Genomic DNA, 57,671 nt, shown 5'->3' with positions numbered 1-57,671 from the left:
ATTTTCCTACAAATTCTGTTCTCGCTCACTATACTGCCGGAACGAAGATTCTGAGCGCCTTCAATCACCACACACCGGTCCATCCCTATCCCTTCTACCACCGCGATACCCTCCTGAATTAACCTGACATTGACCGGCTGTGGAATGACTTGATTATTCTCCTCAACGACAAAAAGAAATTGACCATGCGATCCGGTTTGCAGGGCCTGGGCGGGAACAGTCAATGCATTAGTCAACACACTGGATATCAGTGTGACATTAGCAAACATGCCCGGCCAGAACTTCCCGTCGGCATTAGCGAATTCAGCCTTGACCTGTATCGTGCCGCTGGCGGTATCGACCGCGCTGTCAATAAATACCACACGCCCCTCTCGCTCCTGTTGGTCGGGCAGATTAAGTTGGGCACTGACAATCACTTTCTTCCTGGCAAGAGCTTGTTTCAAGGCGCCCAACTCGCGCTCGGGCAGTACAAAGCTCACATAAATCGGGTCAATCTGCGTAATGCTCACCAGCATGGAGGCTTCAGGCCGCACCAGACTCCCCGGATAAACCTGGATCGCACCGGTACGTCCCGCAATCGGCGCAACAATCTCACCATAGTCACGGGCGACACGATCTGCCTGTACCGCAGCCTGATCGAAACTCAGTTGATTCTGCAGCAAATCAACCTGATTTTCCGCAACATCAAGTGCTGCCTGCGAAATAAATTTTTTGTAGAACAATTCTTTTTGACGATTGAAATTACGCTGGGCATTCTGCAATTCGACGCGTGTCTTGGCAAGTTGGGCAGTGGACTTGGCCAGATTGGCCTCCTGCGCACGAGTATCCAGTGTGAACAGCCGCTCTCCCTTGCTCACGAACTGGCCTTCCTTGATATGGACTGCTTTGATCGTGGCAGAAACCTGCGGACGCACCTCAACGGTTTGTATAGAAGATACCGTACCTTTGATCTTAATTTTGACCGGCACATCATGTTGCGCTACCGCAGCTGTCACGACTGGAATGGCTTTGGTTTCAGTTCGGATGCGGGTTGCAGCAGGATCTGGAGCGCGCAGAAACCAGAAACCGGCTGCCAGCGCAACGAGCAGAAAGCTCATGATGGCAGTCCTCAAACGTCTTTTGCCGGTTGCTGCCACTTTTTGGGAAATCGTTGCTTCCAATACTTTATTCCGTGATTAAGCTGTTAAGAAAGCTTGGCGTAATCCTTTCAATTAACTATCCTGCCACTGGCCATGCGTATCCGCCTGGAACAACGACTGGATAATGCTTCATCATGGGTCACGAGCACCAGTGTAGTCCCTCGTTCACGATTCAATTCAAACATGAGCTCAATGATTTGGGCGCCTGTAGCAGAATCGAGATTACCAGTGGGTTCGTCGGCGAATAACATTTTGGGTTGCGTTACAAAAGCGCGGGCAATTGCAACACGTTGCTGCTCACCACCCGAAAGTTGCCTGGGATAATGTCTTAGCCGCATCCCCAGCCCGACACGCTCGAGCAACTCCTGAGCCGCTCGCCTGCTATCGTTTACACCAGAAAGTTCCAATGGCAGCATCACATTCTCAATTGCAGTCAATGGAGGCAGTAGTTGGAAAGACTGAAACATAAAGCCGAGCAACCTACTCCGTAAAGCTGCTCGTTCATCTTCATCCAACAGGAAGATATCCACGCCATCCAGATAAACATGACCACTGGTCGGAACATCCAGTCCTGCCAGTAGTCCTAGTAAGGTAGATTTGCCGGAACCAGAAGCGCCTACTACGGCGATCGATTCACCTGCATTTACTTCCAGGTTAATATCCTGCAAAATCGTTAATTGATTATCCCCGGTATCAACCTGTTTAGTTAAGGCGCTTGCTTGTACGATAAGGTGTGCCGCTTGTTTGGCACGATTATTCATCATGAAAAATTTTTTAATCATTCTTTTTTTTCTATTCAATATTGCTTCTTCTTACGCAGTAGCCAGCCTAGCTAATGGCACGACCGTAATGATTTTTGGAGATAGTTTATCAACTGGTTATGGTTTGCCGGCAGAAGCTGGATGGGTGAATCTGCTTAAGCAGCGTATGCAAGCGCTCTCCCCTCATTATCAGGTAATCAACGTCAGTATCAGCGGTGAAACAACACTGGGCGGACGCAATCGTATCGGGCATGCACTGAAAACGCATCACCCGGATATCGTTATCATCGGATTAGGTGGCAACGACGGACTGCGCGGCGCATCCATTCAATCCATTTATGATAATCTGGAAGCTATCATTCAAGCTTGCCAACAAAATAATGCCACGCCTCTGCTGGCGGGTATGCAACTACCGCCCAATTATGGCATAGCCTACACTCAAAAGTTCCGCAATATTTATCCCCAGCTCGCTGAACGCTATCAACTGAAACTCATCCCTTTTCTACTGGCTGGATTTGGTGACAAGCGCGAGTTTTTCTTGGCTGATGGCATTCATCCTGATGCACAAGCACAAAAATTGATTACTGAGAATGTTTGGGAAGTGTTACACACTATACTGGAATCAAACTACTCTTCTGCACAGAAAAAAATACAAATTGAACCTGCGTTTAATAACTAATACTAATCCGATCAAAAGAACAGGATGATTTTAATCTTCACTTTGCATTCTCCTCATCCAACCTATGCAGGAAAGCTTTCAGATCACCGGTCAGCGGTGCTTCAAGGTGAATACTTTCACCTGTAGCGGGATGCATCAACTCCAAGCTGCCCGCATGCAGAAACATGCGCTTTAAGCTCAATCCCTGTTCACCTTTCATCAACTGTTTGTTCAGCTCAAAATTACCGTATTTATCATCTCCTGCGATAGGAAAACCAAGATGCGCCAAATGAACTCGGATTTGATGAGTACGGCCAGTTTTCAATTCCGCCCCTAGCAAACTAAAATTTTGCCAATGTTTCTTCAAAGTAAACACGGTATGGGCTGGCAGTTCTTTTCTTTCCTCACTTTTTCCTGAAACAACCGTCACTCGCCGCTCTCCGTCAGCGGTAACATATTTATTAAGCGATAATTTGACACTCTGCTTAGCATTGCGCCACTTACCGCTGACAAGCACCCAATAGTGTTTCTGCACAACCCCCTCTCGAATTTGCCGATGCACCTCGACCAATGCGCTACGTTTTTTAGCAAGCAGCAAGACCCCGGAAGTTTCCCGATCCAGGCGATGCACCAGTTCCAGAAATTTCCAGTCCGGATAACGTGCACGTAATTGCTCAATCACACCATGGCTAATGCCACTCCCGCCATGTACCGCTATGCCCGATGGCTTATTAATAGCCAGCAGCCATTCATCTTCAAACAATACCTCGAAAGCGATAAAATGAGGCTTCGCCATTCTTTTGATACTTTGCAAAGAACTGCCCTTGGATACTCTGATCGGCGGAATACGCACCTTATCATTCTGCTGTAACCGGTAATCGGCATTGATACGTTTGCTGTTGACGCGGACCTGGCCACTACGCAAAAGTTGATAAACATGGCTCTTAGGCACCCCTTTAAAACGCTTAAAGAAAAAATTATCGATGCGCTGCCCATCGGCTTCTTCATCGATATTTTCTACACTGACGCTGGCTATATCTGGCATAATATTTTTGCCTGACGCTTTAATTTTACCTATACTTTTCAAATTGGAATTCCGATATATACCCCTATACTACATAAATCATGTGCCGGATACATGATGAACATGATTACACCGGGTAATAATTAACTCACTCGATAGTTTTGAAGTGTTGAAGAAAATCAGCACTGATTTGGTTAATGTCGCTCACCACCTAAAGTAGCGATAGTAATTGATTTGCGCGCTCAAAGCACCTATGAATTTTAGTTTCTGGTTTCGTAGTACCCGTCGACGGGATAGACTTTGTCGAAACCCTGTATAACTTGATTTCAATCCTGTTTCCACAGTATGCAGGAACCAAGATACAAACTGGAAATTGGCCAATCTTCAAGGATAGGAAAATTAAAGAAGGTCTGAATAAGTGAATAAGAGAAATAAAGTGGGAAGCACCCGGGACATAAGACCCGAGCAAACGAGCAGAACGAGTTTCAATAAAACGAGCGAAGCAAATTTTGGCGAAACCCATACTATCTGGATACGTCAGGGGATCAAATCCTGCGATACGGCAATGTGCCATTATAGCCACTCCATATAGACCTTTCTTAATACCATGACCCAATTATCTGAACAATAAATTCTATTATGCGTAAACGATAGGAAGCTATGCTGTCTAGATGCAGCAATCTGCCCGTGAATTGAGCGCGGGAGGCATAAAATGAAACGCATGTTATTCAATGCGACACAGCCAGAAGAGCTGCGTGTCGCGATTGTAGATGGACAAAAACTGATTGATCTCGATATTGAGACAATTGGTAAAGAGCAACGTAAAAGTAATATTTATAAAGCAATTATCACCCGACTAGAACCCGGACTGGAAGCCGCCTTTGTTGATTACGGCGGAGACCGCCATGGTTTCCTACCCTATAAGGAAATTTCCCCTACCTGCTTCGGCGAGGATGTAGATTTACCGAGTCATCGTATTCAAGGTTTACTCCGGGAAGGTCAGGAGCTAATCGTTCAAGTAGATAAGGATGAACGCGGCACTAAAGGTGCTGCGTTGACTACCTATATCTCCCTGGCAGGACGTTATCTGGTCTTGATGCCTAATAATCCCCATGGTGGAGGTATTTCCCGTCGCATCAGCGCGGAAGAACGCACTGAGCTGCGCGATGTCATCTCGCACCTGCAGGTTCCGGCCGGAATGAGCATTATTGCACGTACTGCAGGCATTGGCCGCAATGAAGAAGAGTTACAGTGGGATTTAAACTATCTGACGCAGCTTTGGCACGCGATTGAAGAAGCCGCCAAAAATCAAAGTGGCGTCTTTCTGATTTACCAGGAAAGCAGTCTGGTCATTCGTGCCATTCGCGATTATTTTCATCATGAAATCGGTGAAATTCTGGTTGATAATCCTGAAATTTATGAGCAGGCGTGTCAATTTATGGCTCACGTTATGCCGGGTAATGTCGATCGACTCAAATTATATCAGGACGATGTACCGTTATTCTCCCGCTTCCAAATTGAACATCAGATAGAGACGGCCTACTCCCGGCAAGTATCGCTGCCTTCAGGCGGGGCGATCGTAATTGATCACACAGAAGCACTCGTTTCGATTGACGTCAATTCGGCGCGAGCCATTCGCGGCACTGACATTGAAAATACCGCGCTTAATACCAATCTGGAAGCTGCAGACGAAGTTGCCCGGCAACTTCGTCTGCGTGATCTAGGAGGGCTCGTTGTTATTGATTTCATTGACATGGAAATCGCCCGCAATCAACGTGAAGTAGAGTCGCGTCTACATGAAGCGCTGCATTTTGATCGTGCGCGCGTTCAGGTTGGAAAAATCTCACGTTTTGGGCTGTTAGAACTATCGCGACAGCGCTTGCGCCCCTCCCTTGGAGAAAGCAACTATATCACTTGCTCACGTTGTCATGGTACGGGACACATACGCGGCACCGATTCGTCTGCCCTGCATATTCTTAGAATCATCCAGGAAGAAGCCATGAAAGAACATACCAGTGCGCTGCACGTGCAGTTACCTGTAGATGTGGCTACGTTCCTGCTAAACGAGAAACGTTCTGATATTCATAATATCGAGGCACGCTTAAAAGTTAATATTATCCTCATTCCTAATATCTATCTGGAAACGCCAAATTATAAAATTACCCGGCTGCGCCATGAGGATATCAAATCAACAGAAATGCATGCCAGTTATGAGATGGTAGAGAAAGTTGCAGAGGAAATTGTCCTTCCGTCAACCACGCAGGAAACGAAACCAACACGTCCCCAGGCAGCGGTAAGAGGAATTACACCGGCACAGCCTGCGCCGCTACGTGAAGAAAAGCCTCGCGAGCAGATCTCATTTCTAGATAAATTCTTTGGCTGGTTCAGACCAGCCGACCATGAACACGCGCAAGCAGAGCCCACTCCAAGCAATCATAAGGAAAGGTCCCAATATCGCGAGCGAGGACGGGGACGGCGAGATCGTGGCCGGGGTGGACGCAGTAAAGAGATGCTCGCTCACGAACAACGCAAGCGTCACGACCTTAATGAACCGTTGAGTGAATCACCTCATGAATTAGCCGGTGCCCTGCTTGAGGAACGGATGACTCCTGAGCACAATGGAGAGGTCGTACAAGAAAATCATGAAAGCCAGACTGCTCGAAGAAAACAGATTCACCCACCGCGTGAAGAACAAGCACTCGCTGAAACGGAACTACCGGCAGAAGAAGTGATCCCGGCAATTGAAGCATCCCATGAACAAGTGGAAGAACGGACACGCTCACGCCGACGCCGTGGAGGACGGCAACGTGTCCGTACTGAACGATTCCGTGCCAATAGAGAAACTGAAATTGAAAATTCTGCTCCCTTAGAACAATCTGAGCCAGAAAACCACTCCGGTGGTCAGGCGGCAACGCAGAAGCTCATTACCTTTAAGGCAGAAAGTATCGCATCTGAGATGAGCGAATCTAGCCAACAATCTGAATCAGCAGATCGTTCTCCTGATCTTTTGACAGCCTCGCCTGCTCCCATCACCCAGCTTGACTCAACAGAGGAGCGCATTCCGGTTCTAGCAGAACATGAACCCCCTGCTCCCCAACCCAGTTCACCTCAATTATCGGAACCACGTGCCGTTATCGAATTACCGGATTTGAGCAAAAGTGGCCTAGTCATGATTGAGACTGCTCCTGATAAAGTTTCTGAAACCGTGGAAGAGCTGAGTCCTCCCAGGAGGCCACGACGTAAGCCAGCAGCCTCAAAAACGATTCAATCTGAGCCATTGGTCCAGGTAGAAACAAAAAATTAATTTTTGAATAAGAAGGGGAAAAGCAACAATCCCCTTCCTTCAAAGAAACCCAGGATACGCTGTCAAGGATGGAGGCAATGCGTTAGGCCGCAAAGTAGCGGGTAGCTCGATATCGGCTATTATCGCCCCTCTCCATGCGCTCCATAACATGCAAATAAACAGAGACAGGTAGATCAGTAATCATCTTAATTCAATGAGGTAACGATATGAGTGATTTTCCCGAATACGATGAAATCCATGCTATCTCAGACATCCATATGGGCGGCAACAGGCTTGATTTTCAGATTTTGCGTGAAACCAAGCGCCTTGCCAACTATATCGGCTGGGTTGGGCGGCAACGGCCCGGGGGACGCGTAGCGTTGGTATTAAATGGTGACATCATCGACACACTGGCCGAAGACATTCACGGCTACGTTGCCGTTGACGAAGCGGTTGCCACCATCCAGCGAATCATGAAAGACCCATCGTTTACCAGCATATGGAAAGCTTTGGCTGATTTCGTCAAGCTGGAAGGGCATACACTGATCATCATTATTGGTAACCACGATATCGAATTATCTTTTCCTATTGTTCAACGTTTGATTATTACGTATCTAGCAGGAGCTGATCTGGCAGCCCGTGCGCGTATTGAATTTTCTACGACCGGCGCAGGCTACACTTGCATGGTAGGAAATGCGCGCGTCTATTGTACTCATGGCAATGAAGTCGATGCTTGGAATTACAACCGTTACGAAGATTTGGCGAAAGTGGGACGACGTTTGAATGCCAGCCGTTCGCTTGATCCCAGTGAATGGTATCCTAATGCCGGTACACGCATGGTCAAGGAAGTCATGAATGACGTGAAGCGCAGGTTTGCCTGGATTGATCTGCTTAAGCCGGAAACTTCCGCAGCCATCGGCACCTTGCTGGTACTTGATCCATCGCAAGTCAGTAAAATTGGCAAACTGCTATCGATCGTCGGCGAAAAAGTACAAGGACAAAAACAAGCCGACCAACGCCTGTCGGCTGAAGGCTTTCAGCAGCCCAGTCAGAATGCCACTCTGCCATTTACCGCCGATCGTTTATTGGGACCCAACCTTAAAGCTGGAATATTAGGTGCAAAAGCATCCGATGGACGTAGAGCTGAAGACATGTTACTGGCCGCGGAAGAAAACTTTAATCGTCCGAATGCGAATATCGCAGTAGCCGACAGCACCTTGGGCACGCCGCAACTCATCCTGGACAGTTTAACCGGCTGGATGAGAGGCGTCGGCAAAGATGAAGCACTGCGCCGGGCGCTAAAAGACTGGCTGGCAAACGATAAAACATTCGACATATCCGATCAGGACGATACCTATAAACAAGTGACCGCTGCCGTGGGATCGCCGATCGACTTTATCATTACCGGCCATACCCATCTTGAACGCGCAATCGACATGGGGGGCGGACGCTATTATTTCAATAGTGGCACGTGGATCCGGTTATTGCAGTTTACCGAAACCATGCTGAAAGACACGGCCTCCTTCAAGCCAGTGTACGATGTGCTCATCAATGGCAAAATGGAAGTCATTGATCAGGCCAAATTTGGCAACGAACCTTTCGTAATGGATCAGACCAGCGCTGTGTCGATCAGGGAGGAAAACGATAGGGTAGCGGGTAGATTGACTCATGTGGTGGGTGACGGTTCAGGCACACCTGTTGAGATAAAAAAATTCACGGGGAGGTGATATGAGTATTGACCTCAGCAAGGCAATCCAGCAATTCAAACTTGAATTTCTCAGACCAGGGCCACCGCATAATCAATTACTCTCGCCACTGACGCCTTATATCGCATTATGCGGCGAGGATGGACCAGTGACGGTACAGATGCCGTTTGAACACCGGCAGTTGTTGATGCGTTTGCGCAGGCTACGTTATGAATCGGATAAAGACCCCACGAAGGATGAACAGCGCCAGGCTGAAGTCCGCGATATGGGTGAAGCGATTGGGAGAGTGCTCGGCCAGATTCCAGCGCTGCTTTCAGAATTGGGTAATGCTGCAATGGAAGACGGAAAACTGGTTCATCTGCGCCTTTCCTTATCCGCATTTGAACTTGGCCTAATTCCCTTCGAGCTTGCCGTGGGCACGGACGGCTTTCCAGGTTCTGGTTCCCCACTGTTCCTGCAAACGCGCACACCGATTTCAATCACGCGGGAAATCCGTCGTGGACGCCCCCTCCCTGTCGAATGGAACCGACCGCCACGCATCCTCTTCGCTTTTGCAGAACCAGACGGTCTTTATGTCCCTGCCCAAGCTCATTTGCAAGCGCTCCGTTCAGCCATCGAGCCTTGGGTAAAAATCAGAAACCCAGGCATGACCAAGGAGCGCGTTGAAGATGTCAAAAAAATACTGACTATCCTACCCAATGCCACCTTGAAACAAATCCGTGAAGCCTGTGCTGAAACCGAGTATACCCATGTACATATTCTGGCGCACGGTGCGCCACTGGAAAGCTCCGGTGATAAACGCTATGGGGTAGCATTATGTAACGATCTTGATCAAGGCAAAGACATCATTGACGGTGAAAGGCTTGCCATTGCGCTGACCGCTCGCGATTCTTCAGGAAATACGAAATTTTGCCCGACACTGGTCACGCTCGCAACCTGTGACTCAGGCAATATCGAATCGATACTGACTCCTGGGGGCAGTATCGCGCACGAGCTTCATGCAACCGGTATCCCTTGGGTGATTGCTTCACAGTTTCCGCTATGGATGAGCGCCTCAGCCATCGCTGCTGAAGTACTTTATCGTCGTTTACTAGGCGGCAATGATCCACGCTGGATCATTTATGAATTGCGTCAGCGCTTGCGTACCGACGCATCCGGTACTCATGACTGGGCCAGTATCGTGGCCTATGCTACCGTGCCATTAAACTTCGAAGATCAAGTGAATGCCTTCCGCGACAAGCAAATCAGAAGACGGTTAGAGGTGAAATTCGGCCGTATCGACGAATTGGTGGGTACCGCGTTGGATTCTGCTGAGCATGGTGAGGAAATCGATTCATTATGCAAGTCGATCCGCATCGAACTTAAAGCATGGCGTGAAGAACCTGAAGCAATGACTTCTTTCAACGTGAAAGCGGAACGTCTTGGCATGAGTGCCGCCAGTGAGAAACGTATCGCCATTGCCTACTCATTGCTTGCTGACAGTCACTCGGCTGATCCCGGCGAGAAGTCGAAGTGGGCACGGGAAAGCAGAAAAGCCTATGAAGCTTCACGTGAATTCTATCGCGAAGCATTGGAAGTTGAGCCCCATAACCATTGGGTTATGACTCAATATCTTTCTATCATGGCAACACCAGCACTAGCCAATAAGACCGCTTTTAAATTTTTATCGAAAGATTATGGCCGATGGTGGATCGCGGCCCGGCAAATCGCCGAGTGGAAATTAAATAAGGCAACCGGAGAAAATCGGGCGTATACATTAGGAACGCTGACAGAACTTGCTTTGCTCGGCGTAGCTTACGGTGGTGAAAATTTTGATTACGAGCAGGCGAAAAAGGATATCGCCCATTATTGCAATGAGATACAGGCACTGCTTGGCCCTGATGAATTCCCGCTCCTTTCAACACAGCGTCAATTCAGGCGCTACATCAGGTATTGGGATAGGGAGGAGTGGAGAGATCTTGCCTGTATCGCCTTGGAAACATTGGGCAGTAATTTTTCAGAGGAATCGCTAGAAAACTGACAGAGCTTAGAATAATGTAGGTCAGAAAAATACACTATTTCTTGCTGCTAGCTCATCACTACAACGGCAGCTCAGGCCTTAGCAGGTGATAGGGGCGTATTTCATTGGGCCTCATAAGGACCAGCCTACCACAGTATTTTCCTAAACTGAATACTGTAAACAGCGCTAGAAATTCTTACCTATAAGTATATTACTTAATATTATTTCTAATTTTGCTCAAGTGCGGCTATAGTGCCACACACTTTGAAACTATAAAGTTACGCTCATGAAAATCCGCAACCTTGACCTGACAAGCAACCCGGTAAATGAAGAACACCAACAATTGGGATTACCTCCTGTTGAAGACACCATATCTCATTTGGATGCACACCCTTTTCTACGTGCCGCCGTATGGCTTGCTGTCATTATTTTAATTTCGCTCATTTTGTTTCTGGTTGGCCGCTTCTTTCTTGCACAGAATTGGGGTGATAGCTGGCAGATTATCAACAGTACGCTCGACAGCAGAATTTTCTGGAGCGCTGTTGCCGTTGGTTTTCTCGCACAAGTGGTCGACGGTGCTTTGGGTATGGCCTATGGCGTCACCGCAACGACATTTCTATTAGCATCGGGTGCCAGTCCTGCTGCAGCCAGTGCCAGTGTGCATATTGCTGAAATTTTCACCACCGGGGTCTCAGGTATTTCTCATGCCAAATTTGGCAACGTAAACAAACAATTATTCACGCGCCTACTGGTACCAGGCATACTTGGCGGTATATTAGGAGCAGTATTAGTCACCCAAGTGGACAGCGCATTATTTAAGCCTTTCATATCGGCTTACCTGTTGCTGCTGGGGATTTATATTATTAGCAAAGCCTTCCGTCAGCTAAATATCCGCAAAGAAGCCCCCAGGCATGTAGGCAAACTGGCACTTTTTGGAGGTTTCATGGACGCAGCAGGTGGCGGTGGCTGGGGGCCGATTGTCACAACGACCTTGGTCGGCACAGGGAATGATCCGCGTACAACGATTGGTTCAGTCAATTTTGCAGAATTTTTTCTGACATTAACCAGTGCAGCCGTTTTTGCGTTGCTGATGGAAACTAATACTTGGCCACTGATTGTAGGCCTGGTATTCGGTGGTTTATTTGCAGCACCTTTTGCAGCATTCTTATTGAAGAGATTCCATGCACGCACTCTGCTGATACTGGTGGGCATTTTGATTACCATGATCAGTCTTTACAATCTTTATAAGGCTTTTATTACTTTATAAAAAACAAATCTCCCGGAAATACAAGGCATAAATTCCAGGAGATTTTTTTCTGTTATCAGCCAAACTTGCTTACACCCAATCGCTCTAACGCGCCATGCCTTATTGCTAATCACTTTGGATTGATATGGCTGGATTTAAGCGACAGCAACCCATGTCGCTATCGATTATCAAGCCTGAACTGGGTCATTTTTCACGCTGATTGACCGGCATACCTGCAGAATATGATCTCAATGCACCGTCGGCCCGGCTTCGCGAAAGATAGCGTCGATAGTCAGTGCGTCAAAGCGATATTCGCGATTACAGATATCATCATGCACGACGATTTCGCCGCACTCCTGCAAAATGGCGTTGACTTCTGCCCTGCCCAGGGACCGCAGCATATCGTAGATCCTGGCTGGATCTTCCTGGCAGCCGTAGCTAACTGCCTGCGCATCGAAGATGCGAATGGTCTCTTCAACAAACAAGCGTGTGAGGATTTCTTCAGCGGTCAGCCTGAACATAGCCTGGTCGTGCACGGTTGCAGCGAGCGCTTCTATGCGCGTCCAGCCATCGGGGTCCCGCTGGTCGGCGGTGGGCAGTTTCTGCAGCAGAATACCGAAAACAGCATCATCGGATGCCGTCAGGAACAGGCGTGAAGGCAGTTGTTCGGATTGCCTGAAATAATGCTCAAAGATTGTGGCAATCGTGTCACCATCGAGCGGCACAATGCTCTGGTAAGTTTCACGCATCGATAGCATGTCCAGGGTCAACACCAGCTGACCATGTTCCAGTAAATCGGGCACAGGCTGCACTGCAATTGGAGGCGTATATTTAGCCATGCCTCGCAAATGAAGACTTTCATTACAGTCGATGACCAGCATGGGAACGGGGCCATTGCCTCTCAGCTGAACGGTCAGGCGTCCGGGCTGCTTGAGATTGCCACCCAGCAGCAACGTGGTAGCGCTGATTTCCCCGAGCAGTTGCATGACAGGCGCCGGGTAATTCCGATCTTGCAGCATTTGCTGCCATACGCTGTCCAGATGCACCACTGCGCCGCGTATATCCAGATTCTCCAGTAAAAAACGTTGTAAGTAGTTGTTCATTTCAATAGTTCCTTGGTATTGCCACTCATGGCTGTAAAAACAGCACTCAGAATTTATCAACCTTTAGCATCGAAATAAACGTTGGCTTTTTGACGGGGGCGATGTTTTAAATTCTGACATAATGACTATTTGCTGCTAAAAAAGTCAGGCATATTAGCAGATCAAGCCATTTTCCGGATCACAAAAAGTCGCGGCGCCTGAGGTTTATCATGTTGACTCAGTACGATGTCAGCCTGAAAGCGACGCTGATCGAGTTGTCGGCACCACTCGCTCAGGCGCAAGGCTTCTTCATCACCGCCAGCATGACCGGGATAAGCCAGCACGGTCAGAATCCCTGGTGTGGCCAACAATCGACAAGCTGTATTGACGGCAATCAAGGTCGAGTCAGTCTGGGTAATGATGCTCTTATCCGCCCCTGGCAAATAACCCAGATTAAACATAATCACCTGTATCTGACCATGAAATTTTTGCGGAATATGTTCATCCATCGATGCATGGCTGGCATGAATCAGCATCGCTCGGTGCAGTAAATCACGCTGTCGCAGCCGCTGCATAGTAGCTTGAAAGGCCTGAATTTGCACATCAAAGCCATAGACTTGACCGTTGTCACCGACAGACTGGGCTAGAAAAACAGTGTCATGCCCATTTCCAAGCGTGGCATCAATCGCAATACTTCCCTGCGGCAAATTCTGACGAACAAGGTTATGCGCTGTTTCAGCCAAAAAGGAAATGTGAGTCATAATAACGCTGGACGTGCGCAGTGATAGGAAGCGACGCGGCCTGATTCAAGGCTGCGGCAAATTGCCGGGCATACCAAGGAATGGCCAAACTGCCTTTGGCGCCAAAGCCGTTGAAAATATGCAAATCGTTATGGACTGGGTGAGAGCCTATAAAAGGTTGTTTATCCTGGGTGGATGGGCGAATGCCTGCTTGATGTTCAAGAACCTCCATCGGCTGTAGTTCGGGATAAACTTCAACCAAAGCCTGTATCAACTGATTGCTGGCGTGCTCGGTTGGTTGAGTATCCAGATTTGCGTGATCGAAAGTCGCGCCTAACCTGAATTGATGTGATTCAATGGGAATCATCCAGTAGCCAAAATTCAGAATCTGCGCTGGACAGACTGAGCTGGTTTTGCAATTGAGAATCTCGCCTTTCACCGGTTGGAACGGCAGTCCGCCAAACCAGGGATTGGTTGTAGCCCGATGGCCTTCGCAAAACACAATATGCCGCGGCTGCAAATCGCGCCACCGCAAGCATGGCTGCAACTCAATCTCCCGATAATCCAACTTAATTTTCCGGTAACAGCCATTAACCACAAAAAAATCCCGTAAGCTTTTTAGTAGCTGACGGGTTTTTAAATAACCGGTCTGTTGCTGCTGCAGCATTCCAAAGACACTGACAATGCCGGAAGGACAAGATGGGCAATTCATTAGAAATTCTTGATACCCGGCTTGTCCCAGCCTTTGCTCAGCAAGACGCCGCTCATGCTCAGTTTTTAATAGGCGTAACATTTGCATGGGCACAAAAAACTGCTGCCGGAACGCTGCCCCCAATTGCTGATAGCAATGCATGGCAGCCGGCAATAATCGCTCAATTTCAGCAGTCTTGACCAGCCGTGAACCGGTCACTGGATTGATCAGCCCAGCTGCGACTTGCGATGCATTGATCTCACCACTATCAATCACCATGACCCGAACATGCTGACGAATCAGCTCCCAGGCTAGCAAGCTGCCGGCCAGACCCTGACCAACGATCAGAACATCAACCGGCATGCTTGACTTTTAACGCCTCCCCTTTAAAAACGATTCCATCCCAGCCATCGCGCATAAAATTGCGGATATTCTGATGATCATTGCCATCAGGGTTTTCCAGCACATCTTTGCGATAGTAATCGCCAAATAAAGCCAAGGTCTGGGTCTGATCTAACCCATGCAACCTGGCAAAGGCAAAAATCTTGCAAGAACCTTCATTGCGCCCCGCTTCGTTAACCAATGGCTGCTGGATACCATTGCTGAATTCTGTCGGTTGATAATCATAGGCCGCGGCAATCACTGCCATCGTTTCCTGAAAATCAACCACCTGTCCAGCTTTAACACGATCAATAAAATGATTTAGCATCATAGAATCACTCCCAAAGGGTTTGGGATTATAAAGCCGAGTGAGGTATACATGTCATATTAATGAGCAGATTACCCTCATCACATGGAAAGGCCCATGATTCAGATAGAAATCGACAAGGAATAAGTAATGGCTGTCACCCTCTATGCTCGCACTTCTACAGACGTGGGCGTCAGAAAATTAGGTATTCTGGAAACCTGGGAGAGTAGTCAGGAATGTACTGATTTGTACTCATTCTGATGTCTGCTTGAGAATTGCAGGTATCCGCAATGCCTGATGTGGTTCTGCTTTCTCTTTTTTGACTGCTTTTCTTAATTTTGAAAAGATAATGTCTCCGTACCCCATTTGTTTCTTTTAGATATTCATCATAAACAATAACAATACCGGTAATAAGGCAGTCGATTGATCCGATCACTTTATCCTCTGTGATTTATCATGCTTAGCGGTGCCCAATGAGTCCGTCTCATAGATTCTGTCGCCGATTATTTTGTATTGATCTCTACTTCCATCAATCTTCGTCCCAATGCTATCGGCAGGCAGGATTCGGCCATCTTTCTGAATGACCAATGAGGGTTTATTTGGATTGATAGTGCCGATTGAATCTGTTTGATAGATACGGCTATCCTTTGCAGCATCTTCATCATTCCCAAATGATATGGAGCTAATCATAAATACAATGATTATGATGATTCGAGGCATTTTTGTTTCTCCTAAGGATCTTGTGTTCAAAACATTAATACTGATTTCTTGATAAACAGCAGAATGATGTTTTGCTCCTATGATGACCTAAGGGTGCAGCGCTCATTTGCAGTAGAAAAAATTCCTGTGAAATATCCGGCGACTCGACGTTATCCTTGCGCTGTATGGACTGCTGAGAGTGAGGCTGACAGCGAAGCAGCGAGCGGGATCACACGACGGAAAACAGGGACTCTAAAAACCTGAAAAACTGTCACCCTGATCACCCTCCAGCTTTTCAGAATTTCAGGTTTTCGCTCCCCTCCTCCCTCTATGCCATTCGATGACTTCCAGAATGCTCTAAGCCCTGAGCGCTCCATCATAATGACGGAAGGATATTGAATAAAACTTTATTTCAGGGTGGCAGAAAAAAATATTGTACTGAGGTACACGATGAGAAATTGCAACACCTCACTCCACAATAAGGAGGCAAACAGTAAAGTGAATAGCTCTATTTCCTTATGAAAAAGCCAAATCGGCATCATCTCTTAGCCAAGGATGACGGGAACACGGCCTCCAAACACTGAAGTAAGGATTCCAATCAAGCACCCCCGTCGCACTCGACGACTCAACGCCACCCTTGTACTGCAAAGCTTTCTAGCATGAATCATGAAGTATGCGGTCGGCGACAAAGCGATTCTAAATTGGTAATACGGCTGATCAAGGCAGGGTCATTCAAGATAAGCATGGCCAAAGATCAATCAAGAGTGCCTCTTTTGATTTGTAAGAATTACAATACTGTAAACACCTGAATCATACTTATCATTAATTTATACCTCATTTTATATTTTATCCATGAAAGCAACTGTGCCTGATCTTTTGAAACAAATACCGGGTAACGCAACCCAGGAATGGCCGATGGGTGAACCATTCGCGCTAGCGTTTGCGCATGGTTCAATGTCTGTCGAGTTATATGCGCCTCGTGGCACAGATATACAAACTCCGCACGATCAGGATGAACTCTATTTTATTCATTCTGGACAGGGTGAATTTGTCGTGGCGGGTGAACGTCATCCATTTGAAGCGGGTACGGTATTTTTTGTTCCAGCCCATGTCGAACATCGCTTTGAGAATTTTTCACCTGATTTCTCTACCTGGGTTGTTTTCTGGGGGCCTAAAGGCGGTGAAAAGTCTGAATAAAGTACATAAACCCGCCTGCTAGCGCACGATTGATCTGCAAATTTCGTTATAACTTGGCTGTAAACAAACAGATGACAAGGGCTTAATTAAAGCAATTGAATCGGAGCCAACCGTTGTACGGATACGATTCTCCCGACGCAGGGCCGGAGTCAGACTCTGCTCTGCCAGGGCCAGTATAGCAACCGATCATCTCGCTGATTTCAGCGATCAGGTTCAGAATCGCGGGGACGATGATATAGGATGATTGGTAGTTATTCTGATCAGCCATTCCAACCTGACATTGATTGACTGAATTCGGCTAAGATCGACCATCCACTCAGTGTCCCTTTGCGAATTTCGCCATCGGCAGGAATGTGTCGTTTGCAGGTGGTCATAGAATGGGAAGAAAGTAGGACAATCTGTATTGCCTCAGTGAAACCTGCTCACCTCAAGCCGTTAAGACATCAGTCCCAGCAAGCATTCGCCATGAGCTGTGGATACAACGATTAACCTGTTTTTTTTGTTTAAATGCGATTTTTTATTTGGAGAATGGTATGGAACGCATTATTCTGAAGCTGTTTCTGGTTATGGCTGCTTTAGTAGCTGGTTGCACTCAACTAGCCGGAATAAAGCATAATCCCGATATCACCTTGGCTGGGATTGAGCTTGTTGAATTCGGTCTCCTGGAGCAGCGATTCATCCTCAAGATGCGCATCCAGAACCCTAATGACATAGCTCTGCATATCAATGGCATTACCTTCGATGTCGAACTCAATGGAGTAGCTTTCGCCAAGGGCCTGTCCGATAAGGTCGTAATCGTGCCACGCCTGGGTGAAACGGTGATGGAAATGAAAGCGACCAGCACCCTTGGAATGATATGGAAACAACTCGGTGAATTGCAGAAATCCAGCCGCGACAAGGTGGACTACCGACTATCTGGACGACTCTTCCTGCAGGGATTGGGCAGTGTTCCCTTTGAGCAGAAGGGCAACGTGTCTATGCCTAATGGCGCTGGCGATTTAGAGAAGCTTTAATCCTTCGTCATTTGATTGAACCAACCCGGGCAAAGCCAGCGCTGTGCAAGTGTCGTGGTAGGCAGGAGACCAGGAGCGACAACTTTCGCTAACATTGAAGAATTCTACTTTCATCAAGCAAGCGCCCCTACCTGGAGGCCGGGGCCTTGTTTAATTTAGCGTCGTGCGCTGAATGCATCATGGTAAGTGACTACTCCACGGGGCAAAGACCGACCATACGAAATTGCTAAGAAATACTCCGGTGGAACATCAGGAAGAACAAGACCGGATTCTGGCTTGAAACCAAAACACTTGTAATAAGCAGGGTCACCCAGCACCACGCAACCTGCAGCACCACGTTCCTCAAGCAATCTAAGCGTCTCGCGTATGAGACAAGAGCCGATACCCTGTCCTTGTCGCTCAGGACTGACGGATATAGGGCCAAGGCCAAACCAGATGTTAGCCCCATCTGAAATGGAAACAAGGGATACCGCGACATGCCCAACCACAGCGCCCCCTCTTCAGCAACAAGCGCGATGGAAAGAACTCCAGCTGCACGCGAGGCATCAACAATGAACTGTTCGTTGTGTTTTGTGAGCCGCTCAAAGCGGCAAAATGAGGTCGCTTACGCGGCCCCATGAATCGCTGAATTTATGAGCGTAGCCGTTGCCGAAGACTTGCTCCACGGCTTGCTTGAACTCGGTATCAGAAACAGCGTCACGTTTACACTTGATGACACCAAAGGGCTTGATTCGCTCTTTATCGCGGAAAACCAAGAGATCAGCACGATCCACCGGGATACGGTCGGGCACGGTATAACCTCGACACCAATGCACTCGGACTTGTAGCCGTAACGGTAGATCAGTTCAGCATAGTAAGTGGCGCGTATCTTTTCTTCAGGATCACTCCACTTTTCCATCACATTGACGGCAACGTAGCGGATCTTTTCAGTCCTGCCGCTTGCGATAATCTGTAGATGGCCATCCACAAAGGCTTGTTGCAGGAAACTATCCGTTTCCATCGTCATTTCAAAATCCCCCTTAAATTGTTTTGTCGCGAGGAGTCGATACTTCTCATCTTTACAAAGCTGTTTTAAGCGGCTGCAGAGGCAGCTTCAGCAATGTCATCTTGCCACCCAAAACATTTGGCAAAATAGAATCATGGACTCATGGACTATAGCGCCATTAACGCTCAGCCAGTATCACCTCAACGCTATTCGCTTGATCCGCGCGACGATATTGCAATTCAGTTTTCTGTCCTGCTTGGAGAGTTCTCAGGATATTTGCGTACGATGCTAGGTCACTGATCGGTTGGCCCGCCAGTTGAATCAGAATGTCGCCTGCCTGTAACTGCGCCTGTTGTGCGGGGGAACCTGGGATGACGTTATCCACACGCACGCCTTCACCCTGATAGGAAAAATCCGGCATCGTACCAAGACTGACCCTGCGTTTATCTTTTACCGGTACTGATTCAGATTGCGCATTGTGTGATGGTAAAGCGACGGTCAGGGGTTCGAGACGATTGGCCAGATATTCGGTTGCTTCCTTGAGGATGACAGCCACTTTCACGAGTCCGGCTGCATCGATTTTATCTACGGTATCGCCGGGAGCGTGATAGTCTTCATGTGCGCTGGCGAAAAACTGGACGGCAGGCACGCCCGCTTTGATGAAAGCGGCCTGATCGCTGGAACCGAAATCATTCTGCACAGCGTTGATGGGAATACCCGTGACAAAGCCTGCGCCGCGAAAAACATGCACCAGTTCACGAGCAGTGCCAGCGCCGAACAGGGTAACCGGATTGTTGCCCAACCGCCCTACCGTATCCAGATTCAGCATCGCGGCTATTTTTTCTACCGGATAGTTTATTGCATTGTTAACGTAATGCGTTGAACCCAGCAGACTGGCTTCTTCACCAGTAAAAGCGACAAAAATGATGGTGCGTTGCGGTTGCCACTTAGCGGCGATCTGCCGCGCCAGCTCCAGCATGACTGCAATCCCGCTGGCATTGTCATCTGCACCGTAATGAATTTTCCCCTGGTTAGCGGCGCGCACATCCGGCCAGCCCATGCCTAGGTGGTCATAATGCGCACCAATCACCAGACTTTGCCCGGCTAATTCTGGATTAGTGCCAGGCAAAATTCCGATTACATTACGCAAAGTGAGTTTTCCTTTCGGTGCGCCCACATCCTGCTGCCAGATCTGGTAATAACTGTTGTCATCTCCACCGGGCAGCAGGCCAGCCTGCTGAAAGTTCTGTGCGATATACTCTGCGGCGGTATCCAATTCCGGACTGCCCAATTCACGTCCTTTAAAGGCTTCGCTGGCTAAATGGGTGATATCCACTAGCATGCGGCTTTCAGAAAACAGCGGGGGTAACTCCGCCAGTGCGCGGCGGGGTGCCAAAGTGCCCACGTGGGTGGAAGTAAACGATACCTCATCTTTCTGCTTGATCAACTGGGTTAAGGGTGATTGAGTAACAGGCCATTGACCTTTGTTCACATTAGTCAGCTCATCGCCTTCAAAGACCAGGTAGCTGTATTTGCGGTAATGCGGCAGCTTTCTGGCCAATTCTGCAATCGCCTTGGGATGATCGGATGCCACCCATAATAGGGTTTTATCCGGGTTGGCGGGTTGTCTTGCTGTCAGGACAATGGCGTGCTTTGCCTGCTGATAAGTTTGCTGATCCAGCTGCAGCGCGCCTGAGCGATAAGCCACACCTTGTCCTGACAAAGTCGTGACCAACGCCTGGCTGAATCTATTTTGCCAGCCCATGATCCAGACCGTCCGATCGGTGGGCAGCGTATTCAGTTGATCATCGCGCACCACTTCCAGCAGACCGGATTGGGTTTTTTGCCAATTTGTTGCCAGCAACTGATACGCCTGTAATATTTCCTCATCCGCTTTAGCTGGCAGCACTAATAAGGGTTTTTCCGCGCCAAATCCTTGGGACAAGGCGGAAGGGATTTCGCGGCTATCCAAACGCCTGAACACATCAAACTGCGGATCAATGTCGATGCGCACGGGTCGCGCATGCAAATCCAGTTCGATCATTTGGGTAGGCTGATTGAGGGTGATTTGAGTCTGATAAGCTTGCGCTTCCCCTTGCAGATGAACAGCGACAGGCACAGTGAGCTGGTAGGGTATGCCTTGCTGGGTTTGTTTGATGACCGCCTTGAGCTTAAATCCTTGGGCTGTGGGTTCGGCTTGTGCATCTTGCAGCAAGAGATTGGGAGCGCCACTGTGATATACCCATTGCTTAAAAAACGGAGAAAAATCCTTGCCAGTGAGTGAGTTAAAGGTCGTCTTTAAATCCTCGAAAGTGGCTTGCTTGAATTTAAACTGTTTATAAAAAGCGCGTAACACCCGGACAAAGTCCTCATCCCCGAGCTCTTGCCGCAACATGTGAAAAAACATCATGGTTTTTCCATAGCCCACGGCTTCTGAGCTGGAGCTATGACGCGAAGTAAATTGAGCAATGGGGAAGTCTTTTTCCTTACTCACAAAATCAGTATATTTTTGCAGCACATCACGGCGATACTCCTCACCTTTGCCGCCTTGCTCGCTCACCAGGTGATCAGCGAGATAGGCAGTCAATCCTTCCGACCAATTCCCTTTGGCATAATCGACAAATACGCCATTCCCCCAATAATTATGCAAAATTTCATGCGGATAGGAAGAATGCAGAATGAAAGGAAAACGAACTACTTTGGGGCCAAGTAGCGTAAAAGAAGGCATGCCGTAGCCGGTTTCCCAGAAATTCTCGACCAGAGCAAATTTTGAATACGGGTAAGGCCCCAGCAGCTTGTTATACATGGCAATATATTGAGCGGTGGTATCCAGATATTTCTGGGCTAATGCTTCATCCGCACTGCGCAAATAAACGAATGCATTCACCGCGCCCGCTGATTGTGTGTAGCGCTGATATCGCCCCGCTACGATGTAGATGTCATCCTGTGGCTGTTTCTCTTCCCAAATCACATTGTGGGTCGTTTTTGTTTTTTGCTCACGCACCAAGGTGCCCTGGCTAATGATGTCCCAGTCGGCTGGTACTTGAATATTCAAGTTAAATGACACCATGACATCCTCAAACTGCGGATACCAGGCGGTAGAATTGGCCAGAAAAACCCCTTCATTTGAGATGAGCCCAGGGGTGTAACTGAAACTGCGTGCGTATTCCAGAGCGGGGCCTTGCACGGCGTGATTGATTTTTCCGTTGAAAGTTAAAGTAAATTCTTCTTGTTGTGGCGGCAAGGTCAAAGTGTACAGTTTTAATGGAACCGGTCTGGCACTCAAAGCAGCATTACTTTTCTGTAAGGTAAGATGCGCACCTTCCACTTCAGTCACCGTTAAATCGGCATGCAGGCTGAAATCAAGCTGAATCGCTGTTGGTTGATTCCGGTAGCGTTCCGGAACGCGCACCTGATCTTTTAACCGGATCTCAGAAGTATCCGGCGAGAGCGTAATTTCCATCTGATGATGAAATGTCTCACTGCTTGCAAACACCGTTACGCCATAGAGTAAGCAACTGATGATGAAACCCCATGTCACACTCAATTTGATCGATTTTTTCATTCTTTAAATTTTATAGCTATTTGTTATTCAACTTATTCTGACGGATATTGACGTGATCACCAAACCCTTCCGGAACAGCTTGTTGGAAATGACATCTTGTTTACTTTCTTTTTAAAGCTATGTTTAAATGATTTTTCTTTAGCAACGAGGCTTATAAGTCAAATGAAAAATTTTACACAGAAATCTTCTTTTACTGATTCTCCATTATTGATCAAGAAACTGTTAGCAGCGCTTTTTTTCTTTACCGCAGTCCCTGCCAGTGCAGCAGATTTTATTACCGAGGAGTATCAGCTTTCAGATAAGGAAGTCAGAGTCGGCGAAGCCTATTATCGTGCAGATATGCAGTGGATGGCTTATCAGGCTGAAGTATCCGATAAAAATCCATTTTATCAGATTTACCTGAAGAATCTGGTGAGTGGAAAAGTTCAGCAAGTATCGCCCGGTACCGGTAAAACCACTTGTTCGTGGGTGCATCCTTCACAAGAAAAAGTGTTGTTTTCCTCTACCCATGAAGACCCTGATGCCAAAACCAAGATGACCGCCGAAATTGAAAGAAGAAAATCCGGCGAACGGCAATCCTACGCCTGGGATTATGATGAGTTTTATGATATCTATGAGACTGATTTTGAAGGTGGAAAGATCAGGAACCTCACCAATACCCTGGGCTATGATGCGGAAGCCTCCTGGTCTCCCGATGGCAAACTGATCGCATTCGCCTCCAATCGCAGGGCCTACACCGAACAATTATCCGAGGAAGAAACAGCGCTTTTCAAAAAGGATCCTTCCTCTTTAATCGATATATACATCATGAATGCGGATGGCTCCAACGTAAAAAGATTAACCCATACACAAAGCTATGATGGCGGTCCATTTTTTAGCCCGGATGGCAAGAGAATCGTTTGGCGCCGCTTTTCAGCCAATGGCAGAGAAGCGGAAATATTTACCATGAACATCGATGGATCGGACCAGAAACAAATTACCCATCTCAATATGATGTCCTGGGCGCCCTTCTACCATCCTTCCGGAAAATACATCATTTTCTCAACCAACGTCCATGGACACCGGAACTTTGAGCTTTACATCGTCGATGCGGAAGGCAAAAAAGAGCCCGTGCGTGTGACGGACAAGGAAGGTTTTGACGGCCTGCCGGTATTTACGCCCGATGGCAAATATCTGACCTGGACCAGCGACCGTACACCCGAGAAAAAAGGTCATCTCTTTCACGGAAAATGGAATCATGAAAAAGCGCTAGAGAGTCTTTCCTTACAATAAAGTGATTAATTAAATCAATGGCAAGAAAAGACGCTTCATTTGAGTCTGTTCTTCCTGATGCGACTGAAGGAGCGTTATTCAGGCTCAACTGTGCTTATTCACCAGCACAAGATTCTCGCAACTCGCCATTGTGTATTGTGCGACAGATTGATTGAGAGAAACAGGATATGAAGGTATTTGTCAGTTGGTCCGGAGAGGCCAGTCACGAGGTGGCTAAAGCCATGAAAGACTGGTTGCCGAATGTCATTCAGGCGGTCGATGTTTTTTTGTCGTCAGACGACATTGCCAAAGGCAGTCACTGGTTCCACGAGTTAAGCTCGGTGCTTGATGAATGCGAATTCGGGATTCTATGCCTGACCCGTGACAACTGCTCCGCCCCATGGATCCTTTACGAAGCCGGCGCGCTTGGCAAGCGTTTCGAAGAGGCGCGCATTGTGCCTTTGCTGATTGATCTCAAGGTCACTGATCTGTCGGGTCCGCTGGCTCAGTTCAATGCCACTTTGCTCGACCGGGAAGAAATCGAAAAGCTGGTTACTGTGATCAATGACCAGCTCGGTGCGGCGCAACTTACCGAGAAGCAGTTGCAGCACGCGTTTGCACTCCATTGGCCAGATCTGGAGACGGCGGTGAAACAGGCAGCAAAGAAAGCATCGGCCGGTTCTGACCAGTTTCTGTATGACGTGTTCCTTTCCACGCCCATGGCTGCTTTCTCAACGGATAAGGCCTATCAAAGCAGTCGGGCGCAGTTCAAAAAGATCTTCGATGCCCTCAAGCAGAATTGCGGGCTGTCCGTATACTGGGCCGCGGAAAAGATCGAGAGCATCTCGGATTTCGACACGCTCGATGTTTCGGTATTGGATGATCTGAAAGCACTGCAACTGAGTCGTCAGTTTGTGCTGGTTTATCCTGAGAAACTGGTCACCAGTGCGCTGTTCGAGGCGGGCTTCGCATTGGCATTGAACCGCTTTTCCCACTATTTCGTGCGTGACCGCGACCATTTACCCTTTCTCATGCGAGAAATTCCCGGTTCTAACCCTCATGTGCGCATCCACACCCACCAGGATTGGAAAGACTATGACGATCTGGCTGAGAAGATGGTGCGATACAAGCTCAAATGGTTTGGAAAACAGACGTAAAGAGAGCTGTCAGGGTTAATTTGTTAAGTGCTTCAGTAGTTTCACGCCCAATCGGATGGGGAGCGTATAATGGGCTCCTGTTAACTGTTAACCAGATAATCGCCATGCACGATTCCACTCCAGAAGATAAAAATCATTCACAACCCAAGAACCCCTTACATGGGGTTACCCTGGAGGTGCTGCTTACCGAACTGCATGCGCAATATGGCTGGGAGAGGTTAGCCAAGAAAGTGGATATCAATTGCTTCAAGCAGGATCCCAGCATTAAGTCCTGTTTGAAGTTTCTGCGAAAGACGCCGTGGGCCAGAGAGAAGGTCGAAGCTATCTATATCCAGCTGAAACAGGTTAAATCATGAATGAATTCAGCCTCGAAGGTCGCGACTATATTGCTCTGAATGATCTCTTGAAGATCACCGGCCTGTGCGAAAGTGGCGGTGCAGCCAAGATCGTAATCACCAAGGGTAAAGTCAAGGTGGAGGGTCAGATTGAGCTGCGCAAGACCTGTAAGATTCGCCATGGCCAGGTGGTGGAATATGCTGGGCGGCAAATCACTGTGACAAGCTGAGTTTTGCGGAACAATTTTATACTTTGGCAGGATAAACTCACCTTGAATCTCTTTTTTGTAGATAGATAATGTGGCAGAACCAGGAAAAAGTCTTCTCTGAACCGGAAACTAAATCCCAACAGGAACGCATCGAGCAAATCAGCCGCTGCGCTCAGACCGAACAGCCTGGCGGCCAGGCGGAAATGTTCGCCAACCGCTTACGCAAGAATCTGAAAAAACTGACCAAATGGGCTAAACAGAATCAGGTGCATTGCTACCGGCTGTATGATGCCGATCTACCGGAATACGCGGTGGCGGTGGATGTTTATCAAAGCGAGCGAACCTGGGTCAACGTGCAGGAATACGAGCCGCCCAAAACGATCGATCCCGCCAAGGCCAATCAGCGGCTGGCCGGGGCGATAGCGGAAATAACCCAAGTGCTGGAAATCCCTGTTGAACAGGTGTTTTTAAAGATCCGCCGCAAACAGAAAAGCACCGATCAATACGAGAAACAAGGTGATTCCGGCCATTTCCATGTCGTTGAAGAAGGCGGCTGCAAGTTCTGGGTAAATTTCGAGGACTATCTGGACACCGGCCTGTTTCTCGACCATCGGCCGATGCGTTTGCTGATTCAGCAACAAGCCAAGGGCAAACGCTTTCTGAATTTATTCGCCTACACCGGCAGCGCCACGGTGCATGCAGCGATCGGCGGTGCGGTGTCCAGCGTCACTGTCGATATGTCCAACACTTATCTGGATTGGGCGCAACGGAATTTCACCCTCAACGGCATTCGCGGCGATCACCAACGGGTGCGCGCCAATTGCCTGCAATGGTTGATCGAGCAAGTCAATTCAAAACAAAAGCCGCAGTTCGATCTGATTTTTCTCGATCCTCCGACCTTTTCCAATTCCAAGAAAATGGACGAGGCCTTCGACATCCAAAGCGACCACGTGCAACTGATCCGCAACGCCGCAGCCTTACTGGCGCCAGGTGGGATATTATATTTTTCAACGAACTTCCGCCGGTTCAAACTGGATAAAGAAGCGTTGGCGGATTTGATCATCGATGACATCAGCGCGGTAACGGTACCCGAGGATTTCGCCCGCGATGCCAAGATTCATTATTGCTGGAGAATTTCTTGGTGAGCGCATGCTTGCATATCATCAAAGGGCTCCGGTGCAATGTGTTAACTGAATGTGCCAGGTTTCACATCAGGAATTTAGCTGACAGCGATGTCGAGATCATTGCTTATGGCTCTCCGGAAGATCTACAAGAATTGATCGTACGCTGAAAAATTACGAACCGGTATGCAGTCCCGGTATGCCAATACGCTGTATCTGGATAGCATTGTTTCCTTCCTCATAAGCGAGCAATTTACCTTCTTTTTGCCAGAGACGAAACGCCAGGGAGTAGGATAATACCCGTATCGGATAATCGCGCGGCAGTGTTTGTAAATAAGGCTGAATGGTTGTGAAATCGGAAGCGCCGTATTGCTGCATGATAAAGCGCAGGCCTCCGTTAGCGGGACCGATATTGTAGGCTAATAAAGCCAAAAAGAGGTCATCTTTCATTTCAGCCAGGTAATGTTTAAATGTAGCCGCGGCGATAAAGGCATTGTGTCGGGGATTTTCCAGAGAGACTTTTTCGGTACCCAGCCGCTTAAGCGCCTGAGCCACGACCGTTTTCGGGACTTGGGTAATTTGGAATAAACCGCGTCCGCCGTCACTGCTGTCTCTCGGTATAAAAGACGATTCTGTGGCCGCAATACCCTGTAACAAATTGACATCGACATCAAAAGCAACGGCTGCGTCTTTGATGGTTTGCTGGTATTCCTGAGCCCGATTAACCATTTTTTGCAGCTGTGCTGGACCATGTCTGCGATAAGCTGCATAAACTTGATGCGCGATTGTCATACGCCCCGCTTCTTCCTTACCTCCAACCAGCGTACGGAAATTTCCGTAAGCCAGGGAGAACTCACCGTGGATAACGAGCCAGGTAATCAGCAAGGTAAATAATAGAGATAGTATCGGAGTCAATAATTCAGAATGAAGCTGCAACCATTTTCTCAGTTTCCACCAGCCGATGAAAAAAATGAAAGTAACCAGTATCAATGCCAAAACGCCGATCGCGAACGGTAGCAAACTACCGAAGAAACTGGTGCCCGAGAACCGATTCGCAGAATAGCCTAGCAGCACCATGATGACCAAAACCGCTGTAATGCTCAGGCTGAGAGTTTCTATCCCTATCAGCAATAATTTTCGCTTGAATTCACCGGGTTGATATTTTTTGGGTCGTTTCGGGGATTCGCCTCTGCTGATACGCGCTGCTGGGCCACGCCTGCGCCTGGGTTTCGGCTTTACATTGTCTGGCTTAGAATTGCTGATATTAATCGTTTTATCCATTGGAATAAGGATCTAAATAGTTTAATAAATCAATGGAGTCTTAATGGATTAACAAACAGCTACCGCTATATTCAAAGTATTGACTGGATAATCATTTTCACGGGTAGAACATTCAGCTCTTCCCTCAGTAGAGAGAATAAATAAAATCATCGCTCTGGAAAAATTGGAAACGAATCGATTTTAATCGGGAAATTTACCACCAACTTGAATTAACGTGAGTTCAACGTAAGAAAATCTGTAAAAGGAATCGGAATTCCTTATGATGAAACGATTTTGGGAAAGAGCTTCATCACTAGAAGAGTCAAACTCCAATGGATACTATAGCGATTTTTTGTGCGATTGACGACTTCTGCCAGGAGTGTGCGTCGTGGTGTCAATAACGGAGATGGGATTGTTCTCGGCGAATTCCATCAGGGCCCGCAGATAGAAATACAGTCTGCAATCAAGCCGGATATAAGACTGCAGCCGATTCTTTGTATCACTAAAACACGAAATATCTCTTGCCAGACCGGGATAATCAGGTAGACCTCAATAAGAGCTCTTACCCTCTGACACATTTATACAGCGATATGATTAAAATCTTCTCGCTGTTTAATCTTTTGGACTCTACAATAGCTAAAGCTCATCAGTTTCAATCAATGCTCATTATGAATGACCAGCAACTCAAGATTCGCATCAAACTTAATCAGATTTCACAATTACCAGAAGAACCCGAAAGCCCGGAAGAAACAGTCGATCAGGTAAAACCTCCATTCGATTGGCGAAAAATCTCTGCAGCAGCATTGTTACTTGCGGTGATACTGGGCGGGACTTTGTACGGGTGGCTAGCTGAGGAAAATAGCACTCCAATTGTAGAAGCTTTATCAGAAAATACTCATGCCGTTCATAATGACGGCTTAATCCCTGGCAAGGAGGTTGAATCAGGTGATATATCAGTAAATAATGACAATGCAACTGCTAAGGTTTTGGCGACTACAGCAGGCACAACCCCTTTAGTCAAACCCACCCCCAAACCCATCATTGAAGCAACGGCAAATCTGGGGCATAACATTATTCCCCCTAAAAAGCCTGCAGCAGCCAAGTATAAAACACTCAACCAGACAACCAAGGAAAAACAAGCGTTCACAGATCGATCTCATGTTGTCAAAGCGCAATTGACCAGCGCCATTCAACAGCGAGAGCCCACTGACAACATCGATCATGTCTGGCTTGATCGGGAAGCGAGTCAACCGATCTATTTTTTTCTACACCTGCGTGGATTAGAAGGAAAAGAAGCCAATATAAGCTGGTTTTACCAGGATAAAGAAATCGCAAAAATTCCGTTCATCATCAGCAATGATAATTGGCGTACGAATTCCAGCAAAATGCTGAGTAAAAGCCAACTAGGCCAATGGCGAGTTGAGGTCCATGATCGATCTGGAAAATTACTTGTCAAACGATTTTTTACGGTAAACCATCGCTCCGAGTAAAATAATATTTGATCGACACCGATATCGAAAAGCCTGATGCTTTGAATATCACTCATCAACCAAGGTCAAAGTATGAGATTCTGCAGTAGTTGTAGTGCCGCAGTTGTGTTACATATACCAGAAGGTGATACCTTACCACGTTTTGTTTGCTCTACCTGTCATACCATTCATTACCAGAATCCCAAAATGATCATTGGATGCATCCCTGAATGGGAAGACAAAATTTTGTTGTGCCGCCGTGCAATTGCTCCTCGGCAAGGAAAGTGGACTGTCCCTGCGGGTTTTATGGAAAACAACGAAACATTAGCTCAGGCAGCTGCCCGTGAAACATTGGAAGAAGCCAATGCACGGGTAGAGATTGGCGATCTATATGCTGCATATAGCTTGCCCCATATCAGCCAGGTCTATCTTCTGTTTCGGGCTCGCTTGCTGGATATGGATTTCTCTCCCGGCATAGAGAGTCTGGAAGTCAGGCTTTTCGATGAGCATGAAATCCCGTGGGATGAAATGGCTTTCCGTGTCATTCATGATCCTCTGAAACGCTATCTGGAAGAACGCCGCCAAGGGAAAATCAGCTTCTATCTGAGCGTCATTGATCAACCCTCGCTCTAATTTTTTAATATTATAGGTTTCTTACAGGGTAGAAGAGGAGGTAACCAATAATGAGCGTTTTGTCAAAAAACAAATGCTGCAGATGCATAGTCTTCTTAATAGGGGTGTTCTTGATTTTCTATACCATTCAAGGTATTACATCTCAGGGAATAAGCACTTCAGCCGAGTTACCTCCGCTTTCGGTTGCCTCTGATACTCATCAGCAAGACACAGTGATCGTATACTATAGAGAAACGTTAGGGGGCACGAGAGAAGCTCTGGAAGGTGCTTCGCTGACAATTTTCAGTGATGGCTACATACAGGTTCATCGCCCGCCCTATATGAAACAGGCCGGTAGCTATAAGGCTTATCTAGAGCCAAATGCCCTGGATAATTTATGGCATATGCTGACAGATAGGAAAATTCTGGAATTTGATTCCACGCTTGTTCGCAACAAGATACAAGAAATAAAACAACAGCAGAGAGCACTGCTTGCCCCTGTTGAAAGTATTTCAGATGCACCCTCTACGCTTATCGAAATTTACCCCAATCGATATAAATCTTCTGAGATGTTTGAACCGGGAGATTCAAATACCAAAAAAAATATTTCCTGGCGTGGGCTCAAATGGACTGCTGAGCATTTTTCCAGTGTCGAGGAAATTCAGTACCTGATCTCGGTTCAGCAGCAGCTCCAAGTGATTATGCAACGAGCTGATCTTAAAAAATTAAATGAATGACTGATAGCTAATATGTCATCATACAAATCTTGACAGTAGAGGCAAAGCCAGCCATTTACATTTAATTAATCAAGATGAAACGAACACGCTATCTGCTTGAATTTCTCAGGCCCACCCGGTTGCAACTAGCATTACTGCCACTGGTAATAAGTGTAGCTTCACCCTCTTTCTCGGGAATATTTGAGTTCGCTGGTGAAGAATATGGCGTCGATGTCATTACTCACCCCCCGGGCTATAGAGGCACGGGCACAATTCTGACTGTAACGGTTGGTATATCACCCTTATCCTCCCATGCTCAGGAAATGGTAATTCCTATCCAAAATATCATCAACACCTGGAATAACCTGATCCCTACGGTTGATAATATCGTCAATGAAGGTAGCAATGATTCACTCTTCCAGTTTGATTTTGAATCGGTCGCACTGCATGAATTGGGACATTGCATTGGTCTAGGACATCCCAATCTCGCTTCGGAATCAGGGTTGAATGGCTCGGACAGAAATTTTACTCACTCGACCCGGGGGGCTGATAATCAATTCAACCTTGATAGCGGTGCTGACGGTGTGATTGGTTCTGGAGACGATCTACGTGGCGACGACATGAATCTTCACTGGTTTCGTAAAAGTAACAACAACCCGTTTAGTATCGCGACAAAGGTGGACGTTACAACCTATAGCCGAGATCAATCTGATCTTCCACCTAGAAACACTTTTGCTGCAAATGCTGCCCGTAACGTCGGCGCATTATTCGATATTCCCAATACTGAAGCTGTCATGCAACAGGGGGTTTTTGCTGGTGAAACACAACGAACATTAGCTGCAGATGATGTAGCTACTGCGCGACTGGCCATGAGCGGATTGGACAGATTGGCAGGCACAGCTGACGATTATTCGTTAAAGCTGGAATTTGCCGGGTTCACTGATAATGCGGATATTGTCTTTGGTTTCGATGACAATAGAGCATCCTTCTCAGTGTGTGAAATTAGCGCTGAGCCAATCAATCCGTCACATTTTGTAATTACTCGTGGGCGAATCTACTTTAGCAGCAATATCTCATGGTTCTTTAATAATACATCCTCTCCCTTCCCTCCTCAGCGATCACTACCCGCTCCTACTATTTTTGCCAATCAAATCACTGATTCCCTAACCTTGACACAAAACGATACTGTGACACTTACTGTGTCACTCAATCCAGGCGTCTATGTAGGCAATCAGGTAGATTACTGGGTACGAGCGATTACCCCGATGGGGACATTCTGGTTAAATGATCGACTTGGATTTATCCAGTCAGACCAGCCTATTCGTGCACATGGTGGAGAATTAATTGCCATCAACCACTTTCCTATTTTAAATACTTCTGCAAGTGCGCTCCCTGCCGGCACTTACACCGTAACTTTTGCTGTTGATGACAATCTGGACGGTATTGTTAATGGCACTTTTAACAATACCGTTACCATTACCCTAACACCCTAGCACACATCCTGTTTGGCTGATAATAGCTCTAGCCCGAATATTTCATAAATTCGCGTGATGATCACGCAGGATTTTGATTAATAGGGAAGTTTTGAGAAGGAGGGGTGTAGTGACTCATACACCCGACTGAGCAAAATCTTTCTTATTAATCAAAAGGCAAGTGAGGGCACGTGACAATTTATGAAATATTCGGGCTAGAGCCTGTTCACGATTATGTGAATATCGTAGACTCTGTGGATGAGGAAGAGATACCCAAGCGACAACGGTCTTTAAAAAAATGTAGTTGGCGTGGTCCGTACAAAACAGGGGCGTAAATCCTCGACGAGCTTTTTGATCATCGACGCACAAAGTGTAAAAAAACACGGATAGCGCTCATGCGAAGGGCTACGATGCAGGAAACAAAGTATCAGGGATCAAGCGCCATATCGCGGTCGATACACAAGGACCTCCCCATGCAATTGCCGTCACAACTGCTGAGGTAACGGATCGTAAGGGCGCCTTCTTGCTGTCCATAGCGTGTCATTACCGTTGAGTCCAGATCCAGTGTCAATCCATCAACGCTCTATCCACCTCTGCGCACTATCCAGCTTGTGGAGAATGGTTGTTATAAGGTAATCAACCAAACAGAGCCATCGTCAGCTAAACCTTGAAACTTATGAACGTGCCGTGCCAAGCATCTATTTTCAGTCTTAACGGGTTGGTCAGACGGCCGCAAACAAACTGTACTTTTTGGTATCCTCCAGCCTACGGCTTCCAAATCAGATTTAATCACATTCTTCCATCACCCTTTCCAGCTCCAACCAGTTTTCTTCCAGCTCAGCAATTTTTTTTTCGAGCCCGGCACGAATATGGTTAAGTTGGTTGACTTCCTCCGGTGTGCGGTTCGTATAAGTAGCCGGATCAGCCAACTGGTGATGGATTGCAACTAACTCTGCCTGGGTACTGGACAATGTTGCTTCAAGTTTGGTTTGCTTAGAGAGAAGCATTTTTCTATTTGGCTTAGAAGCTTTTGACTGAATAACTTTTTCTGGCTTGAATTTAATAGCTTCGCGAGCGCGCTGATTCTCAAGCCAGTCCTTATAATCTTCCAGATCACCATCAAATAGTCGCACCTGACCATCCGCAACCAGCCATAATTCATCGGCCACTGCACGAATCAAACTACGGTCATGTGATACTAGTACTACACTGCCGGTATACTCTTCCAATGCTAGAATGAGTGCATCACGCATGTCCAAATCAAGGTGATTGGTAGGCTCATCCAGCAACAGCAGGTGCGGTCGCTGCCAAGCTAGCAAAGCCAGTGCCAAGCGACTTTTCTCGCCGCCGGAAAAAGTCATCACCGGCCGATCCTCACTATCGGCAGCTAATCCAAATCGGCCCAGAAAGGTACGTAATGTCAACGCTGTTTCCTTGGGCGCCAGTTGCTGAAGATGCTGTAACGGTGTCATCGATCCATCCAGCTTTTCAAGCTGATGCTGAGCAAAATAGCCGATCCGGATATCTGGTGCGATTTCTACTCGCCCTACAGCAGGTTTAAGTTCAGCAACCAACAATTTGATCAGTGTTGATTTGCCAGCACCATTCGGTCCCATAAGTGCAATACGCATACCTACCCGCAAGAACAAATTGATGTGTTGGAATAGCATTTTTCCACCATAACCAAAACCCATATCTTCTACTTTCAACAATACATCAGGGCTGCGCTCGGGTGCATCAATCTGTAACTGGTAATGACCATCCTCCACATAAAGTGGCACGATACGTGTCAACCGCTCAAGGGCCTTAACCCGGCTTTGTGCCTGTTTTGCCTTGGTAGCCTTAGCTCGAAAGCGTCGCACAAAATCTTCCATATGGGCAATATGCTTCTGCTGTTGCTGGAAAGCCTGCGCCTGTTGCGCGATACGCTCAGCGCGCGCACGTTCAAAATCATCGTAATTGCCACTATAGCAATCAATGATCTGGTTATGAATGTGCGCAATGCGATTCACACAGGTATTAAGAAATTCGCGGTCGTGCGAAACCACTATTAAACTCCCCGGATAACGAACCAGATATTGTTCAAGCCAGAGAATGGCTTCCAGATCAAGATGATTGGTTGGTTCATCCAAGAGCAGCAAATCAGCTCGATGCATTAATGCGCGCGCTAAATTCAGGCGCATTCGCCATCCACCTGAGAATTGATTGACAGAACGTTCCAAAGCATCATTTGAAAAACCTAATCCATTCAGTAATTGTGCTGCGCGCGCACGTGCCCCGTAACCATCGATCGCTTCATAGCGATGCTGCGCATCAAACCAGTCAGAATCATGCGCTTCACACGCCAGGATATGCTCTAGTTGACGTAACTCGATATCGCCATCCAGAACAAATTCCATTGCAGATTGATGAGAATTGATGATCTCCTGTTCAACAAAAGCAATCGTTTTACCGGCCTGGAGAGTAATTTCGCCGCTATCAGGATGAGTTTCTCCGCGTATTAATCGAAACAGCGTAGATTTTCCGCAGCCATTCCTGCCAACAAGACCTACACGCTGATTAGCAAATACCTGCAAATATGCATCCTGCAGAAGCGGCACCCCATTTTGTAAATAGGCAAGATTCTGAATATTAAGCATGAATAATGATCAAAAATATTTGATGAGTTAAGAAATCTCTTGACATCATGAAATAATCCACATTTTCTTCTTAGAAGCTGTCATACATCGGCCAAACCCGCACCAACACACAACAAAATGATAAATAATTGATTAAGAAAGTATTTTTTATGTTCAAAATTTAATCGAACCAGAAAATATGATTACAAATAACTATCTTAGCGTTAGTATTTACAAATTACCCACAAACTTATCCACAGAAATTGTGGACAAATAATTTAAATAGTAAAAATCAAGATTGAACGAAGTTCAAGACAGACGAGACAGGGAACGAGAAAACAAATCCAGTAAGTTTTCGATAAAACGAGCCTGCAAATTCTAGCGAAACTTCGTTTTTAGTAAAACCACATAGAGATATAAGATAGACAAGTGTTGGAGTACCATCTAACGCAGCAATTCACTTGCATAGGTGCGTATTCAAGGTTTTCCTAGTGAATACCTTATCCCCTATCAGTGCATGATTGAAGCTTCCATCCGCTCTTCTGGCGCGCTTTGATTATCTGTTCTTTTATCAGAATACTCAGGTACCCATTTCGCCAAGGCCAGTCTGACCTCTTCATCATTTAGCGCAGGTTGTTCAGCAAACCAGGCCATGAGTGCTGCGAGCCATTGCTCATCAACCTGATAAGACAGCGTAATGCGAAGTTTCTCATGCTGAGTTGGTAAAGCGCTTTCATTTTCTGTGACCAGTTCTTCATGCAGTTTCTCACCCGGGCGCAAGCCGGTATAGACAATTTTAATATCCTCTTCATTCAAACCAGACAACCGAATCATGTCTTTGGCCAGATCTATGATTTTGACAGGATCACCCATATCCATGACAAAAATTTCCCCACCACCCTTCACTCCGCCCATTGAGCCCGCTTGTAAAACCAATTGGGCTGCCTCCTGGATAGACATAAAGTACCGGGAAATCTTAGGGTGCGTCACAGTGATGGGGCCACCTTTTGCGATTTGCTCCCTAAATTTAGGAATCACGCTCCCTGCACTTCCTAACACATTGCCAAAACGCACAATGACAAAACAAGTCTTGGATGATGCAATATGCTTGTTCTCAGCACGCAATACTGATTGTTGTAGCGCCTGACAAACCATTTCAGCCAATCGCTTGCTGGCGCCCATTACATTAGTAGGGTTGACGGCCTTGTCGGTAGAAATCAGTACAAACTTTTCTACAGCGTGTTCAATGGCCACTCTCGCCAACACATATGTTCCCATGACGTTATTCAGTATCGCCTGCCAGCTATTTTCATTTTCCATCAAAGGTACATGTTTATAGGCCGCAGCGTGGAATACTACCGTAGGTTGATATTTATCAAATACTTGCATTAGCCTTGCGCGATCCTTGATATCTCCGATTACAAAAGCCAAAGAAATATCCGGGAATCTGCTGAGAAATTCTTCCTGAATGGTATACAACACAAATTCGTTTAATTCAAACAACACAAGCTGTCTGGGATTAAATGCCATGATTTGCCGACACAGTTCAGAGCCTATCGAACCACCCGCACCTGTGATAAGTATCGTCTCTCCGGCTAGCAGATCGTGCAATCCTTCGGTGTCGAGTATCACAGGTGCACGACCAAGCAAATCATCCAGACCAATATCGTGGATTTGCGAAACTGTCATTTTGCCACTTACAAGATCAGCATAGGATGGGATCGTTAGTGCTTTGACACCAATGTCTGCACACATTTCAAGCGCCCGGCGCCGCTCACTCTGGGAAGCCGCCGGCATGGCAATAATGACATGACCTACGCCTAATTTTTCTACCCATACAGGTAATTCACTGATCATTCCCAATACCCGGACACCATGCAGACGCATGCCTAATTTCTTGGGATTATCACCCAGCAGACCGACTACCCGCCAATCAGGACTGATATCCAAATCTTTTACTAGATTGATAGCAGTACTTCCTGTACCCAGCACAATCACCGAATTACGTTCAGAATTCCTTAAGCTGTAAAAACGCCGTTCTTTCCACGACCGATACAGAATGCGGCTCCCTCCCATGATCAGAAGCAATAGCAATGGTGCAAGGAATATTACGGCACGCGGCACCAAGGCAGACAGTTGCAGCATGAATATCACAAAGGGTACGATCACTGCGCCAAGTGCTACGGTCAGCAGAATTCGTTTTAAATCGGGCAAGCTAGCATAACGCCATAATCCGCGATACAAGCCAAACGAATAGAAGATAATTGCTTGAGTAGGAACAATCCAGATCAAATTTTCCTTGAGTGATGCTTGAAAATCAGCCGGAATCTCAAAATTGAAGCGGAATAAATAAGCAAGCCACCATGCTACGATTATTGCAATAAAATCATGAATGAAAGCGATGAATGAACGTAGATGAAATTTATTTGCAATCATTCTGTTTATTAGTGGAGTAATGGCGCTGATACCAATCAAAAGCCAGCATTATAATCAAATAAATACATACCCACACCCCAGTCAACCAGCCCTGTACGATAAAATTATGCCTGCCTGCCCATACTGCACTCCCTCCAGCAAGCAGCATCAACATATATCCTAATAATGCTGTATTGCGGTGCCCAAACCCACTCTGCACAATTCGTTGGTAATAATGCTTACGATGTGCCTGCCAGATCTTTTCACCCTGGAAAAGCCGCTTTACCAGCGTCACGGTTGCATCGACTATAAAAGGTGAAAATACCAGTAAAGGGAGCCACAAAGACCACAACCCTTTAGCCCAACCCAGCATGCCAAGCGCTGCCGCCAGAAACCCCAAAGGCACTGCCCCTACATCTCCCATGAATATTTGCGCTGGATAAAAATTGAATCGTAAAAAAGCCCCGGCGGAAGCCATAATACAAAAATTAATCATGGCAAACTCTGTATTGCCAGCAAGCAATGCTGCCATCCCATAATAACCGAAACCAATGAGCGCCATTCCTCCCGCAAGTCCATCAGAGCCATCCATGAAATTGTATAAATTGGACATCCAGACCATTGCCAGTCCAATTCCTACCACCACGCCCCAATGGTGAGCATCCAGTAAAAGTGTGACAGAAAAAAGCATGGTTACAATAATATGAACAAGCAAGCGCACCGGCACAGATAAACTCATCGCATCATCAACAAAAGAAATAAACGCAAGCAGCCCAAACCCTGCCCACAATGAGGGCGGCAATGATACAGAAAACAACAGCCATACCATCAATATCGACAGAGCCAGACCGACACCACCGGTTCGAGGAACAGGGGTGCTATGTAACGAACGTTTATTTGGAAAATCGAGCACCCTAAGTGCATTACCTTTCACCAACCAGGAGATGAGTAAATACGCTAACAAGAAAGATAATAAAGGCGCTGCTAAAAGTTGATAAGGAAATCCTGAGTTCATGGAGCAGGATTATCCCGGAAAAATAGATGATAGACGAGCAATACGCAGAATGATAATTCAATAAACTCTCATAGAATTTAAAAAAGAATGACAGCAATACTCCTCTGTCGCTTTGCTATCCGTTGCAACCACTCCTATCCAGTAGGAAAGAGTGGCTGCATAGTTTATGATTGTCGTTTCAATCAATACTCATAATGTCATCGGATTAGCAGCATAGGTTTGATGAGCCGCTACTTCAGCAGCGCCTCGTTCTACCTTCATCCCCATATCCGACAAAACTATTTCCAGGGCATTAAGGCAAAAAATGACATTCTCAACTCGGCTTGAATTACCCATCAAGCCGAAACGCCAGATTTTTCCGGCAAAGTCGCCTAGTCCAGCCCCAATTTCCAGACTGAAATCAGCCAGCAATCTGCGACGCACTTCCTTTTCATCCACGCCTACTGGCACATGCACGGCATTCAGTTGTGGCAAGCGATAGGGTTCAGCGACCACATACTCGATACCCATCGTCTGAAAGCCCGCTTTCAGTGCCTTGTGGTTACGCAGGTGCCGTGCCCAGGAATGCTCCAACCCTTCTTCGTACAGCATCAATAAGGCTTCATGCAGTCCATACAGTGCATTGGTAGGCGCTGTATGGTGATAGGTACGAGAAGATCCCCAGTAACCCAATAGCAGGTTGATATCCATAAACCAGCTTTGTACTTTGTGTTTACGGTTTTTGACCAGATTGACTACACGCTCGGAAAAACTCACCGGCGAAAGACCCGGCGGACAAGACAGGCATTTCTGGCTGCCGGAATAAACTGCGTCGATTCCCCATCCGTCGATATAAATAGGTGTTCCTCCCAGCGAAGTCACTGTATCCATAATCGTCAGGCAGTTATAGAGCTTAGCGAGCTCACTGAGGGTTTTGGCATCCGACTGCACACCAGTTGAAGTCTCGGCATGAACAAATGCGACGATTTTCGTATCTGGATTCTTTTTTAAGGCATCTTCCACTTTCTGGGGATCAACCGGCTCTCCCCACTTATCATCTACCACCACAGCTACACCGCCGTGACGCTCCACATTCTCGATCATCCGCCCGCCGAACACGCCATTGCGGCAAACAATCACCTTATCACCTGGTTCAATCATGTTGACAAAGCACATTTCCATGCCCACTGAACCGGGGCCAGACACAGGAAACGTTAACAGATTAGCTGTCTGAAATGCATAACGCATCAGACTTTTTAACTCCTCCATCATGTCCGTGAATACCGGATCCAGATGACCCAAGGTGGGACGCGCCATCGCGGACAGCACGCGGGAATGGGTATCGGACGGCCCAGGGCCCATCAAAACACGTTGGGGTGGATAAAAGATCGAAATTTTCTTCTCTGGACGAAAGTCTTGAATGGCCATTGATATTCCTAAAATATAAAAGTGTGAAACGATATTCTTAAAATTATTAAGCTGGGGATTCTATCAAGTGATCAGACATTTGACTATACTCGGTCCCAGAAAATAACTTTAGAATCAACCGAGTTTTATCGCTTATAAATTTCTGTTAGCTTTTGATTAAATAAGTAGATGTTTCCTGGCTAAGTGACTGCATAAGGAATAAATAGAGATGAATAATTAAGATCTTAACCCAAGGAGCCACGCACTTCATTGACCATTCTGGTCAGCTTAGCCACGTCCAGTACATGCCAGTGGCGACCATTGCACATAACCAGATTTTTTCGCTTTAATTCCTTCATTGTACGGCTCACCTCTTCCCGACTCGTACTAACAAGGCAAGCCAGTTCAGAATGGGTCGGCGCAGGTGAGATAAGTGCAGCATTAGGCGATACCATCTTTTCTCTCGCCATACGCAATAACTCAGAGTAGATACGGTCGCACACATCCAGTGAGCTGAAATCATAAACACGCTCAGTAAGGCGACGCACCTGGCTTGTCAATCGCTTCAGAATAGCCGTGCAGAAAGCAGGATTGATGTGAATCAGCTGCAAGAAAGCCTGGGCAGGTATGAATGCTAGCAAGGTATCCGTTTTTGCGATAGCGGTTGCAGAGCGTGGCAAACCATCAATAGCCGTCAGTTCACCAAACATCTCGCCTGCCGGCAAATCACACAGAATCACTTCATCCCCTGAGACCGCATAATAATTAATCCGGATCGCCCCTTTCAGGATAAAAAAGACACTATTCGTATGGTCGTGATAGCGAACAATCTCTTCACCGGCAACATGGTGCTGTTGATGACAAGATTGAGCGGTTTTTTCCAGATCAAGCGATGAGAAGTCATGGAATTCCTTGATATTTCTGAACAAAGCAACGAAAGATTGATCGGCTGAATGCATCGTAATAGGTGAGATTAAAGATTTCAGAAATACTAATGATCCCGCTAAATAAAGTTTCAATTATTACCTAGATTAAAAGAGTAAATTCACTTCATGAACAACATTAATAAAACATCACAAGTAATAATCTCAAACTTTACTTGGAGATCAACCAAAAAATTTAGTTGGAACTAAGCAAAGCTGCCCCTACTGGCACCCAATAATATTGTCCCCCAATCAACAGTTTTTCTGCGCTATAAACACTAAAGCGCCCATCATTCTCTTTTTTTATATAAAAATATTGATTTTTGTATGCGAGATTGTTTCCTGTGTATTGAAAAGCGGCATTATAAAGACAGGGGCTTGCCCATGATTGCGTGTTATTTTGATACTCTACAAGAGTACCACAAGATGAATTATTAATGAGTTTGTAGCTAAAGCTCAATTTCAATTTCCTTTAAAAATTTAAAGTTAATCTCGCAAAAAAAGTTCGTTCAGGTACATATCGAGTAGGTATTGCTTCAGATATATAAAAGCCAGTATTTCTATAAAAGAATTTATCGTTTAATAAGTTCCTTCCTTCAAAAGCGAGCATTCCTCTACGATTGGGAAATCGATAGCCAATGATAGAGTCAAGCAGGAAGAACGTATCTACCCCAGAATTTGTCTTTTCTGGATTCCTTTCTTGATTATCATTAAAATCTTGCTTACGTCGCAAATTCTGCTTAACTGTATTTATAGAAGTGTTGAAAAAAAAGCCCTGTGGATGAAAATAATTAATGGTTATTGGCAAGCTTAGCGTTTGAATTCGATCTGGATTATTAACTTCTATTCGTTCATCCTTACGAGCAAATTTTTCAAATTGCATTTCACCTTTAATCGCCCAATTAGAATTGAATAGCCAATAAAAATATGCTCGATATAACTGCTCCTTCTGTTTTTGCAAATACTCAATCGGGGAAGTTTCTCGAATGTCATTTATGCCAAATGGAACTTCAAGTTTGCGCTCAGACACTTCGATTCCGCTATACAACTGATTAGTAAAATGAGTATCAAGTCCAACTCCCATTCGCCTGGACCTGGTACCGTTTATGTCATCAAAAAATTGATTGAAACCAGCCACTTGTGTTGGCTCCAATGATTGTTGAGCTATCAGATGGGATTTGGTTGCTTCAAGCCAAGCAGCTCTTAATCTGACAGAATTAGTGATATTCCACTGCAGACCAAATTTTGGATTAAGTTTGTCAACTTTCTCGGTATCAAGCGTATTTGAGAATGAGTCATAGCTTAGTGCAAATGTTGTGTCTATATTCCTGAGAAAATTGGTATTTGTGTAAATGTAGGCACTTTCACGCTCTAACTCTTTCTGAGTTTTATTACTATTGACTAGCAAATTGTCGTCAAACCGGTAACCACTTCCTCCAATTATTGAATTAAAACTTTTTGTCCTGAATATATGCTGAGCTTCAATCTGAAAACCCTTATTTCCCAGGTCAGTATCAATAACGTTTTGTTGTTTGAATTCAGGACGCTCAATATGTACAAATTCAGAACGATCAATATATTTTCCGGAGAAAATCAGGTCCTGATTGGGTGATAGCGCATATCGCGCTCCTATTCTCGCCGTATCCTCACTCAGCTCTCGTCGATAACTTGGGTCATAGTTCTTAGGATTGAAATCCAGCGTCAAATCCCCTTGTTCTGTCTTCCGAGTACGGAATTCAGCCTGCACGTTGAATTTGGGAGTTAGCGCGTACTGCATGAATACATTATAAATATTGTGGGTTTGGTCATTATTGTTAGATATTCCAGGATCGTTTCTTTTAAACCCTTTAGTATCATAATGAAATTGTCCCAGGCTAATTGAGGCACGATCATAAACGGCTGAGGCTACAATTTCATCCCCAAGCGTGCTATTGTTGCCAAAAATGCCAGAAGCAACCAGTTGCGGCTTGTTGCGTTCCATGAGAGGGGCGAATTCGTTGAACCCTGATATTGCCGGACCGGTGCCGGTGATGATGTTAAGATCAGCGATGGCCAAGTGGGGCTGTACTGGGTTGACATTGATCGGTTGCAACAGTTGTGCTTGCAGCAGTTCACTGACACGGGCAATCTCATGACGCGGAATGTTGACATATACATCAGAGAGGAAGCGGTGCACAGAATGATTTGCTGGATCGAGGCTCAGCGATTTGGCAGTTTCCATCAATGCGCGCTTTTCAAACCCCAGGTTATCATAAATGCGGGCAAGACTCGAACTGCGTCCGGCTTGATCCTGGTCAAGCAGCAACTTTGATCGATACACCGCTCGATTATTATTCAGTTCAATCGATTTCTGGATGTCACGCAGGGCATCCATTGGCTGGTTCTGAGTCTGTTTCTGAATCGCATCATAAAACCAGGGTGTGGGATCATTGGGATCACGTTCCTTGGCTAGATCAAATTGGGTACTGGCTAAGAAGTAGCGCTTTTCTTCAAAATAAGCCTTACCAAGGTAACTGCGTATCAGTGAGTTAGCGGGATCAAGACTTGCCGCAATTTCGATTTCGATGCGACCTGCTTCCAGCTTACCTTCGCGGATCAAGGCTAGCCCCAACCCGAGTCTGGGCATGGGATCAGCCTGATCGAGTTCGATCGCTTGGGTAAAGGTTGCTTTAGCTTTTTTCGTATCGATTCGCAGTAAATAAGCAAATCCGAGCACGGTCTGCGTTTTGCCCAGATGAGGATTCAGGCTCACTGCTTGTTGGGCCGCTTCTAGTGCGCGATCAATATAGCCAGTGGACATGTGCAGTTCCGAGAGTCGTGCCCAGGCCAGAGCATTTTTTTCGTCTAAGCGAATTGCTTCTTCCACACTGCCAAGCGCTTCTTCAATCTTAAAGTGCGCTTGTTGTGCATAGGAAAGTGCCAATCTAGCAGTGGGTGAGGTACGATCGAGTTCAACTGCCTGGTTGGCCAGGTTCAGTGCATTTTCTTTGACATTTTGCACCACTGCAATCATAGCTTGCAGGGCGTAAGCATCGCTGTCGTATGGTTGAAGCTGAAGTGCTTGTTCGATGTCAATTTTGGCTTCATCTATCCGCCCTACAGAGAGTAGCAATCCTGCGCGATACGTCAGTAGGTGGGAGGTCAATTCATGCGGAGCGATCTGATCCAGTATTGACAACGCCTCAAATAGTCTGCCTTGGCGATAGTATTCTAACGAGGTGCGCCAGATTGGTTGCACCGATGATTCAGCAACTATTTTTTCATCCAAGCGGTAATCGATGATACTGGGGTAATACAGTGCCCACTGAACCGCATCAATTGGCCGAATGACACCCTCCTTATGAGGAGCCTGATCTTTAAGGATCGTTGCAGATTCACGATCACTCAACACAAGGCTGCCTTGTTTATTGCTGGCGATCACTTTGCCTTCGTATACCACGATGCTAGCTTTGTCTTGTTCAACCCCAATAAAAAACTCAGTGCCTTCTACCCCCCCATTGACGAAGGGGGTCCTGATTTCGAAGGGTATAGGGGTACGGGTAATGATGTGCAACTTACCCTTGAGTAAATCCAGCAAAGAAGCTTTTTCAGCTTCCGGCTCGACAATGGTGATGGTCGTTTTCTGATCAAGCCTCAGCATGCTGTCATTGCTTAACCTAATAGAAGCCCGACTGCGGGAGCGAACTCTCAGCATATCTCCCTGACATAGCTTTTCATAAGGCTCTACTCGCTGCCAGCGTCGCTCCTCTGCCCTGCGTAGTTCTACGATACCTTCGACTGAAATAATATGCGCCGCTATAACAGAGCATAAAGCTGTTGAGGCGGCAGCACTGGCACTATAGGCGCTGCAATAAAAGACGAATAAGGTGATTAGCAAAACTTGCCATACAAACCTCCATAGACTCTGGAATTTTTGCCTTTTCTTTCTCTCTTGAAAACCATCAACATTACACATTGATTAATAAACCACCTCTTAACACCCAATATTACAGAAACTATATGCTATAACCATATTAGCATTATTGTTTAACGCTTTTATGAATTTTCTGATATTGCAGAACCAAATAAGAATGATTCAAAGAGCATATGATTTGAAGAGGATATCGACTGGGAAGTTTTGTTATTTACGGATGGTTTGGCTTGAGCCCATTGGTGTTCTATGGGATTGAGAACTGGAGGGTAAGGTGGGAGATATTCGATGATGTGCCCTGCGTATGAGAAACATTTCTGAATATCGTTGCGTTTGTGGAAAGTAGCCTTATCCATAGTGATGATCGGCGCAGGATCTCATTTTGGCAAGAGATCCTGCATCGTCCATCCCATGAAACCCATCAGCGTTGATGTTGGCTTCAAACAGGCCAACAGAGTTACCAGTAGTTTTCCGATCAGGGCGCCAATTGCGTTGATACGGCCTTTCGCATGCCAGTCATGCGTGCGATAACATCTCTGTGGCCAATGGGTGCACAACCCCGCGTGTGCGGCACACCGTGGGCGAAGCCACTCTCGTCGATGTAGACTATCATTCGTCCCGCTGCTTCATATGCCGCGATCTTCTCCCGAAAGATACGCCGTACGTCTTCGTCCGCTTTGGAATATTTCAGTTTTTTTATAGGAGACACGCAGCTTCCTGAGCGCATGAAAAACCGCATTCTGCGCTACGCCCAGACGCGCCGCACGCTCGTACTGGTAGGCATCAGGTTAATTACGGATATCCTATGTCAGAATCTCAAGATCGACTTTACGCTTGCAAGAACCCGATGGCTTGCAGTGAATATCCTTCAGCCAGCGCACAACGCTCGCAACGCCAACACTAAACCGACCCGCGACCTCGGCAATTGTAAGCCCTTCTTCCTCACGGATAGATAAAACTTTACGGTAAAAATCCAGAAAGTACGCCATCCCTTCAAAGAGCCAAAATTATTTGGTTTGGCTATATTTCTCAAAGATTTTCCGAAAAAAATTGATCAGATATTCTGATCTGGAAAAAGTCCTATCATCATTACTTCCCTGGCAGTCGAGTAATGCCACTCCATGACTGGGGTGGAATCAAGCGATAATCCTGGCAAAGATTCAGAAAAAAGTGTGACGGCCCATCGTCAGGAAAAACCTGGAGAATTTCTAAAAAATGATCGCAGGCACCAGACCAGTCTTGCGATTCATAGGCTAGCAAGCCATTAGTGAAACCTTCACATAACCAAATTTGATCATTATTTGCCTCCTCCTTGGGGGCTACGAGCTCTACCAGCTCGATCGGAATTGATCTACCGGAAAGTAGAATTTTTCCCAGAGGGCGCACTAGAAAGTCATCTAAACCGTCTAGCACCGCTTTTGATAACAACAGGCGTGTTTTAAAATATTTGTTTGCGCCCTGAATGCGATTGGTGGTGTTAACTATATCTCCGACGGCGCGATATTCATAATGGTGCATGGCGCCAACATTTCCCAATGTCATTTCACCAGCATGCAGACCAATTCGGGTTGGTAACCGAAATTCACCGTTATTCCGGTTAAAATGCTCAACAGCCTTAATAATCTCAAGAGCGGCAAAACATGCCTGTCTACGCTGAAAGGATAGTGCAGTTGATGCAGCCCATATGGCCAGCATTGCATCTCCCTTTACATCGGAAACGATACCTTCATACTGTTTTACTGGCTTGAATAAGGTTGCGTAATAATCATTCATCAAAAGCCTGAGTTCCGTCGGACTCAATCTTCCTCCAAGCTCTGTATACTTGTCGGCATCTGTATCCATGCAGATACCATAAAGCAACTGACTGCTTGTCGTTTCTCTACCGGCATTATTAACAAAATCATTGACTACCTGTTCAGGCACATACTTGCCGAATGCTTCCCTGAGAATCAAGCGCTCTTTAACAGATTCAACATATTTCAATAATAAAGCAGCACCACAGGCCAATAGCATTTGTGCTAATGGTATGACTATCGGCAGCCATACGTGCGCCATTTTAAAAAGATAATAAGCACCAGAACCATAAAGAAGCACCAATATAACACCTATCAGTACAGCACTTCGATCTGGTAAAACCAAAAAAACCAAGCACAGCATGAAACCAGACAGAAAAAGAATGGAGAGCGTACCTATTAAAGGTATCGGCCGCACAGGACGGTCATCCAGTAAGTTAGCAAAAGCTGTTGCAGCAATCTCGACGCCACTAATCTGCAAACCATCTGATTGGTTGAATATCGTGACATAATCATCCCTTAACTCATCCTGTTCACTAAAACTATCAGCAGATACCCCGACCAAGACAGCCTTGCCTTTTAGATCTAGCTGTTCAGATTCAGCCGCATCAGAGTGCAGAACTTGATGATACGATATTGTTCTTATGGTACGTGGTGGCCCATAAAAATTAAGGTACCTTGTTTCGCTCCCGGAATACAGATTAAGCAATGCACGTATGATCTTTTTATTACCATGGCTAGTAAGTTGGCTCCGATCCAGTTCATACTGCATATCGTCCGCCAGTTTTGCATTGTTAGCTAATACATTCCGCAACGTAAACATCAAATCCTCAATGTCGAGGTCATGCTGACTGGCTGGTATTTGGGTCGCCAGCAATGGATCTACGATGCGTAGTAGATGAACGAAATCATCATAAGCTTGAAGTGCGAAAACCTGTAACATAACCGATGGCAATGAGGGAATATCGCCCCCACTGGTATTGAATGCCCAATACTGTGTCACAGAACCTCTGGGTAAAATGAATGGAGCAGTGGCTCGGGCGGCATCGGCAATAATTGGCAAAATTGGCAAACGCCAAATGCCAACCAGTCTTGGATAATCCCGAAAAGAAAACCCTTCTTTCTTTTTCGTATCATCTAATTCAGAACCAATTCCATGCTCTGTTTGACAATCATCTAACTTTTTTTCGGTCTGATATGGAAAAGAATCTGTATCCCGGGAATCGATCAATCTTTCCACCAAAACAACATTACCAGCCTTGCTCATCGCATGCGCCAGCTTTTCGTCGCTTTCAGGTCTCCTGCCACAAGCTCCAAATCTCAGATCAAACGAAATAACCTCAGCTCCTGCTGCGACGAGCTTATCAATTAAATCAGCATGCCGATCACGTGGCCACTCCTTTGGATTGAGCGGCAAATTTAACTCAGAAGCAGATGATTGGTCGACTGCAATGACAATAACATCAGCAGATGCAGACATTGCGCCACGTAAATGAAATAACCAGCTTAGGCCATATTCCTCCTCTATAACTAACCCCACTGGCATTAGATATACTACGACTCCGACCAAGCCAGTCGACAAGGCTATAACAAATCGCTTGGGCCAATTGAGCATATTTGCCCATTAACTACTCATTTCCTCCTGGCCATACCTTTCCATTAATCCACCAATTGCGGCCTCATAAAATATGATCGATATTGCAACCTTCCTTGTGTTCTTAATCATGACATTTTCCCCTTATTACCATCTGGTAATCTTCGTTATACAAAAATAATAGTTCAAGTAGCCAAATTGGATGCTACCGGATATTGAATACAAAGAACAATGCCCTACTCTGCTGATTCCGCTAGATGAGTCGGATAAAGTAGATTAACTGGATGAGAAGGAAGTACAGCCATTTACCCTCTTGCCCCACTCACATACGCTGCCGTTAGGGGGTGGGTGGGGGTTTCAAAAATATCCCGGCAGTGACCAAATTCGACCAGATGGCCGATGCGCTCGCGCTCCTTCACCCAGAAAAACGCGGCGTAATTGGCGATACGCCGTGCCTGCGCCAGGTTGTGGGTCACAATCACGATGGTATAGCGCCCGCTTAACCGGTTGATCAAATCTTCCACCACGCTGGAGGCAATGGGATCCAGTGCACTGCACGGTTCATCCATCAATAAAATCTGCGGATCGAGCGCCAGTGCACGGGCGATACATAGCCGTTGCTGCTGACCGCCAGACAGACTCACTGCCGGAGCATCCAGCCGGTCGCAAACTTCATCCCATAAGCCGACATCACTTAGTACCTGTTCCGTGATAACCTGAATGTCCGCCCGTTGCGTGATGCCATGCTCACGCAATGGCAAAACGATGTTGCGTTGAATGGACAATGGAAAAGGCGTGGGTTTCTGAAACACCATGCCGATCCGCTTGCGCAACTGCTGCACATTGCAGGTCGCATCATAAATATCATCACCTTCGAACTGAACAGCCCCTTCAACGCGGCAATCTGGAATCAAATCGGTCAAGCGATTGATCGCGGATAAGAAGCTGGTTTTTCCGCAACCGGAAGGACCAATCAGAGCGGTAATACAGCCCCGGTAAATAGCCAGCGTCACCTTGTCGAGCGCACGCTTGGCGCCATAAAAAAGTGAAAGATCCTTGACCTGAATGACGGGTTCGGGAATGCAACAATAAGGACCTGTCTGCAAGGGACCGAGTGTATAAGCATTGCTCTTATCACAAGTCGGTTGCGCTGGGTTCAATACTTCACGATCATTCAGATAATCGGTCATATCAGATTTCGGTTTCATTCTGTATTCAGTTTTCTACGCTGCCAGAAATGGATCAGTTGCATTGCAATTAGGTTGATCACGAGCAGCAATATGATCAGCACCAGTGCCGAAGCATAGGCAGGCGCATCCCCCCCCGGCACATTCATCGACAAGTCAAAAATATGCAGCGCCAGCACACGCCCAGAATCCAGCAGTGACTCCGGCATACGATCAACATAACCACTGGTAAACATCAGCGCCGCTGTTTCCGCCGCCGCCCGTCCGATTCCCAACAATAATCCTGCTGCCCAGGCTGGCGCCGCTACCGGCAACAACAAATGAAACAACGTGGCCGTACGTGACATACCTAGCGCAGCTGCAGATAAACGATAACTCTCTGGCACAGCCCGTAACCCTGCTTCCGCTGTGCTTACCAGAATGGGTAACAGCATACATGCCAAGGTCAGTCCCCCGGATAAAATGGAAAAACCCATACCCAGATAAATGCTAAAAAACGCATAGCCAAACAGGCCAAATACGATAGAAGGCACGCCTGCCAATACCTGCAAACTGTAACGCACCCACCGACCAAGCAGACTCATGGCAGGAATAAACTCCGCCAGTAACATGGCGGTCGCCCATCCGACTGGTAATGCCACCAGCAGCGCGATCAGCAAGACCAGCAAAGTGGATATCAGTATGGAGCCAATACCGCCCGCACGCCCTGCATCGCGTGGCACATCGGTCAGAAAATCCCATGATAGCAGCGCACTGCCGCCATGGATCAGATCGAGCAGTATCCATAGAAACACTCCACTCACACATAACACCATGAGATAAATCAGCAGCCGGATCATTTGATCACGCAACAGATGGTTAGGCTTGCCGGTAACAACTATCTGCTTATACATGATGCTCCTTACCGAGCCATCCTGCCAAGCTCGTCAACACCATCACCAGTAATAACAACAGCAAACCCGAGACAAACAACGCCGCTCGATGGTCGCTCATGGCATAGGCCATTTCCAATGCGATATTGGCAGTCAAAGTACGGATGGGAGCAAACAGGCTGTCTGCATGCTGCACTACATTTCCCGCCACCATCAACACCGCCATGGTTTCTCCTATCGCACGACCGGCTGCAAGTAATATTCCCGCCACGATCCCTTTACGTGCTGCAGGCAAAACCACGCCATAAATCATTCCCCAGCGCGACAACCCGAGTGCTGCTGCTGATCTCAGATATTCGCCTGGAACAGCCGTCAGTGCAGCATGGCTTGTCAATGCCAGCGTAGGCAAAATCATCAGCGTCAAGATGAGTATCGCGGCAAGCAAGCTCGCACCAGGTGGCTGCCATTGATTGATCATTGGCACCAAGGTAGTCAGCCCCCAGAATCCGAATACCACCGAGGGAATACCAGCCAACAATTCAATCAGCCGCCGATACAGAATGGCCATGCGAGGTGAAGCGTAAAACGCCATGAACAGCGCCGAAGCAATTCCCAGAGGAATTGCCAGAAAAAGGGCGCCACAACTCGCGTAAAGGGTTCCTGTCACCATCGGCAACAGGTTGTAGTGATCTTCCAGCGGGTGCCAGGTCTCATCGGTAAAAAACCGTATGAGTGCGATATGCTGCAATGCCGGCCAGGATTCCAGCAGTAAAAACAGCATGATCAACGCCATGATCAGGGCTGCCATCACTGCACCTGCACGCAACAACCACTGCAGCCACTTATCAATCGATGCTGATTGGAACAAAATACTGCGCTTCCACCAAGTCATGCGCTTGCTCCGTGCGAGCAAAATCTAGGAATTGTTTCACCAGTCCTGTCGGTGTCATCCGGGTTACCAGGTTAAGTGGACGCGACAGCGGATAACTTCCATTGCGCACATTAGCAACCGACGCAGCTATTCCATCCATCGGTAGCAGTTTGATGGGCACGCCGCGTTGAGCGCCGTATTCTGCGGTGCCAATAGAGACATAACCCACCGCATGAGAGTTGCCGGCCAAGGTCTTGATGCCCTGCTGATTGTCACCGATAACGATATGCGGCTTGATATCACTGTTTTTCAGTTGGAAGTAGGTCAAAAATAATTCCAGCGTGGAGCGCCCTTCCGCCTTGTTGACTACCGTAATGCGGGCATTCTTTCCACCCAGTTCTTGCCAGTTGGTTATCTTACCTGTGTAAATATCAGCAATCTGTTGTGAGGTAAGTGAAGTAACAGGATTACTGGCATGAATAATGATTCCTACCCCATCCAATGCAATGGTGAAGGCCTGTAAATCCTGCTCATCCGCTTTCATGGCGCGTGACACCATGCCGATATCGGCAACGCCCTGGCGCGTATCGTTGATTCCCCGTGAAGAACCGCCTGTTTGCACATCCACGCGCACACCGGGATGCAGCGATTCAAACCGCCGCCCGAGTTCAACGGCCAAAGGCGCAATCGTGCTCGATCCGGTCAATACCAGTTTATGCGGAGTGATCACTGTAGCAGCACCCGCCCCCGATAGAGCCAGCATCGCGATTGTGATCCAGATCGATTGCCTCCAAAATCTCATGGTTTATCCCTCCTGCGCGCATGATAACGCTCTACCCAACTCAACAAACGGCGTGAAACATGCTGACGTTTCCATTCTCCCGCCACATATTTGTTGGCCTCCGGCCACGTTGGATAAGTATGAATCGTTCCCAGAATTTTGTTGAGCCCCAAGCCATGTTTCATGGCGAGCACAAATTCCGCCAGCAAATCACTGGCATGTTCACTGACGATCGTCACGCCTAATATCCGGTCTCTGCCCGGCACCGTCAATACTTTAATAAAACCCTGCGCGGCTTCATCGGCAATGGCACGATCGAGTTCCTTCAATTCATAACGCGTCACCTCATAGGCGATATTGCGTGCTTTTGCGTCTTGTTCGGATAAGCCAACACGCGCCACTTCCGGGTCGGTAAAGGTCGCCCAGGGAATCACGGAATAATCGACCTTGAAGCGTTTGATATGACCAAACAACGCATTGACCGAGGCATACCATGCCTGATGTGCAGCCGTATGCGTAAACTGATAAGGCCCGACTACATCGCCACAGGCATAGATGTTGGGATAAATCGTTTGCAGCCAGCCATTCGTCTCGATGGTACGTTTCGGAGTCAATGGGATGTTCAGCTCTTCCAGACCCAGTCCTTCCGTGCGAGCAACTCTACCGGCCGCGCACAACATGGCATCGAATGTCAGCACTTCCTCTTTACCCCTTCGATCACGCACGACCAGCCGCTGCTCATTGCTGCTTTTTTCACAGCGCACGGCTTCCGTCTGCGTCAACACCCGCACCCCATCCACTTGCAGCGCTGCTTCAACCAGCGCTACCACCTCAGTGTCTTCGCACATCATCAAATGATCCCGCTCGACCTGCGTGACTTGACAGCCCAAGCGGGCGAATGCTTGCGCCAATTCACAACCGATCGGCCCACCACCAAGCACCACCAGCCGTTTCGGTCGCTGCGTCAGTGACCAAATGGTTTCCGAGGTGTAGTAGTTAACTTGCTCCAATCCCGGAATCGCTGGAATAAATGGCCGGGCACCAGTTGCAATCACTATCGCGCGCGTGGTCAAGGTTTGCCCATTCACTGTCACCGTCCACGGTGAGGTAATGCGCGCTTCACCCTGTATCACCTCCACACCTAACTGAGTATAGCGCTCCACAGAATCGTGCGGCTCCACGGTGTGGATAACGCGCTGAACACGCGCCATGATATCACTGAAATCATAGTCGAACGCCACCTGGTCTATGCCTAGTGACCGAGCATGTTTTGCCTGCCTGACAAAATTAGCGGTACGAATCAGTGCTTTGGAGGGAACACAACCATAATTCAGACAGTCTCCGCCCATTTTGTGACTTTCGATCAGCGTCACCTTGGCGCGTGTAGCGGCTGCAATATAGGAAGTCACCAGACCAGCTGCGCCTGCGCCAATCACCACCAGATTGCGATCAAAATGGGCTGGCTTGGGCCAAGGAGCGTAGAGCCGCCGCTGCTTGATGATGTCAATTGCCCAGCGTGCGAGCCATGGGAAAATAGCCAGCAGCAAAAATGATCCGATCAATGCGGGCGACAAAATATCGGATAGGCTAGTAATAGCAGCAAGCTGGGTACCTGCGTTGACATAAACTGCCGACCCAGCCAGCATACCGATCAGGCTTGCCCAAAAAAAAGTGCTGACGCGAATCGCCGTGAGACCCATCAGCAGATTGATCAGAAAGAAAGGAAAAACGGGTATCAGGCGCAACGAGAAAAGATAGAACGCGCCATCCCGTTCTAGACCACTATTAATTGCTTCAAGACGATCACCAAAACGGCGTTGCACTGCATCACGAAACAGATAGCGTACCGCCAGAAAAGCAAGTGTGGCACCGAGGGTGGCTGAAATCAGCACAACGGGCACGCCAACCCAGAACCCCAGCACCGCCCCGCCCGCTAGCGACATGGCAGCGGCACCCGGTAACGAAAGCGCCGCCATGATGATATAAGTCACTGCATAAAGGCTGATCACCCAGAGGGACTGTTCCCGATAAATCAGCTGAAGCTCATCATGACTTGCCTTAAGCACTTCTAAACTGAAGAAATGCTCCAGATCAAAAGCAAAAAACAATCCGATCAACACCAATAGGAACCCGAGTAACCACCCGTGTTTATTCATCCTGCTCCTTGGTTATCCAAATTATTTCAGTTCACTGCATGAGGCCCCAAAACGAAAGCAACTATAACACCGATGATGTTTCATGCTGACCGGTACTTGCAAACTGTCCGCAAGTGTTTCTGCCAGTGCGTAATCGGGATCATCATCCACCAGCGTACAGGCATACACCTGCATTCTGCCGGCTATCTTGACGACCATCCTGCTGAATGCACACATGAACTGTTGGCGAGTCTTTTCAGTCTGGTACGTGGTCATGCAATGGGTGGTGATATGCGGAACGATAACCTCCGTTTCAGGGGGGTGAAATTCGGGAAATTCGATACGGGGCAGATCCCCTGGTAAACCTGCCGCTTCAAGTATTTCGCTAAAGCGCCTAGACACCTCATTCGCATCCATGCCAGAAATTACCTGACTCGCGATGGATAAGGAAAAACCATTCTGATAAAGTTTTCGCATGCCTTCCAGCGCATGGGCAAACATACCCTCTCCCCTTCCCTGATCATGCTGCATTGCGTCGAAATGATCGAGGCTAACCCGAAAATGCAATGGATTGGGACAATTAAGTAAGGGTTTGAGTTGGTGAAGGCGTTTGATCAGCGGCTCTGTCCCATTGGTAAGCACTAAACAAGGCCGATGCTGTAATCCAGCATTTAATATGCGCACGATATCCTTGTTGATGAACGGCTCACCACCGGTAAAGGAAAACTGCCGCACACCCAGCGCCACAGCTTCGTCGATGAACGGTTTTACGTCATCAAAACGTGCTAATTGCAGCCGGTTATCGCCTGGTTTCGAACCTTCCAGGCAAAAAGGACATGCCAGGTTACAAGCGGTGCCGGTATGAAACCAGACTTCTTCCAGGCCATGCGCTTGGATGAAGCCGCGCGGCTCGCCTTCCAACGTGCGATACCACAAATCAGATCGTGCTGAATAATAGTTACCTTTTGTATCCATATGGAAAGCTCAGCAACATCCCCCGCTCGCTTTACCATTCACATCTCCACTCTGATCATCGAAAGGTAGGCCCATACCACACCCTGGGAAAATACCAAAATGACGATCAAAATTTCCGTAGAAATCGAAATGTTCCTTAAAGCGCGTGTCATGCAGCATACGCAAAGTATTACCACAAACTGGAAACTGTCGACCTGCCTCGATCGCATGATGCTTGTCCAGTATAAACAAATGCGGATGATAGGGAATTGAACCACGGTAAACTACCGATTGGCCATGATCCTCGCAAGCAGGTTCCAAATTTTCCAGCTTGAACAAGCGATAGGTGGCCGAATAGAAGCGTATATTGCCGGTGCGTTCTGCGAGATGGGCATTGCCAATCGTCACAGGTCGATCATCTACCAAGCGTGGATCGATAAAGCCACAGTGACGCGCAAGCTGCAGAAAATCGTTCCAGTACAATGCTCCGCCCAGACATTCGCCATACAAAACAGGATCTCTAGCCAGAACGGCAGGAATGCGCCTGTCGCTATACACATCGGAGAAATACAATTCACCTCCTGGTTTAAGCACTCGCCAAGCTTCGCGCAGCACTGCTGCCTTATCCAGCGCAAGATTGATCACGCAATTGGACACGATTACATCGATACTCGCATCCGACAACCCAAGCTCATGCAAGCGCTCGATATCACCCTGCAGGAAATGGACATTACTCTTAGCATAGCCAAATAGCTGACGATGATAATCTTCGTGTCGGCGTGCTACGGCCAATTGCTCTTCTGTCATATCTACGCCAATGACCCGTCCCTGTTCCCCAACCAATTGAGACAGCACATAGACATCACGCCCAGCGCCACAGCCGAGATCAAGCACCGTCAGGCTGTCCAGCAGCTGCGGCAATACCAGACCACAGCCATAGTAGCGGCTCAGCACTTCACTATGAACTTTTGCCAACAGGGGCTTTACATACTCCGGCAAACCTGAATCGGTGCAGCAGGCATTGGTTTGCAGATCTGCAGAGCTAGTCAGCGTTTCACCATAGTATTTCTGAACAATCTCTTGCATGAGATTTCTCCTTTTATAAAAATTGTCAGGGCCGGCGAGCGCGATACTGCTCTGCTAATTTATCAGGCGACATACCCCATGCAAAGCGGATCGCCAATTTGCGATTATGCCAGGTGCGCCGCCACCAGCCATCACGCTGCCAACGACGTGAATCAACCCATAAGGGCTCCAGTATTGGTTGAAAATGTCCCAAACGACGTAATCCTTTCACCAAGGGCACTTCCTCGAACAGCGGCCAGAGTGCATGCCCACCCACTGCAAAATAGGCATCCCGTTTAGCAAAAATGCCCTGATCGCCATAAGGCACCCCAAAACGACTGCGTAGGGCAATAGCAGGCTCCAATATCAATACTGGCCAGACACGCGGCACGCCAAACTGAAAACGAAAATAACCGCCAACTGCACCTTGTTCAAGCGCCTGAGTCATTGCTGTCAACGGATCAGGGGGCAAGTGTACGTCAGCGTGCAGAAACCAAAGTGCCTCTCCTTGCGCTAATGCAGCACCCTGCAATAACTGTCGCCCACGGCAAGGCTCACTGGCTAGCCAGCACGCACCGTGCTGAGCACACACATCGCGACAAGTTTGACTATTCGCCCCATCGACTACGATGATCTCCGTAGGACGATGCGGCAATTTTTGTAACTGTTCAAGCAGTTGCACTAACCTTTCTTCATCCTGATAACAGGGAATGATAACGCTAAAGCTAATCATCATGATTTTCCATTTTATTGATAATGTTACTCACCAGCGCATGGAGCTGTCGTCGGGCTGGCCTCTCCTCATTTTGCAGCAATGTAACCAATTCCAGGCAATCTTCTAGCTTATCTACATCAGAACGTTGCGCCAGTAGCGCAACAGACTGCCCTGCGCTGCGACAACAATCTATCAAGGCAGCACCCAACTGATCAGTGCTCCAAGGTAGACTAACCAGCAAAGGCCAGGGGTGACAGCTGGCCATCAACGCAACTCCGCCATCGGTTGCCGGTATCAAGACGGTATCATGGCGCTGCAAGGCAGCACGGCAAGCGGCATAGTCAGTCTCCGTCAGTAAAGGCGCATCGCTACCGATATAAACTAGTTGCTTCAATCCCTCGCTTCGCAGCTTGCTATCGATTCCATTCAAACGCTGCCCGAGATTGCCCGTTGCCTGGGGTCGTATCCGTACAGACTTCGATGACAGCAGCAAAGTTGCTGCCCAATCATGATCCTCTTCCGATGCAGGTGCAATCACCACAGGTCCCTGCCAATTCTTCACATCCTCCAGTGCACAATTTAACAGCGCTTGCGCAATCTGCCGGGTTTTTTCCATCCCTAGCCTAGCAATCAGCCGCTGCTTACCAATCCCCAGCGCGGGTCGTTTACACACCAGAACCAGAGTTATTTCATCCATGGCTAATGATCATTTATTAGTGACGAATCATTTTGCACTAAACCAGAGTCACCATACCATGCTGTAGCTTCTGTACCAGTATTATCTGTATCGGTCATAATCGCTACGGTACCGACTCCTCACCAAAATAAACGCCGGTAATCAGCGCGCAAATCGATTCTTCCGCCGTTGTTTCCTAGCATATAGTGCATTTTTTTCCAGCAAATGAAAGAGCCAGGCATTACAACTTGGCTCAAACTACCGAGTCTCTGGGAAACCTAGCCCGAATATTTCATAAATTAGCACGTGCCCTCACTTGTCTTTTGATTAATAAGAAAGATTTTGCTCAGTCGGGTGTATGAATCACTACACCACTCCTTCTCAAAACTTCCCTATTAATCAAAATCCTGCGTGATCATCACGCGAATTTATGAAATATTCGGGCTAGAGCGGTTCATGTTGAATTGCCAGGTTAGACATAAACCAGGAATTAATCTCAACGTCTACCACATCAGCAAGTCGATTAAAAGCAATAAAGATCTCCATGATGCCAAGCGCTTCCCTCTGGTATCTCGAATTTCAAGTAAATAGTCGGTCCTGCAAAATGCCTAAGATCCTCATGAATTCTCCGTTTCAGGGAAGAAATTCACTTCCTAAACTCTCAAGAATTCATAATATCCGCA

The 57,671-nt window shown here is 47.2% G+C and carries 47 protein-coding genes and 3 pseudogenes (1 of these 50 running past the window's edge); 17 read left to right on the top strand and 33 right to left on the bottom strand.

The window, feature by feature from the left end:
• Together BLW34_RS03705 and BLW34_RS03700 are read right to left on the bottom strand one after the other, a co-directional pair.
• A protein-coding gene (locus BLW34_RS03705; RefSeq protein ID WP_090575774.1) for an efflux RND transporter periplasmic adaptor subunit crosses the window boundary here: on the bottom strand, window positions 1-1,097 show its 5' portion. 64 nt of this gene lie to the left of the window's left edge; 1,097 of the gene's 1,161 nt are visible here — the first part of the coding sequence; the start codon lies at window positions 1,095-1,097; the stop codon falls past the left edge of the window.
• A gap of 110 nt (window positions 1,098-1,207) precedes the next feature.
• Window positions 1,208-1,900, bottom strand: a complete 693-nt coding sequence (locus tag BLW34_RS03700; protein ID WP_090540354.1) for an ABC transporter ATP-binding protein — start codon at window positions 1,898-1,900, stop codon at window positions 1,208-1,210.
• Window position 1,901: 1 nt separating this feature from the next.
• Between BLW34_RS03700 and BLW34_RS03695 the strand changes: the two genes are divergently transcribed.
• Window positions 1,902-2,579: an arylesterase gene (locus BLW34_RS03695; RefSeq protein WP_090575771.1), complete on the top strand. Its 678-nt coding sequence runs from the start codon at window positions 1,902-1,904 to the stop codon at window positions 2,577-2,579.
• A 37-nt stretch (window positions 2,580-2,616) separates the two neighbouring features.
• Here the strand turns inward: BLW34_RS03695 and BLW34_RS03690 are convergent, their stop codons facing one another.
• Entirely contained in the window at window positions 2,617-3,603 is a 987-nt protein-coding gene (locus tag BLW34_RS03690; RefSeq protein ID WP_090575769.1) for an RluA family pseudouridine synthase, read from the bottom strand.
• A 691-nt stretch (window positions 3,604-4,294) separates the two neighbouring features.
• On the opposite strand from BLW34_RS03690, the gene BLW34_RS03685 reads away from it, so the two are divergent.
• The 4 genes from BLW34_RS03685 to BLW34_RS03670 all read left to right on the top strand — a co-directional run bounded on the left by BLW34_RS03685 (window position 4,295) and on the right by BLW34_RS03670 (window position 11,837).
• Window positions 4,295-6,886 carry an Rne/Rng family ribonuclease gene (locus BLW34_RS03685; RefSeq protein WP_090575766.1) on the top strand — a complete coding sequence of 864 codons (2,592 nt, stop codon included), beginning with the start codon at window positions 4,295-4,297 and terminating at the stop codon, window positions 6,884-6,886.
• Between the two features lie 206 nt (window positions 6,887-7,092).
• Window positions 7,093-8,592, top strand: a complete 1,500-nt coding sequence (locus tag BLW34_RS03680; protein WP_090575763.1) for a metallophosphoesterase — start codon at window positions 7,093-7,095, stop codon at window positions 8,590-8,592.
• A gap of 1 nt (window position 8,593) precedes the next feature.
• The gene (locus tag BLW34_RS03675) at window positions 8,594-10,591 is read left to right on the top strand and encodes a CHAT domain-containing protein (RefSeq protein WP_090575760.1); all 1,998 of its coding nucleotides are present in this window, start codon (window positions 8,594-8,596) and stop codon (window positions 10,589-10,591) included.
• A gap of 265 nt (window positions 10,592-10,856) precedes the next feature.
• Complete coding sequence (locus tag BLW34_RS03670) at window positions 10,857-11,837, top strand: sulfite exporter TauE/SafE family protein (RefSeq protein ID WP_090540364.1); 981 nt, start codon at window positions 10,857-10,859, stop codon at window positions 11,835-11,837.
• A gap of 227 nt (window positions 11,838-12,064) precedes the next feature.
• On the opposite strand, the gene BLW34_RS03665 is transcribed toward BLW34_RS03670, so the two are convergent.
• The 5 genes from BLW34_RS03665 to BLW34_RS03645 form a co-directional block, all read right to left on the bottom strand.
• Window positions 12,065-12,919 (bottom strand): Hsp33 family molecular chaperone HslO, encoded by an 855-nt coding sequence (locus BLW34_RS03665; RefSeq protein WP_090575757.1) that lies wholly within the window; start codon window positions 12,917-12,919, stop codon window positions 12,065-12,067.
• 161 nt (window positions 12,920-13,080) lie between these two features.
• Window positions 13,081-13,659: a tRNA 5-(aminomethyl)-2-thiouridylate-methyltransferase MnmM gene (locus BLW34_RS03660; RefSeq protein WP_090575755.1), complete on the bottom strand. Its 579-nt coding sequence runs from the start codon at window positions 13,657-13,659 to the stop codon at window positions 13,081-13,083.
• Window positions 13,634-14,692, bottom strand: a complete 1,059-nt coding sequence (locus BLW34_RS03655) for an NAD(P)/FAD-dependent oxidoreductase (protein WP_090575752.1) — start codon at window positions 14,690-14,692, stop codon at window positions 13,634-13,636. Before BLW34_RS03655 ends, BLW34_RS03660 begins: the two co-directional genes overlap by 26 nt.
• Window positions 14,682-15,041, bottom strand: coding sequence for a HopJ type III effector protein (locus BLW34_RS03650; RefSeq protein WP_090575749.1), 360 nt, complete (start codon window positions 15,039-15,041; stop codon window positions 14,682-14,684). Before BLW34_RS03650 ends, BLW34_RS03655 begins: the two co-directional genes overlap by 11 nt.
• Before the next feature lie 408 nt (window positions 15,042-15,449).
• Entirely contained in the window at window positions 15,450-15,737 is a 288-nt protein-coding gene (locus tag BLW34_RS03645; protein WP_090575745.1) for a hypothetical protein, read from the bottom strand.
• Between the two features lie 843 nt (window positions 15,738-16,580).
• Here BLW34_RS03645 and BLW34_RS03640 point away from each other — a divergent pair.
• Together BLW34_RS03640 and BLW34_RS03635 are read left to right on the top strand one after the other, a co-directional pair.
• The gene (locus tag BLW34_RS03640) at window positions 16,581-16,913 is read left to right on the top strand and encodes a cupin domain-containing protein (protein ID WP_256203558.1); all 333 of its coding nucleotides are present in this window, start codon (window positions 16,581-16,583) and stop codon (window positions 16,911-16,913) included.
• 533 nt (window positions 16,914-17,446) lie between these two features.
• Window positions 17,447-17,926, top strand: coding sequence for an LEA/WHy family protein (locus BLW34_RS03635; protein ID WP_090575739.1), 480 nt, complete (start codon window positions 17,447-17,449; stop codon window positions 17,924-17,926).
• Between the two features lie 155 nt (window positions 17,927-18,081).
• Here the strand turns inward: BLW34_RS03635 and BLW34_RS03630 are convergent, their stop codons facing one another.
• From BLW34_RS03630 to BLW34_RS03620, 3 genes are all read right to left on the bottom strand, one after another.
• Window positions 18,082-18,414 carry a GNAT family N-acetyltransferase gene (locus BLW34_RS03630; protein ID WP_218138762.1) on the bottom strand — a complete coding sequence of 111 codons (333 nt, stop codon included), beginning with the start codon at window positions 18,412-18,414 and terminating at the stop codon, window positions 18,082-18,084.
• Window positions 18,415-18,530: 116 nt separating this feature from the next.
• Window positions 18,531-18,932: a hypothetical protein gene (locus BLW34_RS03625; protein WP_143037858.1), complete on the bottom strand. Its 402-nt coding sequence runs from the start codon at window positions 18,930-18,932 to the stop codon at window positions 18,531-18,533.
• Window positions 18,933-19,089: 157 nt separating this feature from the next.
• Complete coding sequence (locus BLW34_RS03620) at window positions 19,090-22,476, bottom strand: M20/M25/M40 family metallo-hydrolase (protein ID WP_090575732.1); 3,387 nt, start codon at window positions 22,474-22,476, stop codon at window positions 19,090-19,092.
• Between the two features lie 162 nt (window positions 22,477-22,638).
• On the opposite strand from BLW34_RS03620, the gene BLW34_RS03615 reads away from it, so the two are divergent.
• The 5 genes from BLW34_RS03615 to rlmKL all read left to right on the top strand — a co-directional run bounded on the left by BLW34_RS03615 (window position 22,639) and on the right by rlmKL (window position 26,573).
• Window positions 22,639-23,748 (top strand): TolB family protein, encoded by a 1,110-nt coding sequence (locus BLW34_RS03615; protein ID WP_090575728.1) that lies wholly within the window; start codon window positions 22,639-22,641, stop codon window positions 23,746-23,748.
• 167 nt (window positions 23,749-23,915) lie between these two features.
• Window positions 23,916-24,884 (top strand): toll/interleukin-1 receptor domain-containing protein, encoded by a 969-nt coding sequence (locus BLW34_RS03610; RefSeq protein ID WP_090575725.1) that lies wholly within the window; start codon window positions 23,916-23,918, stop codon window positions 24,882-24,884.
• A gap of 104 nt (window positions 24,885-24,988) precedes the next feature.
• Window positions 24,989-25,240: a VF530 family protein gene (locus BLW34_RS03605; protein ID WP_090575839.1), complete on the top strand. Its 252-nt coding sequence runs from the start codon at window positions 24,989-24,991 to the stop codon at window positions 25,238-25,240.
• On the top strand, window positions 25,237-25,449 hold the full coding sequence (locus tag BLW34_RS03600) for an RNA-binding S4 domain-containing protein (RefSeq protein WP_090575722.1): 213 nt from the start codon (window positions 25,237-25,239) through the stop codon (window positions 25,447-25,449). Before BLW34_RS03605 ends, BLW34_RS03600 begins: the two co-directional genes overlap by 4 nt.
• Window positions 25,450-25,517: 68 nt before the next feature.
• Window positions 25,518-26,573, top strand: coding sequence for a bifunctional 23S rRNA (guanine(2069)-N(7))-methyltransferase RlmK/23S rRNA (guanine(2445)-N(2))-methyltransferase RlmL (gene rlmKL, locus BLW34_RS03595; RefSeq protein WP_256203557.1), 1,056 nt, complete (start codon window positions 25,518-25,520; stop codon window positions 26,571-26,573).
• A gap of 150 nt (window positions 26,574-26,723) precedes the next feature.
• Here rlmKL and BLW34_RS03590 read toward each other — a convergent pair whose 3' ends face one another.
• Entirely contained in the window at window positions 26,724-27,830 is a 1,107-nt protein-coding gene (locus BLW34_RS03590; protein ID WP_090575719.1) for a lytic transglycosylase domain-containing protein, read from the bottom strand.
• 638 nt (window positions 27,831-28,468) lie between these two features.
• Here BLW34_RS03590 and BLW34_RS03585 point away from each other — a divergent pair.
• From BLW34_RS03585 to BLW34_RS03565, 5 genes and pseudogenes are all read left to right on the top strand, one after another.
• Complete coding sequence (locus tag BLW34_RS03585) at window positions 28,469-29,299, top strand: DUF2914 domain-containing protein (RefSeq protein WP_177165948.1); 831 nt, start codon at window positions 28,469-28,471, stop codon at window positions 29,297-29,299.
• Window positions 29,300-29,371: 72 nt separating this feature from the next.
• The gene (locus BLW34_RS03580) at window positions 29,372-29,911 is read left to right on the top strand and encodes an NUDIX hydrolase (RefSeq protein WP_090575713.1); all 540 of its coding nucleotides are present in this window, start codon (window positions 29,372-29,374) and stop codon (window positions 29,909-29,911) included.
• A 110-nt stretch (window positions 29,912-30,021) separates the two neighbouring features.
• The gene (locus BLW34_RS03575; protein ID WP_143037857.1) at window positions 30,022-30,627 is read left to right on the top strand and encodes a hypothetical protein; all 606 of its coding nucleotides are present in this window, start codon (window positions 30,022-30,024) and stop codon (window positions 30,625-30,627) included.
• Between the two features lie 74 nt (window positions 30,628-30,701).
• Complete coding sequence (locus tag BLW34_RS03570; RefSeq protein ID WP_090575707.1) at window positions 30,702-32,099, top strand: hypothetical protein; 1,398 nt, start codon at window positions 30,702-30,704, stop codon at window positions 32,097-32,099.
• A gap of 273 nt (window positions 32,100-32,372) precedes the next feature.
• A pseudogene (locus BLW34_RS03565) lies at window positions 32,373-32,598 on the top strand (transposase); the annotation flags it as partial.
• 265 nt (window positions 32,599-32,863) lie between these two features.
• On the opposite strand, the gene BLW34_RS03560 reads toward BLW34_RS03565, so the two are convergent.
• From BLW34_RS03560 to BLW34_RS17320, 21 genes and pseudogenes are all read right to left on the bottom strand, one after another.
• Complete coding sequence (locus tag BLW34_RS03560; protein ID WP_090575703.1) at window positions 32,864-34,717, bottom strand: ABC-F family ATP-binding cassette domain-containing protein; 1,854 nt, start codon at window positions 34,715-34,717, stop codon at window positions 32,864-32,866.
• Window positions 34,718-35,206: 489 nt separating this feature from the next.
• The gene (locus BLW34_RS03555; protein ID WP_090575700.1) at window positions 35,207-37,132 is read right to left on the bottom strand and encodes a polysaccharide biosynthesis protein; all 1,926 of its coding nucleotides are present in this window, start codon (window positions 37,130-37,132) and stop codon (window positions 35,207-35,209) included.
• Complete coding sequence (locus BLW34_RS03550; protein WP_090575698.1) at window positions 37,119-38,126, bottom strand: MraY family glycosyltransferase; 1,008 nt, start codon at window positions 38,124-38,126, stop codon at window positions 37,119-37,121. The genes BLW34_RS03555 and BLW34_RS03550 overlap by 14 nt, the downstream gene beginning before the upstream one ends.
• Before the next feature lie 189 nt (window positions 38,127-38,315).
• Complete coding sequence (locus tag BLW34_RS03545) at window positions 38,316-39,533, bottom strand: pyridoxal-phosphate-dependent aminotransferase family protein (protein WP_090575695.1); 1,218 nt, start codon at window positions 39,531-39,533, stop codon at window positions 38,316-38,318.
• A 224-nt stretch (window positions 39,534-39,757) separates the two neighbouring features.
• On the bottom strand, window positions 39,758-40,531 hold the full coding sequence (locus tag BLW34_RS03540) for a Crp/Fnr family transcriptional regulator (RefSeq protein ID WP_256203556.1): 774 nt from the start codon (window positions 40,529-40,531) through the stop codon (window positions 39,758-39,760).
• A 100-nt stretch (window positions 40,532-40,631) separates the two neighbouring features.
• Window positions 40,632-40,895, bottom strand: a complete 264-nt coding sequence (locus BLW34_RS15475) for a hypothetical protein (protein ID WP_143037856.1) — start codon at window positions 40,893-40,895, stop codon at window positions 40,632-40,634.
• Between the two features lie 12 nt (window positions 40,896-40,907).
• Window positions 40,908-44,390, bottom strand: a complete 3,483-nt coding sequence (locus BLW34_RS03535) for a FecR domain-containing protein (protein WP_090575692.1) — start codon at window positions 44,388-44,390, stop codon at window positions 40,908-40,910.
• Window positions 44,391-44,470: 80 nt separating this feature from the next.
• Complete coding sequence (locus BLW34_RS17325) at window positions 44,471-44,701, bottom strand: transposase (RefSeq protein WP_218138760.1); 231 nt, start codon at window positions 44,699-44,701, stop codon at window positions 44,471-44,473.
• A gap of 119 nt (window positions 44,702-44,820) precedes the next feature.
• Entirely contained in the window at window positions 44,821-45,054 is a 234-nt protein-coding gene (locus BLW34_RS16365; RefSeq protein ID WP_218138759.1) for a hypothetical protein, read from the bottom strand.
• A pseudogene (locus BLW34_RS17250) lies at window positions 44,972-45,334 on the bottom strand (IS630 transposase-related protein). Before BLW34_RS17250 ends, BLW34_RS16365 begins: the two are co-directional and overlap by 83 nt.
• Before the next feature lie 100 nt (window positions 45,335-45,434).
• Window positions 45,435-47,753: a CHASE2 domain-containing protein gene (locus tag BLW34_RS03520; protein ID WP_090575690.1), complete on the bottom strand. Its 2,319-nt coding sequence runs from the start codon at window positions 47,751-47,753 to the stop codon at window positions 45,435-45,437.
• Between the two features lie 284 nt (window positions 47,754-48,037).
• Window positions 48,038-48,940, bottom strand: coding sequence for a phosphate ABC transporter ATP-binding protein (locus tag BLW34_RS03515; protein WP_256203554.1), 903 nt, complete (start codon window positions 48,938-48,940; stop codon window positions 48,038-48,040).
• Complete coding sequence (gene pstA / locus BLW34_RS03510) at window positions 48,937-49,812, bottom strand: phosphate ABC transporter permease PstA (protein WP_090575687.1); 876 nt, start codon at window positions 49,810-49,812, stop codon at window positions 48,937-48,939. Before pstA ends, BLW34_RS03515 begins: the two co-directional genes overlap by 4 nt.
• On the bottom strand, window positions 49,805-50,683 hold the full coding sequence (pstC, locus tag BLW34_RS03505; RefSeq protein WP_090575684.1) for a phosphate ABC transporter permease subunit PstC: 879 nt from the start codon (window positions 50,681-50,683) through the stop codon (window positions 49,805-49,807). Before pstC ends, pstA begins: the two co-directional genes overlap by 8 nt.
• Window positions 50,637-51,464 carry a phosphate ABC transporter substrate-binding protein gene (locus tag BLW34_RS03500; RefSeq protein WP_090575681.1) on the bottom strand — a complete coding sequence of 276 codons (828 nt, stop codon included), beginning with the start codon at window positions 51,462-51,464 and terminating at the stop codon, window positions 50,637-50,639. Before BLW34_RS03500 ends, pstC begins: the two co-directional genes overlap by 47 nt.
• Window positions 51,461-53,599: an FAD-dependent oxidoreductase gene (locus BLW34_RS03495; RefSeq protein ID WP_090575678.1), complete on the bottom strand. Its 2,139-nt coding sequence runs from the start codon at window positions 53,597-53,599 to the stop codon at window positions 51,461-51,463. The genes BLW34_RS03500 and BLW34_RS03495 overlap by 4 nt, the downstream gene beginning before the upstream one ends.
• 21 nt (window positions 53,600-53,620) lie before the next feature.
• Window positions 53,621-54,553: a radical SAM protein gene (locus tag BLW34_RS03490; RefSeq protein ID WP_090575674.1), complete on the bottom strand. Its 933-nt coding sequence runs from the start codon at window positions 54,551-54,553 to the stop codon at window positions 53,621-53,623.
• Window positions 54,554-54,562: 9 nt separating this feature from the next.
• Window positions 54,563-55,618, bottom strand: a complete 1,056-nt coding sequence (locus BLW34_RS03485; RefSeq protein ID WP_090575671.1) for a methyltransferase domain-containing protein — start codon at window positions 55,616-55,618, stop codon at window positions 54,563-54,565.
• Window positions 55,619-55,643: 25 nt separating this feature from the next.
• Window positions 55,644-56,333: a TIGR04283 family arsenosugar biosynthesis glycosyltransferase gene (locus BLW34_RS03480; RefSeq protein ID WP_256203552.1), complete on the bottom strand. Its 690-nt coding sequence runs from the start codon at window positions 56,331-56,333 to the stop codon at window positions 55,644-55,646.
• The gene (locus BLW34_RS03475; RefSeq protein ID WP_090575665.1) at window positions 56,323-57,009 is read right to left on the bottom strand and encodes a DUF2064 domain-containing protein; all 687 of its coding nucleotides are present in this window, start codon (window positions 57,007-57,009) and stop codon (window positions 56,323-56,325) included. Before BLW34_RS03475 ends, BLW34_RS03480 begins: the two co-directional genes overlap by 11 nt.
• Before the next feature lie 2 nt (window positions 57,010-57,011).
• Window positions 57,012-57,116 (bottom strand): annotated as a pseudogene (locus tag BLW34_RS17320) (DUF3047 domain-containing protein); the annotation flags it as partial.
• Window positions 57,117-57,671: the final 555 nt, after the last annotated feature.

This window comes from Nitrosomonas sp. Nm58, from assembly GCF_900107335.1.
Classification (GTDB): domain Bacteria; phylum Pseudomonadota; class Gammaproteobacteria; order Burkholderiales; family Nitrosomonadaceae; genus Nitrosomonas.
Note: the sequence above shows the minus strand (reverse complement) of the source record. Positions and strands in the feature narration are given on the sequence as shown.

Excerpts from the sequence above, each read along its gene's own strand:
- BLW34_RS03700 (WP_090540354.1), bottom strand. The coding sequence starts at position 1,900 with ATGAATAATCGTGCCAAACAAGCGGCACACCTTATCGTACAAGCAAGC.
- BLW34_RS03695 (WP_090575771.1), top strand. The coding sequence starts at position 1,902 with ATGAAAAATTTTTTAATCATTCTTTTTTTTCTATTCAATATTGCTTCT.
- BLW34_RS03690 (WP_090575769.1), bottom strand. The coding sequence starts at position 3,603 with ATGCCAGATATAGCCAGCGTCAGTGTAGAAAATATCGATGAAGAAGCC.
- BLW34_RS03685 (WP_090575766.1), top strand. The coding sequence starts at position 4,295 with ATGAAACGCATGTTATTCAATGCGACACAGCCAGAAGAGCTGCGTGTC.
- BLW34_RS03680 (WP_090575763.1), top strand. The coding sequence starts at position 7,093 with ATGAGTGATTTTCCCGAATACGATGAAATCCATGCTATCTCAGACATC.
- BLW34_RS03675 (WP_090575760.1), top strand. The coding sequence starts at position 8,594 with ATGAGTATTGACCTCAGCAAGGCAATCCAGCAATTCAAACTTGAATTT.
- BLW34_RS03670 (WP_090540364.1), top strand. The coding sequence starts at position 10,857 with ATGAAAATCCGCAACCTTGACCTGACAAGCAACCCGGTAAATGAAGAA.
- BLW34_RS03665 (WP_090575757.1), bottom strand. The coding sequence starts at position 12,919 with ATGAACAACTACTTACAACGTTTTTTACTGGAGAATCTGGATATACGC.
- BLW34_RS03660 (WP_090575755.1), bottom strand. The coding sequence starts at position 13,659 with ATGACTCACATTTCCTTTTTGGCTGAAACAGCGCATAACCTTGTTCGT.
- BLW34_RS03655 (WP_090575752.1), bottom strand. The coding sequence starts at position 14,692 with ATGCCGGTTGATGTTCTGATCGTTGGTCAGGGTCTGGCCGGCAGCTTG.
- BLW34_RS03650 (WP_090575749.1), bottom strand. The coding sequence starts at position 15,041 with ATGATGCTAAATCATTTTATTGATCGTGTTAAAGCTGGACAGGTGGTT.
- BLW34_RS03645 (WP_090575745.1), bottom strand. The coding sequence starts at position 15,737 with ATGCCTCGAATCATCATAATCATTGTATTTATGATTAGCTCCATATCA.
- BLW34_RS03635 (WP_090575739.1), top strand. The coding sequence starts at position 17,447 with ATGGAACGCATTATTCTGAAGCTGTTTCTGGTTATGGCTGCTTTAGTA.
- BLW34_RS03625 (WP_143037858.1), bottom strand. The coding sequence starts at position 18,932 with ATGACGATGGAAACGGATAGTTTCCTGCAACAAGCCTTTGTGGATGGC.
- BLW34_RS03620 (WP_090575732.1), bottom strand. The coding sequence starts at position 22,476 with ATGAAAAAATCGATCAAATTGAGTGTGACATGGGGTTTCATCATCAGT.
- BLW34_RS03615 (WP_090575728.1), top strand. The coding sequence starts at position 22,639 with ATGAAAAATTTTACACAGAAATCTTCTTTTACTGATTCTCCATTATTG.
- BLW34_RS03610 (WP_090575725.1), top strand. The coding sequence starts at position 23,916 with ATGAAGGTATTTGTCAGTTGGTCCGGAGAGGCCAGTCACGAGGTGGCT.
- BLW34_RS03605 (WP_090575839.1), top strand. The coding sequence starts at position 24,989 with ATGCACGATTCCACTCCAGAAGATAAAAATCATTCACAACCCAAGAAC.
- BLW34_RS03600 (WP_090575722.1), top strand. The coding sequence starts at position 25,237 with ATGAATGAATTCAGCCTCGAAGGTCGCGACTATATTGCTCTGAATGAT.
- rlmKL (WP_256203557.1), top strand. The coding sequence starts at position 25,518 with ATGTGGCAGAACCAGGAAAAAGTCTTCTCTGAACCGGAAACTAAATCC.
- BLW34_RS03590 (WP_090575719.1), bottom strand. The coding sequence starts at position 27,830 with ATGGATAAAACGATTAATATCAGCAATTCTAAGCCAGACAATGTAAAG.
- BLW34_RS03585 (WP_177165948.1), top strand. The coding sequence starts at position 28,469 with ATGCTCATTATGAATGACCAGCAACTCAAGATTCGCATCAAACTTAAT.
- BLW34_RS03580 (WP_090575713.1), top strand. The coding sequence starts at position 29,372 with ATGAGATTCTGCAGTAGTTGTAGTGCCGCAGTTGTGTTACATATACCA.
- BLW34_RS03570 (WP_090575707.1), top strand. The coding sequence starts at position 30,702 with ATGAAACGAACACGCTATCTGCTTGAATTTCTCAGGCCCACCCGGTTG.
- BLW34_RS03560 (WP_090575703.1), bottom strand. The coding sequence starts at position 34,717 with ATGCTTAATATTCAGAATCTTGCCTATTTACAAAATGGGGTGCCGCTT.
- BLW34_RS03555 (WP_090575700.1), bottom strand. The coding sequence starts at position 37,132 with ATGATTGCAAATAAATTTCATCTACGTTCATTCATCGCTTTCATTCAT.
- BLW34_RS03550 (WP_090575698.1), bottom strand. The coding sequence starts at position 38,126 with ATGAACTCAGGATTTCCTTATCAACTTTTAGCAGCGCCTTTATTATCT.
- BLW34_RS03545 (WP_090575695.1), bottom strand. The coding sequence starts at position 39,533 with ATGGCCATTCAAGACTTTCGTCCAGAGAAGAAAATTTCGATCTTTTAT.
- BLW34_RS03535 (WP_090575692.1), bottom strand. The coding sequence starts at position 44,390 with ATGTGTAATGTTGATGGTTTTCAAGAGAGAAAGAAAAGGCAAAAATTC.
- BLW34_RS17325 (WP_218138760.1), bottom strand. The coding sequence starts at position 44,701 with ATGGATAAGGCTACTTTCCACAAACGCAACGATATTCAGAAATGTTTC.
- BLW34_RS03520 (WP_090575690.1), bottom strand. The coding sequence starts at position 47,753 with ATGCTCAATTGGCCCAAGCGATTTGTTATAGCCTTGTCGACTGGCTTG.
- BLW34_RS03515 (WP_256203554.1), bottom strand. The coding sequence starts at position 48,940 with ATGAAACCGAAATCTGATATGACCGATTATCTGAATGATCGTGAAGTA.
- pstA (WP_090575687.1), bottom strand. The coding sequence starts at position 49,812 with ATGTATAAGCAGATAGTTGTTACCGGCAAGCCTAACCATCTGTTGCGT.
- pstC (WP_090575684.1), bottom strand. The coding sequence starts at position 50,683 with ATGACTTGGTGGAAGCGCAGTATTTTGTTCCAATCAGCATCGATTGAT.
- BLW34_RS03500 (WP_090575681.1), bottom strand. The coding sequence starts at position 51,464 with ATGAGATTTTGGAGGCAATCGATCTGGATCACAATCGCGATGCTGGCT.
- BLW34_RS03495 (WP_090575678.1), bottom strand. The coding sequence starts at position 53,599 with ATGAATAAACACGGGTGGTTACTCGGGTTCCTATTGGTGTTGATCGGA.
- BLW34_RS03490 (WP_090575674.1), bottom strand. The coding sequence starts at position 54,553 with ATGGATACAAAAGGTAACTATTATTCAGCACGATCTGATTTGTGGTAT.
- BLW34_RS03485 (WP_090575671.1), bottom strand. The coding sequence starts at position 55,618 with ATGCAAGAGATTGTTCAGAAATACTATGGTGAAACGCTGACTAGCTCT.
- BLW34_RS03480 (WP_256203552.1), bottom strand. The coding sequence starts at position 56,333 with ATGATGATTAGCTTTAGCGTTATCATTCCCTGTTATCAGGATGAAGAA.
- BLW34_RS03475 (WP_090575665.1), bottom strand. The coding sequence starts at position 57,009 with ATGGATGAAATAACTCTGGTTCTGGTGTGTAAACGACCCGCGCTGGGG.